Genomic DNA, 46,653 nt, shown 5'->3' with positions numbered 1-46,653 from the left:
GTCAGAGAAGACTGTGTTGACTGACACTCCGCCTTCGCGAGCAAGCTCGCTCCCACAGGGTTTATCAGTGGTGCCAGAAGTCAGTTCGCCGCCCAGAAGATGTAATCGGCCTGGTACTTCACCACTTCCTGCTTGCCCTTGTTCGCCGTTGTGCATTCGCTGCCCGGCGCCACGCCGCCCTTGAGCGCGACACGCTGGATGTAACTCACGCCGCTCATTGCGCCTTTACCCTCGGCGGGGTTGGCCTTGACCAGTTGATAGGGCAGGTTGCCCGGAGTCGACGGCGCCACGGCCAGTTGCGTGCCGGTGACTTTCGAACCGTCCTTGGCCTGCCAGGTCGCTGGTGGGCCGAAGTAGGTGCCGACCTGCTTGCCGCTGCGATCATTGAGCACCGCTTTCGGACCGACAAACGTCCACTCGGTCTGCCCGGCCGCGTTAGGCTTGTCGCGGCACTCGTAGGTGATCTCGCCGACGCCGGTGGTTTCCATCGCAATCTTGTGGCCGTCCGGCACTTTGATCGCGTCGGGGTAACTGCTTTGGGCGAAGGTCGTCGAGGACAGGGCGAGCAAACCGGTGAGGCCAATCAGTTGAGTGATGTTCATCAGTGTTATCTCCAAAAAAGGGTAGACCGCTGACAGCCGAAGAGGGCTGTTACAGGGACTACCCGTGACGGAGGCGTTTGGATGCAGTGCCTGAAAAATATTTTTCAAACCCCACCGATTTCCCCCTGTGGGAGCGAGCTTGCTCGCGAAGGCGGCCTTTCAGCTAATAGAGGTGGTGACTGACCCACCGCTTTCGCGAGCAAGCTCGCTCCCACAGGGTTTTGAGTCGGGCTTGAGGCCGGAGGCTTTCAGGAGTTCCTGGGTATAAGGGTGTTTGGGCGCGGCAAAAATCTCCCGCGACGAACCCTGCTCCACCACCTTGCCATCCTTGATCACCATCAAGTCATGCGCCAGCGCATGTACCACCGCCAGATCATGGCTGATGAACAAATAGGTCAGCCCATGCCTGATCTGCAATTGCCGCAACAACTCCACCACCTGTTTCTGCACCGTGCGATCCAGCGCCGACGTCGGCTCATCCAACAGAATCAGCGCCGGCTCCAGCACCAGTGCGCGGGCGATGGAAATGCGCTGGCGCTGGCCACCGGAAAACTCGTGGGGATAACGATGGCGGCTCTGCGGATCAAGGCCGACTTCCTCCAGCACCCGGATCACCGCCGCTTCCCGCTCAGCGTCAGTGCCGATACCGTGAGTCAGCAAGCCTTCGGCAATGATCTGCTGCACTGACATCCGTGGGCTGAGGCTGCCGAACGGATCTTGAAACACCACTTGAATCTGCCGCCGCAACGGCCGCATCAAACGTTGATTGAGCAAGCTCAGTTGCTTGTTACCAAAACGGATATTGCCCTCGGACTCGACCAACCGCAGTATCGCCTGACCCAGCGTCGATTTACCCGAACCCGACTCGCCGACAATCCCCAAAGTCTTGCCCCGTTGCAGGGTGAAGCTCACGCCGTCCACGGCTTTGATGTAATCCTGCTGGCGACTGAACAACGCCTTGGGCAATGGAAACCACACCTTCAAATCATCGACTTCGAGCAGGTTGTGGTCGTACTCACTGGGCACCGGCGCACCGCTCGGTTCGGCCTCGATCAGCAAGCGACTGTAAGGATGCTGCGGCGCGCGAAACAGCGTTTCGCAATCGGCCTGCTCAACGATCTCGCCTTTACGCATTACGCACACGCGCTGAGCGATACGCCGGACCAGATTGAGGTCATGGCTGATCAGCAACAGTGACATGCCCAACCGTTGCTGCAACTCGATCAGCAGTTCGAGAATCTTCTGCTGCACCGTGACATCCAGCGCCGTGGTCGGCTCATCGGCGATCAACAGTTCCGGCTCGTTGGCCAGCGCCATGGCGATCATCACCCGTTGCCGTTGTCCGCCGGAAAGCTGATGTGGATAGGCTTTCAAACGCTGCAACGGCTGGCGAATGCCGACCAGTTCCAGCAGCTCCAGAGTCCGTTCGCGGGCAGCGCGGCCCTTGAGGCCTTTGTGAATTTCCAGTACTTCGCTGACTTGCTTTTCCACGGTGTGCAGCGGATTCAGCGAGGTCATCGGCTCCTGAAAAATCATCGCAATGCGGTTGCCGCGCAGGCCGCGCATCTGCTGCTCGCTGGCGTGCAGCAAATCCACGCCGTTGTAGCGGATCGCGCCGCTGCTGCTGACGTTCTTGCCCGGCAACAGACGCAGAATCGAATGCGCCGTCACCGACTTGCCCGAGCCGGATTCACCGACCAGCGCCAGGCACTCGCCACGGCGAATATCCAGGTTCAAACCGTGCACCACTTCTTGCCCGGCGAAGGCCACGCGCAGATCGCGAATTTCAATCAGGTTGTCGTTCATCTCAGCTCCTTGGATCAAACGCATCACGGCAAGCCTCACCGATGAAAACCAACAAAGACAAAATCAGCGCCAAGGCGAAAAACGCCGTCAGCCCCAGCCACGGCGCTTGCAGATTGCGTTTGGCCTGACCGATCAACTCGCCCAGCGACGCAGTGCCGGCCGGCATACCGAAACCAAGAAAATCCAGCGCAGTCAGGGTGGCGATGGCGCCGGTGAGAATGAACGGCAGGTAGGTGAGGGTGGAGGTCATCGCGTTGGGCAGGATGTGCCGGCACATCAGTTCGTTGTCGGTCAGGCCCAGCGCTCGCGCGGCTTTGACGTACTCAAGACTGCGCCCCCGCAGAAACTCGGCGCGCACCACATCAACCAGCGCCAGCCAGGAAAACAGCGCCATGATCCCCAGCAACCACCAGAAACTCGGCGAGACGAAACCGGACAAAATGATCAGCAAATACAGCACCGGCAACCCCGACCAGATCTCCAGCAGCCGTTGTCCGAGCAAGTCGACCCAGCCACCGTAATAACCCTGCAACGCCCCGGCAACGATGCCGATCAACGCACTGATACCAGTGAGGATCAGCGCAAACAGAATCGAAATCCGCGTGCCGAAAATCACCCGCGCCAACACGTCGCGCGCCTGATCATCGGTGCCCAGCCAATTGCTCGATGACGGCGGACTCGGTGCCGGTTCGCTGAGGTCGTAATTGACCGTGTCGTAACTGAACGGGATCGGCGGAAACAGCATCCAGCCGCCCTGATCCTCAATCAGCTTGTGTACGTAACTGCTGGCGTAATCCGGTTGAAACGGCAGCTCGCCGCCGAAATCGGTTTCCAGGTAATCGCTGAGGATTGGGAAGTAGAAAGCGTCGTGATAACGGATCACCAGCGGCTTGTCGTTGGCGATCAACTCACCGCCCAGGCAAATCAGGCACAGACCGATAAACAGCCACAGCGACCAGCGTCCACGGCGGTTGGCTTTAAACTGCGCAACGCGGCGTTGGCCGAGAGGGGAAAGAGTGAACATCAGGCAGTCCTCGCCGAGAAGTCGATGCGCGGGTCGAGCAGGGTGTAGCAGAGGTCGCCGATCAGCTTGATCAACAAACCAAAGAGGGTGAACAGAAACAGCGCGCCGAACACCACCGGGTAATCCCGCGACACTGCTGCCTCGTAACTCATGCGCCCGAGGCCGTCGAGGTTGAAGATGGTTTCGATCAGCAAGGAACCGGCGAAAAACACCTCGATCAGCGCCGACGGCACACCGGCTACCACCAACAGCATCGCGTTGCGAAACACATGGCCGTAGAGCACGCGCCTCTCGGTCAAACCCTTGGCCCGCGCGGTGATCACGTACTGACGGCTGATCTCGTTGAGGAAGCTGTTTTTGGTGAGGATCGTCAACGTCGCAAAGCCGCCGATCACCAACGCCGTCACCGGCAACACCAGGTGCCAGAGGTAGTCGCCGACCTTGCCCAATGTGCTGAGGCTGTCGAAGTTGTCCGAGACCAGCCCTTGCACCGGAAACCAGTTCACGTAGCTGCCACCGGCAAACACCACGATCAACAGAATCGCGAAGAGGAGCGCCGGCATCGCATAGCCGATGATGATCGCCGTGCTGCTCCAGACATCAAACGCGCTGCCGTTCCTGATCGCTTTGCGAATGCCCAGCGGGATCGAAATCAGGTAGGTGATCAACGTCGCCCACAAGCCCAGCGACAGCGACACCGGCAGCTTCTGCACAATCAGATCGGTGACTTTGGCACCGCGAAAGAAGCTGCTGCCCAGATCCAGCTGCGCGTAGTTTTTCAGCATCAACCACAGGCGTTCGTGCATCGGTTTGTCGAAGCCGTAATGTTGTTTGATCTCCTCGATCAGCGCCGGATCGAGGCCTCGGCTGCTGCGCCCGGCGCCGCCAACCGCAGCGACCTCGCCACCACCGCCCATGCTGTGCCCGCCGAAGCCTTGCAAGCGTGCGATGGCTTGCTCCACCGGGCCACCCGGCGCGGCCTGCACGATGAGAAAATTGACCACCAGAATGCACAGCAGCGTCGGGATGATCAGCAGTAAACGTCGACTCAGATAACGCAACATGTCACTGGCCCCCCGCAAGCTGGCTGTGCATTTGTTGCGTGGTCAGCGCCTTGGCCGATACCTCCCACCAGGTGTTGAGGCCTTCGTCGTAGGCCGGTTGCACGGCCGGCATGCCGAAGCGGTTCTGATACACCGTCGGTGTGCCTTTGGAGTAGTAGTTGGGAATCATGTAGTAACCCCATTGCAGCACCCGGTCGAGGGCGCGGGCGTAATGCACCATGGCTTCGCGGGTGTTGGCCTGGACCAGCCCGTCGATCAGTTGATCGACCGCCGGATTGGCCAATACCATCGAGTTCGAGCTGCCGACTTGCGTGGCACTTTGCGAGGCGTACAGGCTGTACAACTCGCGGCCGGGCGAGACGATCGGATCGCCGCTGCGCGGGAAACTGGTGACGATCATGTCGTAGTCGCGGGCGTTGAGGCGGTTGACGTATTGCGCTGAATCGATGCGCCGCAAATTCAGGGTGATGCCGATCTGCGCGAGGGTGCGTTTGAACGGCAGCAACATGCGGTCGAAGCCGCCCTGACCGTCGAGAAAGGTGAACTCCAACGGCTCGCCAGCAGCGTTGACCAAGCGATTGTGTTGCGGCGTCCAGCCAGCCTCGGCGAGCAGCTTCAGTGCTTGCAGTTGTTTATCGCGGATGTAGCCGCTGCCATCGGTTTTCGGCGCCTGATAAACCTCGGTGAAGACCTCGTCGGGAATCTGCCCACGCAGCGGTTCGAGGATCTTCAATTCTTCGGCGTCGGGCAGGGCGGTGGCGGCCATTTCGCTCTTCGGCCAGAAGCTGTTCTGGCGCACGTAGAAGCCGCGCATCATCTGTTTGTTGGTCCACTCGAAATCCCACAGCAGGCTGATCGCCTGACGCACGCGGCGATCCTTGAAGAACGGGTTCTGCAGGTTGAACACGAAGCCCTGAGCGGCGGTGGGTTTGTCCGGGGCGAGGATCGACTGTTGCAAACGACCGTCGCGCAATGCCGGGCTGTCGTAGCCGACCACATAACCAGACGAGGAGAACTCGCGGTTGTAGTCGAACGCGCCGGCCTGCAGCAGTTGGCGGGCGACGTCGGTGTCGCCGTAGAAATTCACCGTGAGGGTGTCGAAGTTGTACATCCCGCGACTGACCGGCAGGTCTTTGCCCCACCAGTCCGGATCGCGCTCGAAACTGATGCTGCGCCCGGCGTCGACCTTGCTGACCCGGTACGGGCCGCTGCCCAGCGGTGGCTCGAAACCGCCGCCATTGGCGAAGTCGCGAGTTTTCCACCAGTGCTCGGGGACCACGCGCATCGTCGCCAGATCCAGCGCCAAGGTGCGGTTGAGGTTGTTCTTGAAGGTGAAGCGCACCTGCCGTGGGCCTTCGATCAGCACGTCCTGCACATCGGCGTATTGCTGGCGATAACTCAGGCTGCCTTTGGTCATCAACAGGTTGAAGGTGTAGCGCACGTCTTCGGCGGTGATCGGTGTACCGTCGGCGAAACGTGCTTTTGGATTGAGGGTGAAGCGCACCCAGAGTCCATCGGGATCGCGCTCGATCTGCTGCGCGACCAGTGCGTAAACGGTGTACGGCTCGTCGAGTGAACGGAACGCCAGCGGCGAATACACCCAGTCGTTGACCTGCACCACGGAAATGCCCTGATCGGCATACGGGCTGATGTAGTTGTACTGGCCGATCTCCATCGACGCGCGACTGAGCGAACCGCCCTTCGGCGCGTTGGGATCGACGAAATCAAAGTGCTGGAAGTTCGCCGGATACTTCGGCGCCTCGCCGTACACCGTCAGCGCATAGCTGCCAGCGGCCAGCGCCGAGGTGCCGTTGCACAGCAGCGCACTGCCCAAAAGCAGGCCCGCCATGTTGCGCAAAAAACTCATGCGATCACTCCTTAATTCCTGAATGCACACAGATCAAAACTGTAGGAGTGAGCCTGCTCGCGATGAGGCCAAGTCAGACCCTGCAAGGTTGACTGAAAAAACGCTATCGCGAGCAGGCTCACTCCTACAGGAGTTGCGGTGCTCTTGGTTAGAAGTGGTAAGTCATGCGCGCAAACAAAGTACGGCCCAGCGGGTCGGTGTAGCGCGGGTCATAGCCGCTCTGGAAGTTGTAGGCCTGGTTGGAGAACGGCGGGTTGCGGTCGAACACGTTCTTCATCCCGGCATCGACATCCAGCACCTTGTTGAAGGTGTAGCCGGCCGACAGGTCCCACACCGAATACGACGCCACGCGTGCGTGGGTGTCGCGGTCGTAGTCGTTGTAACCCGTGGTGAAGCGGTTGGTCAGTGCCGCCCGCGCCGCGCCGAAGGTCCAGCTGCCGGTGAGGTTGTGCTTCCAGCGCGCGATCACGCCGTCACCCTGGAAGTCGCCGACCTTGTCGGTGAACGGGCCTTTGATGGTGCTCTGGAAGTCGTATTCATCGACGTAGGTGCCTTGCAGGCCCAGACCGAACTGACCGTACGGCGTGTTCGGGAAGCGATAATCCAGCGACACATCGACACCGTTGGTTTCGACAATGCCGAGGTTGGCGTTGCCGGTGACGATGTAGTTGAGCGTGCCATCGGCGTTGCGCACGAAGCGATCCGGGTAAGAGCCGGCCTGATCAAACACGGTGGATTCCGGGAACGGCTGGATCTGGTTGGAGATGTGAATCCACCAGAAATCCAGACCCACCGAGAGGTTGTTGATCGGCTGATACACGAAGCCGAGGGTCACGTTACGGGCCTTTTCCGGGGCCAGATCTTCGTTGCCGCCGATCTGGTTGAGGAACTGCTGACCGCAATCACGGCCGCCGTTACCGCCCGGTTGCACCACGCCGCCAGTACACAGCACCGGGTCGTTGTAGTAACCCTGAGTGAAAGTGATGCTGCGCGGCGAATACAGCTCGTACAGCGACGGCGCACGGAAGCCTTCACTGTAGGCGCCACGCACCACCAGCTCTTTCAACGGCTGATAACGGAACGAGTATTTCGGGTTGGTGGTGCTACCGAAGTCGCTGTATTTGTCGTGACGCACGGCGGCGGACAGTTCGAGGCTGTCGAGCACCGGCACGTTGATTTCGGCGTAGGCGGCTTTGACGCTGCGGTCGCCCTCGACACTGCCGTTGGGGTCGATGCCGAGGCTCTGGATGTCGCCGGCGAACGACTCGAAGTCCTGATGGAATTTCTCTTTGCGGTACTCGCCACCCAAGGCCAGGCCGGACGGACCTGCGCCGAACCAGTCGCCGATTTCACGACTGATACGACCATCGAAACCGGCTACACGGCCCACAGCAGTGGAGTAGGCGCCGTGGTACGCCGCGTTGTCGATGTACTGCTGACCGGCGGCGGACTGCGGGCCGAACGGGTTGAGCAAACCACTGGCCAGACCATTGATCATCGCCTGGTCGCTGACAAAGCCATTGGTGACGCTGGAGACGATTTTGTTCTGGTTGTACGAGGCGCCGACGTTGTAATCCCAGCCGGCGACCAGACCATCGAAACTGAGCAGGAAGCGCTGGCTGGTGTTCTGGTCTTTCGATTCACGCGGGCCGGCCGCAGTTTCACGCCAGTTGACGTCGACCGGTTGGGTCGGGTCGAGGGCGAAATCGGTTGGCGCCGGGGTGATGCCGTTGCCGGGATAGTAGGGCGACGAAGAATCGAGGCTCAGACCGGTCAACGGCGCAGGGCCGATCGCCGTGGCGTTGTTGTTGCGCGACCAGAAGTACTCGAGATTGACGTTGTGATCGTCGCCGAGTTTGCCGGTGGTTTTGCCGAAGAACGAGGTCTTCTCGGTCTGTGGCACCAGGTCGATGTATTCACGGGTGCTGAAGCGGCACAAGCCGTCGCGAGCGATCAGGTTGGGGCCGTTGCAATTGCTGTTGGCCAGTGGGTTGGTGGCGTTGCCGTTCTGGCTGTAGTTGCCGGGAAACGCGGTGCCGGAGGTCTGATCGAGGCCGCGACCCGGGGCGTAGTCGGTGGCGAAGGAGCGGTCGTTGGCGTCGAGGTTCTGCTGCTTGTTGTAGTTGAACACGCCGAGGACGTTGAAGCGGTCTTCTTCCAGATCGCCGTAGCCCCAACTGGCGCTCATGTCTTTGGTTTGGCCGCCGCCGCTGTGGGTCGGGGTTTCGCCGCCGAGGGTCAGTTGGCCGTCGGTCAGGGATTTCTTGGTGATGAAGTTGATCACACCGCCGATGGCGTCGGTGCCGTACAGGGCCGAGGCACCGTCACGCAGGACTTCCACACGTTCGATGGCGGCAAACGGGATCATGTTCAGATCCACCGCGCCGCCGGCCGAGTTGGTCCCCGACAAGGCGTTGTTGGCCAGGCGTCGACCGTTGAGCAGCACCAGCGTCTTGTTTGCGCCGATGCCGCGCATGTCGGCGAATGAGGCGCCGCCAGTGGCTGCGCCCACGGAGCCTGCGCTGTTGTTGATCGACTGGCTGCCGGTGATGCGCTGCACCAGTTCGGCGGTGGTGGTCACGCCCTGTTTGCGCAGCTCATCGGCCTTGAGAATGGTGATCGGCACTGCCGTTTCCGCATCGACCCGGCGAATCGCCGAACCGGTCACTTCCACCCGTTGCAGTTGCGTGGTCGGCGCAACCACCGCCGCAGCCGCCGGGACGTTAGCGTTGTCGTCCTCGGCCGCCTGCACAGTCCCGGCGCCCATCCCCATGGCCACCAGATACAACGGAACAAAACGGTGACGAGAAATCGTTGCCACCAATGGTTTGAGCGTGAAGCGTGGAGTGTTCATCAGCATGGTTATTTCCGACTTTTTAGACGTTATCGAATTGGCCTTGTGAGCCCCTCATTGCTCCGCTATCGGTGATACCGCGTGCGGAAAACCACTTTCTTCAAGCAAGCCGATCCCATCCGAAGACGCGTGGCGTTTTTTCGGTCGGCTGGTTGCGACGGGAGTCAGCGAGCGGTGGCGGGCGTGTCTCTCAAGGCGCGCCCGCCACCGCACTCAATGGGTGGTCATCACCGATATTTTGGTGATGCCCGAGCGTTCGATCGACGCCATGGCTTTCGCCACCTGGCCGTAATTGACGGCGGAGTCGGCCTGCAACTGCACGCGCACTTCGCTGTCCTTGGCCTTGACCTCTTTGAGGCTGGCTTCCAGCGATTCCGGCGCCAGCTCGGTTTTCGCCAGATAGAACTTGCCGTCCTGATCGACGCTGACCACCACCGGATCCTTCTTCTCGGCGGGGGCGACGGCGTCGGTTTTCGGCAGGTTGACCTTGATCGCGTTGGTCATCAGCGGCGCGGTGACGATGAACACCACCAGCAGCACGAGCATCACGTCGACCAGTGGCGTGACGTTCATTTCGCTGAGCACTTCATCGCTGTCTTGAGTGGAAAAGGACATCAGCTGGCCTCCCGCACGGCGGCCGTGGTTTTGCTGGCGATGGCCTGACGGCTGATGGAAAACGCACTGCGCGAGGCGAGGGCGTCGAAGTCATGGGCGAAGTCATCCATGTCCGCCGAGGCCAGTTTCAAGCGGCGCAGGAAGAAGTTGTAAATCAGCACCGCCGGCACCGCGACAGCGATACCGACGCCGGTGGCGATCAACGCGTGACCGATGGGACCGGCGACCGCTTCAAGGCTGGCCGAACCGGTTTCGCCGATGCTTTTCAGCGCTTCCATGATTCCCCACACGGTGCCGAACAAACCAATGAACGGCGCGGTGCTGCCGATACTGGCGAGGATCGCCTGGCCGTTTTCCAGGGAGCGGCGTTCCTTCTGGATCTGCTGGCGCAGGTTGCGTTCCAGGCGATCAGAACGGTTGATGGTGTGCGCCAATTGCTGGGTGGTACGCGGCGAATCTTCCACCAGCAGCGCTTCGAAACCGCTGCTGGCGATACGCGCCAGCGAGCCCGGATACTGGCTGGCGTGTTCGGCGGCGGTGAGCAGATCCGGCGCGCCCCAGAAGGCTTTGCTGAATTGTTTGTTCTGCGCTTTCTGCCGCAGGTACTGCGCCGACTTGACCAGCAGGATCGCCCAGCTGACCACGGAAAACAGCACCAGACCCCAGAGCACGCCGGGGACAATCATCGAAGACAAATCGTTCATGGTGACACCTCGCTTGCGTTATTCGGTTGTGCGTTGATTGAGCGTTCGGTTATTGCGGCAATTTGAAATCGATGGTCTGGGTGGCGAAGCCGTCGATCGGCGTATCACCGCGTTTGGCCGGAATAAACTTCCAGTTCTTCACGGCGGCGACGGCGGCGTCATCCAGTTGCGGTTTGCCGCTGGATTTGGTCACCGTCACCGTGCCGGCGCGACCGTTGGCGAGTACCTGAATGCGTAGCACCACGCTGCCTTCCCAGTTGCGCCGCAGTGCCAGCGACGGGTATTCCGGCGGCGGATTGCCAAGGCTGGCGAGACCGGAAATCGCTGCCGACTCCTTGACCGGACCCGGCGCGGCGGCAGGGGCCGGTGGCGCGCTCGGGGTGGCCGGGGCAGCAGGAGCCGCCGGTTGTGCCGGCGCCGGTGGCGCTTTCGGTGGCTCGACCTTTTTCACCGGTTTCGGCTTCTCGACCGGTTTCGGTTTTTCGATAGGCTTGGGTTTCTCCACCGGTTTCGGTGGTGGCTTGACCGCGTCCTCGTCTTCCACCGGTTGTTCCGGTTCCGGCGGTGGTGGCGGAGGAGGCGGTGGTGGCGGTTCCGGTGTGGGCGGTGCCGGTGGCGTCGGGCTGGTCAGCTCAACGGTCATTTCCGGAATCTGCGGTGGCGTTGGCAATGGCTCGGTTCTGGATTGCTGGAGAAACCACCAGGCGCCGCCGTGTATCAGCGCCGACACAGCCACCAGCAACACCATCTGCTGTTTATTCAGACCGCCGGGTTGCGAAGTGTTGGCTTTAAACGCCGGCCTGCCCGGAGGCGGCGGAATTGGCGCTTCCCGCAACGACCCCGGCAGGGTTCTGTGCTTTACCGCATCGTTCATTAAAGCTCCCTCGGGTTGATGAAGGGCAATAAGGTGCCGTCCGAACATCCAGGAGATGTTCGAGTGGGTGGGTGCAACTTTCTTCAAGGTGAGCAGAAGCCGATAGTTGAACTATCCGGTTAACAAGGCTTGTGCAAACTTACTGGCTTGGCGTCATCGACTTTGAGTGTTCATTGGCCATTCCCTGGTTGTTCTTCTATTGCGTAAGACAACGGTCGGTGTCTCATGCTTGTTACACATAGCAACCGCTGTGCCAGATATTGCTGAAATGTAGAGTGCGTATTTCATGAGTGTTACCCATGTCGCATTTATATAAGTTTTAACCTTGTCGTGGTTTTTCCATGGCGCGCAGATTGCCGTTACTCCGGTCGAGGGAGCTTTTTCACAGGCGAGTCAGGCTGTGCGCCATATCACGCTGATCGGCGGGATAGAGCGGCGGCTTGGCTTGCGGCCAGGGCACTTGCTGGTGCGCGGCGGACCGAATTGGTGCGGGTCAATGTTTTAGCGGCTCACGGGGCATGTTCCTTGTTGTTGGTTAAATGAAATCACTGTTTGAAGTATTGAATAGTTCAAATCCGTGGAGCGGTTTTGGTGCACTTGAAGTGGCGCTGAAAGTTATTGTTCGACAATCCTGCTATCGTTCAATGCGCACTGCGTTTGCGTAGTAACTGTCCGAGTCTTATTTAAAAAATAAATAGCACGCTGCCGTCGGCCAATAACTCATTGGCGAACGCAGTGCGCTGTCGAGGTGTCAGGTAATAAAGTAAGTGTGAAGGCAGCCGGGACTGTTCGGATGAACTCGGCGGCGAACGGATAAATGCAAAGAGGCTGTGATGCGGCAGAGCGTTTGAAGATTCACGCGGTGAACTCCTTGTTGCCAGCTCGGATACGCGAACTTTTGGTTCGGTATCGCACCTTACAAGAACGCGGATAGCGTTCGATGAATGCTCTTGGTGCGGGATGGGCACCGCCAGCGCTGTTTTGCGAGGTTTGAATTCGCAAGTCGCGAGTGCATGGGAAAACCGTGCCAAAACCGATACACAGGCAGATTTTTTCTACACCCACGCTACAGCCATCTACCCTGTGGCAATGGTCTTTTCGGGGGGATTGGATATGTACCAGCTCTACGGGCACAGAAATTCAGGCGCAGCCGCCATCGAAGCGGCGCTGGAGCTGTGCCAGATCGCTTACCGTTTCATTGATATCGAAGCCAGCACCGAAGCTGCCGAGGCGTTGGCGCAGCTCAATCCACTCAAGCAGATACCGACCTTGCAACTGCCCGATGGCAGCGCCATCACCGAGAGCGCGGCGATCCTGATTCATCTGGGCCTGACATTTCCCAAGTCCGGCCTGCTGCCAACCAAGGCGAATGATCGCGACCAGGCCATTCGCGGCCTGGTCTATATCGTCAGCAATTGCTACGCAGCGATCGGCGTCATCGATTATCCGGAGCGCTGGCTGCTGATGCCCGACGAAGCCTCGCAGCAAAATCTGATCGCTGGTGCGCGTGCGCGTTTGCACTGGAGTTGGGAGGTGTTTGCCGACCAGTTTTCTGCAGAGTTGTATCTGGATGACGAAACGCCGGGAGCGCTGGATGTGCTCGCGGCAGTGGTGACACGCTGGGCGGGCAGTCGCGAGCATTTGCGCCAGACGCGACCGGGGTTTTATGCGTGGTTGCAGCGGATTGACCGGCATCCGGTGCTGGCGCCGGTCTTCGCCCGGCATTGGCCGTCCTGACCGACGATGATCGTTCCCACGCTCCGCGTGGTAATGCAGCCCGGGACGCTCTGCGTCCCAAAGCGTGACGCAGAGCGTCACGGGAGGTATTCCTTTGCTGCGCGTGGGAACGATCATGAGGAGGACGGGGATTATTCCCCGCGAATGTACTGCTCCAGTTGCTTGATCAGCTCTGCCTGTTCGGCAATCGCTTCCTTGACCAGGTCACCGATCGACAGCAAGCCGATCAACTTGCCGTTCTCCACCACTGGCAAGTGGCGCAGGCGTTTGTCCGACATGATGCCCAGGCAGGTGTCGACAGTTTGGTGGGTGTCGACGGTGATCACGTTCGCCACCATGATGTCGCGCACCGGCGTGCCCACGGATGAGCGGCCATGCAGCACCAGTTTGCGTGCGTAATCGCGTTCACTGATGATGCCGACCACCTTATCGTCTTCGACCACCAGCAAGGCGCCGACGTTTTTCTCGGCCATCTTCATCAGCGCTTCGAGCACCATGTGATCAGGCTTGATCTGGTGCACTTCCTGATTTTTCTGATCTTTGAGCTTGAGCAGTTGGGCGACGGTCTTCATGGCGGTTACTCAGGTGTTGTCGTTGTTCTCCAAGCATCGTAGACGCAAGCGCGTAGGGCAAGGTGGCAAAGCGGCAGATAACACGCAAAAAACGTCATTCGCCGGTTTTTTCCGTGGTTGACGCCGATTTATCGCCAGGGTCATCCCGTGCAATGCCGCGTAGAATGCCCCTCTGTTTCAATTTCTGAGGTTGCAGTGGTGGATTTACCGCAGGGCTTCGTCCTGACCCGGCATTGGCGCGATACCGCGGCCGGCACCGAAGTCGAGTTCTGGCTGGCGACTGACGCCGGGCCGCGCCGTGTGCGTTTGCCGCATCAGCCGTCGGTGGCGTTTATTCCCGCCGAGCAGCGCGCAGCGGCCGAACGTCTGCTGCATGACGAGAAGAATGTCGAACTGCGCCCGCTGGCCTTGCAGGATTTCGAACATCGCCCGGTGCTCGGTCTGTATTGCCAGCAACACGGCCAATTGATGCGCCTGGAAACCGCGCTCAACCGCAACGGGGTCGACGTTTTCGAAGCCGATGTGCGCCCGCCGGAGCGCTATCTGATGGAGCGCTTTATCACCGCACCGGTGCAGTTCAGCGGCACGCCCGATGCCGACGGCGTATTGCTCAACGCCCAGCTCAAACCTGACCCCGATTATCGACCGAAGCTGCGCCTGGTCTCGCTGGACATCGAGACTACCGAAACCGGCGAGCTGTACTCCATCGCGCTCGAAGGCTGTGGCGAGCGTCAGGTGTACATGCTTGGCGCGCCGAATGGCGATAACAGCATCGTCGATTTCGACCTCGAATACTGCGACTCGCGCACCATCATTCTGAAGAAGCTCAATGACTGGTTCGCGCGCCACGACCCCGACGCGATCATTGGCTGGAACGTCGTGCAGTTCGATCTACGCATCCTCCACGAACACGCGCGACGCCTCGGCGTGCCGCTGAAAATCGGCCGTGGCGGCGAAGAAATGCAATGGCGCGAACACGGCAGCCGCAATCACTACTTCGCCTCGGCGGCGGGGCGGCTGATCATCGACGGTATCGAGTCGCTGCGTTCAGCGACCTGGAGCTTTCCTTCCTTCAGCCTGGAAAACGTCGCCCAGACCCTGCTCGGCGAAGGCAAGTCCATCGACAACCCGTACCAGCGCATGGACGAAATCAACCGCATGTTCGCCGAGGACAAACCGGCGCTGGCCAAGTACAACCTCAAGGACTGTGAACTGGTCACGCGGATCTTCGCCAAGACTGAATTGCTGACCTTTTTGCTCGAACGCGCCAGCGTCACCGGATTGCCGGCGGACCGCAGTGGCGGCTCGGTGGCAGCATTCACGCATCTGTACATGCCGTTGATGCACCGCCAGGGTTTTGTTGCGCCGAACCTCGGCACCAATCCGCCGCAGGCCAGCCCCGGCGGGTTTGTCATGGACTCGCAACCGGGCTTGTACGAATCGGTGCTGGTGCTCGATTACAAGAGCCTGTATCCGTCGATCATCCGCACCTTTTTGATCGATCCGGTGGGCCTGATCGAAGGCCTGCAACACCCGGATGACGCCGACTCCGTGGCGGGTTTCCGTGGCGCAAGGTTCTCGCGTACTCGCCATTGCCTGCCGTCGATCGTCTCGCGGGTGGCCGAAGGTCGGGAGACCGCCAAGCGCGAGCACAACGCACCGCTGTCGCAAGCGCTGAAAATCATCATGAACGCCTTCTACGGCGTGCTCGGCTCCAGCGGTTGCCGCTTCTTCGATACGCGGCTGGCCTCATCGATCACCCTGCGCGGTCACGAGATCATGTTGCGCACGCGCAAGCTGATCGAAGAGCAGGGCCACGCGGTGATCTACGGCGACACCGACTCGACCTTCGTCTGGCTGCGTCGTCCGCACGGGCAGGAAGAAGCGGCCAGCATCGGTCATGCGCTGGTCAAGCACGTCAACGACTGGTGGCGCGCGCATGTGCGTGAAGAATATGGGCTAGAAAGCGCCCTCGAACTGCAATTCGAAATTCACTACAAACGTTTCCTGATGCCGACCATTCGCGGCGCGGAGGAGGGCAGCAAGAAACGTTATGCCGGTCTGGTCACCCGTGCCGACGGCAGCGATGAAATGGTCTACAAAGGTCTGGAAACCGTGCGCACCGATTGGTCGCTGCTGGCCCGGCAATTTCAGCAGGAACTCTACGAGCGGATTTTCCAGCGCAAGCCCTATCAGGATTACGTGCGCGACTACGTGCGCAAAACCCTTGCCGGCGAATTCGATGATCGGCTGGTGTACCGCAAACGCCTGCGCCGCACCCTCGACGATTACGAGCGCAACGTACCGCCGCATGTGCGTGCGGCGCGGCTGGCCGACGACTACAACGCGCAGCACGGGCGCCCACGGCAATACCAGAACGGCGGCTGGATCAGCTACGTCATCACCCTGGCCGGCCCGGAGCCTTTGGAAGTGCGCCGCGCCGCCATCGACTACGACCACTACATCACCCGGCAACTGCAACCGGTGGCGGATGCGATTCTGCCGTTTGTCGACGACGATTTCTCAACCCTGATCGGGGGGCAACTGGGCCTGTTTTGAGTCGAGCAATTGCAGCGTCCATTCATCGAGAATGCCGTGAAAATAGCGCTCCAGCGCTTGAGTGAACACGCTGTCTTCAGCGGCGAACTGAGCAAACAGGGTCATCGAGGAATGAAACTTCAGGTCATCGGGATGGCCGAAAATCTCCGCGATCGAGCGCTGTTTCACCTTCAGCACTAACTGCGTGCAGGTACGCAGGCGCGCGCCGAGCAGCTCGTGGGCCAGATAGGCCCGGGCTTCCTCGGCTGAACCGATGGCGAAGCGCCGGGACATTTCACTGCCGCCCAGGCCGGCGAACTGCGGAAAGACAAACCACATCCAGTGGCTGCGTTTGCGGCCCTCATCGAGTTCGCGTTGCACGCGCTCGAACACCGGGTCCTGGGCCTGGACAAAACGTTGCAGGTTGAACGGGTCGTACTGATCTGTGCTTCTCATCGCGAAGCCCTCGCCAGTCGGCGGCTCAGACCATGGCCAGCCGCTGCTTGCGTTGTGGCGCTTGAAACACCTGGTCCAGCGCCGCCAGATCCCCGGCCTCCAGTTGCAGTTGCGCGGCTTGTGCATTGAGTTGCACGTGTTCCGGTCGCACAGCCTTGGGAATCGCAATCACACCATCCTGACGCAGAATCCACGCCAGCGAAACCTGTGCGGGGGTTACGCCATGACGAGCGGCAATCTCATTCAGTACCGGTTCAGCCAGCATCGCGCCGCCCTGGCCGATTGGACAGTAGGCCATCAGCGGCATGCGCTGCTGTTGGCACCACGGCAGCAGATCGAATTCGATACCGCGCTCTTCGAGGTTGTACAGCACCTGATTGGTCGCGCAGGCGGAACTGGAGAGTTCTTCAAGATCATCGACATCGAAATTCGACACGCCCCAACGGCCGATCTTGCCGTCCTCGCGCAGGCGTTCGAAGGCCTCGACGGTTTCTTCCAGCGGATACTGGCCGCGCCAGTGCAACAGATAGAGGTCGATGTAATCGGTGTCGAGCCGCCGCAGACTACGCTCGCAAGCTTGCGGGATGCCCTTGCGGCTGGCGTTGTGCGGGTAGACCTTGCTCACCAGAAACACCTGATCGCGAATGCCGGCAATGGCTTCGCCAACGACTGATTCGGCGCCGCCCTCGGCGTACATTTCGGCGCTGTCGATCAGAGTCATGCCCAACTCGATACCCGTGCGCAGCGCGGCTACTTCACGCTTGTGCGCCGAGCGGTCTTCGCCCATGCGCCAGGTGCCTTGGCCAATGATCGGAACCTGGACGCCGGCCAGTTCGAGGGTACGCATGCAAACCTCCTTGCTGAATGTGTCGATACCTTTTAGTGGGCAGCAGGATAGACCAGATCGTTCCCACGCTCTGCGTGGGAATGCAGCCCGGGACGCTCCGCGTCCCTTCGCGAGCTGGAACGCGGAGCGTCCCTTGAGGCATTCCTTTGCTGCGCGTGGGAACGATCAGGTACGGCGGGGCGAGTTATTTTGCGGAGAACTTCAACACCACGCTGTGGCTGTAAGTCTGCCCCGGATCAAGCCGAGTACTCGGGAAGTCCGGCTGATTTGGCGAATCCGGATAATGCTGAGTCTCCAGGGTAAACGCGCCCCAGTGCGGATACACCTTGCCACCCTTGCCCTTGACCGTACCGTCGAGGAAGTTGCTGGTATAGAACTGCACACCCGGTTCCGTGGTGAACAACTGCAGCACGCGACCGGACTGCGGATCGCTGACCTCAGTCGCAACTTTGCCGATATCGCCCTTGGTATCCAGCGCCCAGTTGAAATCAAACCCACCCTGTTTCGGCTCAGCGAATTTCAGCTGCGGATGATCAGCCTTGATGTGCGTGCCGATCGCAGTGGGTTTGGTGAAGTCCATCGGTGTGCCGGCCACGGGCGCCAGTTCGCCGGTCGGGATCAGTTTGGCGGTGACCGGGGTGTAATGGCTGGCGTGCAGGGTGGCGACCTGTTTGAGGATGTCGCCATTGCCGGCGCCGGCGAGGTTGAAGTAGCTGTGGTTGGTCAGGTTGAGCACCGTCGGTTTGTCGGTGCTGGCCTTGTAGTCGATGCGCAGTTCGTTGTTATCGGTGAGGCGATAGGTCACCTCGGTGGTGAGGTTGCCGGGGAAACCCATTTCGCCGTCCGCCGACAGATAGGTCAGGGTCACGCCGACGGAATCCTTGTCCTCGGTTTCCTGGGCTTTCCAGACTTTCTTGTCGAAGCCCTGTGGGCCGCCGTGCAGCGCGTTGGTCTTGTCGTTCTGCGGCACTTGATAGCGCTTGCCGTCGAGTTCGAAGGCACCTTCGGCGAGGCGATTGCCGAAGCGGCCGATGGTTGCGCCGAAGTAGGCGGTGCCTTTCTGGTAACCCTGTACATCATCGAAGCCGAGCAAGACGTCGTCGAACTTGCCGTGCTTGTCGGCGACTTTCAGCGATTGCAGGGTCGCGCCGTAGGTGATGACGGTGGCCTGCATGCCGTGGCTGTTGCGCAGGATGTATTGCTCGACGGGCGTGCCGTCATTGGTTTTGCCGAAGGCTTTGTGTTCGGCGCTGAGGCCGGCCGCGTTGGCGGAGAGGGTGGCGATCATCAGGGACAGTCCGAGGCCGGAGAGCAGGTGACGGGATTGAAGCATGGTTGACCTTCCTTTTTGTTGTTGTTTTTGAAAGCGGCGTTCTATCGGTATGTTGATCACCGAAAAAACAAAGTAGTCATACTAAATACTCATCAGGTGAAAATTTATAGCTGATTAATCGTTTATTTCAACAATAAAGACAGACTAAATTGCAGGTCGTGGCAGGTGGAAGGACGACCGGGCATTCGGTGCACTGCACTTTTTCGCAATCGGCGGCTCTATCCATGGCCAGGATGCGGTGACTCCCGCCGCACAGGAATGTGCCTGTTCGAGATTTCATGCCGAGAGCTTTTGCCCTGATCGCTGCTTTTTTCCGCCGCCCGTGCCTGTTGCTGGCCTGTTTGTCGTCGCTGCTGTTCAGCGGTTGCAGTCACCAGGACGGCAACGGCTTCTTCAATCAGATGCGTGAAGGGCAGCCGCAGGAGTTCCTGCAGACCAGCGTCGACCGCATGGCCACGTTGGCGATGCGCGACAACCTCAGCAGCCTCTATCGCTTGCAAGCCAAGCTGTACCTGCGCAACCCGGACGAGCTGCGCAAGTCAGGGTTCCTCAACATCCATGCCGCTGTGAAGCAGGTGCGGATGGCCGTGGAGCAGCAACAGCCGTTGCCGGTGCTTGGCGGTCGAAAAGATCTGGCGGCGCTCAGCTATGCGATGAGTCCAGAGTTTCTCGGCGACCGTGTCGGCGCGTTCATCTATGCCATCGGCAGCATGCTGGTCACCGCCCATGGCAATCGCACTGAGTTCTATATGACCGATGCGATCAACCCGACGTTCGTTCACAACGCTGCACGCAATATCGAAAAAGCCACGTGGATTTTGTCCCAGCGGCAGAACAAGGAAGGGCAGCCGCTGCTGTTTTCAAATGAGATCTCGGAGGAGGGCAGCAACCTGAGCTTCGCCACCGAGTTCGGCAAAATCGTCGCGCGCCTGGACCTGATCACGCAGATGCTTGATGAGCGTTATCGGCGGATCGGCCTCAATTACGCGCAAAGTCTGCTCTTCCTGAACTTCCTGCCCGTGCAGTGAGTTCCACGAAAACCTGGGGAGTGCAGAGATCAAATGTGGGAGCGAGCCTGCTCGCGAAAGCGGTAGATCAGTCAACACTTCAGTGCCTGAAAGAGCGCACTCGCGAGCAGGCTCGCTCCCACATTGATCGAATAGTGAAGGTGGTTTTTGTATACAATCCGTCACCGCTATTGATCAAAATGGAGCCGCCCCCGTCATGACCGACCCCGCCAGCGCCGATTTCAGCCGCGTCGACCGCACCGCCCGTGCGGACAAACTGCCCTATGCCGCGTTGCTGGCGTTCGCCATGACCGGCTTCATCGCCATTCTCACCGAGACCCTGCCTGCCGGACTGCTGCCGCAAATCGGTGCCGGGCTCAACGTCAGCGAAGTGTTCGCCGGGCAACTGGTGACGCTGTATGCACTGGGTTCGATTGTCGCGGCGATTCCGCTGACCGTCGCCACACGCGGCTGGCCTCGGCGCCGGGTTTTATTGATGACGGTCGGCGGGTTTCTGTTGTTCAACACCGTCACCACGTTCTCCAGCCATTACGGTTTGACCCTCGCCTCGCGCTTTCTCGCCGGGATGGCGGCGGGGCTGTCGTGGGGGATCATGGCCGGGTATGCGCGCGGCATTGTGCCGGTGCATCAACAGGGTCGAGCACTGGCGATTGCCATGCTTGGCACCCCGGTGGCGCTGTCACTGGGCACGCCGGCGGGGACGTGGCTGGGCAATCTGATCGGCTGGCGTGCGTCGTTCGGGATCATGTCGGCGCTGGCTCTGGTGCTGGCCGCGTGGATCGTGATCGCGGTGCCGGATCGTCCGGGGCAGGCCAGTGACGAGCGTCTGCCGCTGCTCGAATCGATGCGCCTGCCGGGTGTGCGACCGGTGTTGTTCGTGGTGCTGACGTGGATGCTCGGACACAACATTCTCTACACCTACATCGCGCCGTTTCTGATGCAGGCCGGACTGGCTGACCGGGTTGATCTGGTGCTGTTGGTGTTTGGCCTGTGTTCGCTGGGCGGGATCTGGATCATTGGTCTGCTGGTGGATCGCTGGTTGCGCTGGCTGACGTTGATCAGCCTCGCGGTGTTTGCGTTGACCGCGCTGGTGTTGGCAGTGGCAGCGCCGTCACCGCTGATCATTTATGCCTGCATGGCAGTGTGGGGCCTGTCGTTTGGTGGCTCGGCCACGTTGCTGCTGACCTCGGCGGCGGACTCGGCCGGTGATCACGTCGACGTGGTGCAGGCGATGCTCACCACGTCCTGGAACGTAGCGATTGCCGGCGGCGGCTTGTTTGGCGGGTTGTTGCTGGATCGGGCCGGGGCGATGTCGTTTCCGTGGGCGTTGCTGATTTTGTCGCTGATCGCGCTGACCACGGTGTGGGTCAACAAACACCACAGCTTCAAACCGGGTCGAAGGGTGCATTAACTCTGGAAACCACCGCTCCCACAGGGATAATTGTGGTGAGGTCGATATGGCATAACGATAGACCGCATCGATATATGTGGTTATAAGAAAAATCGCTATGCTGCGGGCTAGATTTTCCTGTCGTTTTTCTGGACGGTTTAATGGAATTGGCAAATTTCGGCCTGGTGATTGCCGGGCTGGTGGTGGGGTTTATTGTCGGCATGACCGGTGTCGGCGGTGGTTCGTTGATGACGCCGATCCTGCTGTGGTTCGGCATCAACCCGGCAACGGCGGTGGGCACTGACCTGCTGTACGCCGCCATTACCAAATCCAGTGGCGTCCTCGTTCACCGCAAAAACAAGAACATCGACTGGGCCATCACCGGTTGGCTGACCCTCGGCAGCGTGCCGGCGGTGGCGATGACCTTGTGGTTCCTCAGCACTCTGCACACCGCGCCGGACGCGATGAATGCCATCATCAAGCAAGCGCTGGGCTTCGTCCTGTTCGCCACGGCGCTGGCGATCTTCTTCAAGAAGCGCTTGCTCGACTTCGCCCACAAACGCGCCGGCGGCAACTACAACCCGAGCGGTTCGCGCCTGAACGTGATGACTGTGATCACCGGTCTGATCCTCGGCACCATGGTCGCCCTGACCTCGATCGGCGCGGGCGCCCTGGGCACCGTTGCGCTGTTCATCCTCTATCCGCTGCTGCCGACCCGCCGTCTGGTCGGCACCGAAATCGCCCACGCCGTGCCGTTGACCCTGGTTGCAGGCCTCGGCCACGCGAGCATGGGCAATATGGATTGGGGGGTGCTGGGCTTCTTGTTGGTCGGCTCGTTGCCGGGCATCTGGCTCGGCAGCCATCTGACCGGACGCATCTCCGATGAAGTGCTGCGCCCGTGCCTGGCGACGATGCTGGTGCTGATCGGCTACAAACTGGCGTTCTGATCCGGCCCCGCCAAATACGGTCTCATGTAGGAGTTGCCGCAGGCTGCGATCTCTTGATGTTGTTTTTAAAGATCAAAAGATCGCAGCCTGCGGCAGCTCCTACGGGGTGTCTTACCGGCGGATGGCGTACTTCATCACCGTCACCGGCAAATCGTCGTAGACCAGCTCTTCAACCACTTCCCAACCCAGCCGCGCATATAGCGACTGCGACGTGTCGGTGTAAAGATACAACTCAGGCACACCCAGCGCCGCCGCTTCTGCAACCACTCGATTGACCAGTTGCGAAGCAATCCCGCGACCGCGTTCCTCAGCCTTCACATAAACGCCTGCCAGCCACGGCGTCAGATTCGGGCGCAGCTTCAGATCGCTTTCGATCAGCAGCGCGCCGCCCAGCAAACGTGAACCCTCAAGCGCTACCACCACGCTGGGCACTGCGCCTTTGCCGCAGGATTCGCGCATGTGTTCGATACGGTCCTCGACGGTTTGCCCGGGGCGAAACTCGCCCCACTCCTTGAAGTTGAGCGTGGCCAGTTCTTCGATCAATTCGGGGTGATCGCACAGGTAATCGATGTGCATGCGGCTGAACTCCATTCCATTGGCAGAACCACCACCCTAATGCGGTCATAAAAGGTAATCAAATCCGCGTTGCGATCACCTCGGATATGTTGCGCAATGTCGCGCCTGTCCTAAGCTTCTGACTAGGCGGAAGATATTTGCCGGGTTGTCCCGGAACAATCGCCACGATGCGCAATCATTAGAGCGTGGATATCAAAAGGAGATGCGCATGCTCATCAGGTCATTGACCCTGACACTCTTGCTGGCGATTGCCGGCCCCTTGTTCGCCGCTGACAACGATTCGCCCATCGCCGGGGACATGGGCCGCGCCCGACCGCTGATCGTGATCGCACAAAGCACGGTCGACCCCGTGTGGATAGGCCTTAAAAAGTCGCTGGAAGACCCCGCGAACAAAAAAGGCGTAGCCGACCGCAACATCAAGGTCTACACCATCCTCAACATGTCCGGCCAACTCGACGGCAAGGACATGGGCCAGCAAGACACCATGGCGCTGATCCGCGCATTGAAACTTGGCGCCGGCGCGTTACCCAAAGTGATTTTGGTGGGCAAGGATGGCGAGAAGAAACTGGAAAGCTCCGGGGACGAATCGAAGTCGGTGGATTTGAAGAAGATCTTTGACACCATCGATGCCATGCCGATGGCTGAGAAGGAAGCGGCCGCTGCGGCTCAGGCGCCAGTTGCTGCTACGCCGGAACCTGCCAAAGGCGCGAAGAACGCGAAGCCGACCAAGCCTGCGAAACCGAGCAAGCCGCCGGAAATGCCGGATGATTGATCGCGCTGTCACTGAATAAAACGCGTCCCCTGTAGGAGTGAGCCTGCTCGCGATAGCGGTGTATCAGTCACCATCAGCGTTGACTGATACACCGCTATCGCAAGCAGGCTCACTCCTACATATTTGCGGACACCGAAGCCCTCACTGCAACCTGTCTACCCACGGCTATCGCCCTCATCAAGCAGGTAAACCAGCACACCTTTGGTATCACCTACGACCAATGGAGAATGCGTGGTCAGCACGAACTGGCAATTGGGAAAGGTCGTGCTTAATTGCGCTATCAGACCGAGCTGCCATTGCGGATCCATGCGCAATTCCACATCGTCGATCAGAACAATGCCATCGCCGTGCAGCGGGTTGTCCATCGATGGATTCATCATCGCCAGACGCCTGGCCATGTCACCCACCAACGCAATCATCGACTTTTCGCCAAGGGAGAGCTGAGTGACATTGAATGTCGCGCCATGCTTGTCGATAGCCATATGCAAGTGCGGTTTGCGTTGCACGCGCAGGTTAGTGAAGTCCGGCATGAATGCAGTCAGGGCCGAACGAACGGCAGTCAATTGGCGATCGCGAGTGGAGGCTTTCACATTGGCCAGCGTTTTCCAGGCGTCGCTGTCCGTACCGAATTTTTCCGCGATTTCGGCCAGTGCGGTATCGGAAATCCCGTCTTCGTTTTCGCTGTCTTCGCGTTCGCGGAACCATTCGAAAAAACTGCCAAAATCGGCACCCCCGTGAAAACTGGTGTCGTAGCCGTCGAGTTGATCGAAGGCTTGTTTGCCGCTGATTTTCAGCGGGACTTCTAAAACGCAACGTTCGGCCGGGTAATAAGCGATCAGCGGGAGTGAGGCACTATCGTCGGCGGTGAGTTGAGTGCGGTAGTGGTCTGCAAGCAGTCTGACTTCGTTTAAATATCCACGGCCCGAAACAGCACCTTCTTGGCGACTTCGGGCAGCGCCCCATACGAACAATTCGTTTTCGGAACCCGCACCACTCTCAGCTGCGCGCGGATGTGAAACGTCGGTGATGCCAATCGAGAGGACGGCTCCTGAGGCGCCGTTGCGAATATCTTCATCGACAAGGTATTTGCCATTGCCTTTATTGGAGCGAATTTTTGCGATCAGCCAGCTCAGACAAATATTCAGGGATTTGAGAATGGTGGTTTTTCCGCTGCCGTTGTTTCCCACCAGCACCGTGATGTTCGAACGATGTGTCGGGGTAGGGGCAAACTGAATATCCATGTCGCCAAAGTGTCCGACATCCGCAAGCTTCAAACTTTTGATTTCCATCATTGCGCCCTTCGAATGGCTGTTTTTTGCCCGACGCCATCCTCGTCCAAAGATTGACTCGATGCAGTGTAGATACAACAAATTCATTCGCTAATCCAAAGTCGTTGCAACATGTGCCGGCGGAAATGTCTGACACAAACCCCCTTCAAGTCCCGTGGATTTTTCCTGCAAGTCGCGGCGGCGGTGATGAACTGGTGGGGTTGGGGGAGGAGGGATAGTCTTCTTGGGCCGCTGCAAAACACAGTGGTCGGGTGTGGAAGTCCGGTGATTCCCGAGAGCGCATTGCGCCTGTAAACACATGTTGGTGGTTTTTATGCCAACATTGTTTGCTTATGGCAGCGATGCGCAGGAGCACTCTCGAGTGCACCGGGTTCCTCGGGTTTCCCCGGACTTCCACACCTGCGCAAAGCTGCCACCCTCTCGTGGAAGTGAGTTCGGCAGTTTTTTCTCTAAATGTCCCGAGGATTTACTAATGAAAAAACACACTCCAAGTCCCCCCGAATCCCCCATGGATTCTGGGTCCTTCGACGCCAACAACCCTCGCTTACGCAACCCCCATCACCCCGATCCCATCAGCCACCTCTTCACCATCCTCCCCGATATCGATACGCCCACGCTGCTCTGCCACGCTTGTGAAACTCTCGCTTCACTCAATGTCCTGACCACCGACCTGGCCGCTGAACTGCAAGGTTCAGCGCGCAGTCTCGCCCTGTCGATTCAGCAGTTGGCGGTGCTCGGCGAGTTGCTGGTCAACCGTGCGCTGGACAATCTCGATCCACCGGCGGCGACGCAACATTGAACAGGGAGGTTCAAACATGACGCGATACATTCCGCTGACCGGGATCGACTGCAAGATTCCCGCTCTGCTGATCGACAGCGAAGCACCGGTGGATGTGCTGCACGGCACAGCGGCTTACCGTTTGCGTTGTGTCACGCAACTTATGGAGACACTGGCGCTGGGGGATGGCAAGGGCCAAGACGCTTTGCTGCTGCAGGATTTCGCCAGGGTGATGGCGATTCCGTTGCGTGACAGTTGCGACTTGATGGATGTCATCGGCTGGAAGTTGCAGGCACAGCTTTAACGGATGAAACGAAAAGATCGCAGCCTGCGGCAGCTCCTACATCGACCGAGTGAAAACCCGATCTTGTAGGAGCTGCCGCAGGCTGCGATCTTTTGATTTTCAGTCAGCGACAGCGCTGAGGATTTTGTGGGCGATCTTCACCCGCTCAGGAATCGGGAAGTTCTTGTTGGCCATGATTACGATGCCCACGTCCTCGCTCGGCACAAACGCCACGTAAGTCCCGAAACCACCGGTAGAGCCAGTCTTGTTGATCAGCACGTCATGCGGCTGCGGTTGCGGCGGGTTCAGCCACTGCACCTTGTGCGGCTGCATGGCCATTTCCGTCGAGTTGCCCGCCAGCAAGCGATCAAGGCTGATCGGGTAGCGGTACATTTCCCAACCCAAACCCTGAGTCATATCGCCGACCGTGTAGTAACCGGTGTGGGTGTTGGCAATGGTTTTTTGCAGTACCGCTTCCAGCGTTTCAGGTTTCAGGTTGGCCTGCACGTAACGCAGCATGTCCACTGCGCTGGTTTTCACCCCGTAGGCCTGCGAATCCAGCGCACCGGGCGTGACGCGCACCGGTTTGCCGTTTTTGTCATAGCCCTGGGCATACAGGTCCATTTGCGCGGCAGGCACGCTGAGGTAGGTGTGCTGCAAACCGAGTTTCGGCAGCAGGGTTTGCGTCATTGCTTGGTCAAACGGCTGGCCGAGGCTTTTCGCGGCCAGATAACCGAACAACCCAAGGCTTGGATTTGAATACTGGCGATGGCTGCCGGCGGGATATACCGGTTTCCACTGTTGGAAATAGCCGAGCATCTTGTCAGGCGAATCCGCGTTGTCCGGAAATTGCAGTGGCAAGCCGCCGGCGCTGTAGGTGCCCAGTTGCAGCACGCTGATGTTGTCGAAGGTGCTGCCTTTCAGATCAGGCCAGAGCTGGCTGGCCTTGGTCGACAGGTCGAGTTTACCGGTCGCCAGGGCGTAACCGGCGAGGGTGGCGGTGAAGGTTTTGCTCACCGAGCCGATTTCGAACAAGGTGTTTTCGCTGACTTTTTGCCCGGTGTCTTTACTGGCGACGCCGTAGTTAAAGTAATGCGCCTTGCCGTTGATGGTCAGTGCTACGGTCAGGCCGGGAACGTTCTGTTGCTGCATCACCGGCGTCACCGCTGCGTTGACCAGCGCTGACAGTTGCGCATCGTCGGGTACTGCGGCGAAGCAGGCACTAGCGCCGAAGAGCAGTCCGTAAGCGGCGCAGGAAATGACTTTGCTCGATTGAATGGATGACATGAATGAACCACTCTCCATGAGTGTTGATGACGGTATCCCGCTACACTGCGGGCGATTTCTGTGTTTGGCGACTGATCAGCGCCGCCAATTTAGTCAGCGCGGCGCCAATCGACAAACGACGAAAACTCGCACGAGCCATTAGAAAAACTTGGGACTGGGTATGATTCGACCGCAATTGCCGCTCAACGCGCTGCGTGCCTTTGAAGCGTCCGCGCGTCATTTGAGTTTCACTCGCGCCGCCGTGGAACTGTGCGTCACGCAAGCGGCGGTCAGCCATCAGGTGAAAAGCCTCGAGGCGCAACTCAACGTCACCCTGTTCAAACGCCTGCCCCGTGGGCTGATGCTGACCAGTGAGGGTGAAACCTTGCTGCCGGTGCTGAGCACCTCCTTCGATCACATCGCGCAGATTCTGGAACGCCTCGCTGGCGGACAGTACCGCGAAATGTTGACCGTTGGCGCGGTGGGTACGTTCGCCGTGGGTTGGCTGTTGCCGAGGCTGGCGGACTTCCGGATGAAACATCCGCTCATAGATTTGCGGCTGTCGACCAACAACAATCGCGTGGATGTCGCCGCTGAGGGTTTGGATTACGCCATTCGCTTCGGTGCCGGGGCGTGGCATGGCATTGAGGCGACACGTTTGCTCGATGCGCCGCTGTCGGTGTTGTGCGTGCCGGAGATCGCTCGGCAATTGCAATCGCCGGGGGATTTGCTGCAACAAACGCTGCTGCGTTCCTATCGCACCGATGAATGGCCGGAGTGGTTTCAGGCGGCCGGGTTGGCGACCCAGGCTGCGCCACCGCAAAGCATTGTGTTCGACTCGTCGCTGGCGATGATGGAGGCTGCGTTGCAGGGCAGTGGTGTGGCGTTGGCGCCACCAATGATGTTCGCCCGGCAACTGGCGGCGGAGGCGATTTGTCAGCCGTTTGCGATTGAGATTACGACGGGGAGTTACTGGTTGACGCGGTTGCAGTCGCGTCCCGAAACGGCGGCGATGATGGCGTTCAAAACCTGGCTGCTGCAACTCTCTGGTTAACGCAAAACCCTTGTAGGAGTGAGCCTGCTCGCGATAGCGGTGTGTCAGTCAAAATTGGTATCAACTGACACACCGCTATCGCGAGCAGGCTCACTCCTACAGGGACCGTGGTGGATTGGAGATCAGCGCACCAGACACGGCCGCTTGTTATCGAACTTCCAGCCCGGAATCAAAAACTGCATCGCCACGCTGTCATCCCGCGCGCCGAGGCCCATGCCTTTATATAGCTCATGAGCCTTGGCCACCTGGTCCATGTCCAGCTCGACACCCAGCCCCGGTTTTTTCGGCACCTGCACCAGACCATCGACGATTTGCAGCGGCGCCTTGGTCAACCGCTGGCCGTCCTGCCAGATCCAGTGGGTGTCGATCGCGGTGATCTCGCCCGGTGCGGCGGCAGCGACATGGGTGAACATCGCCAGCGAGATATCGAAGTGGTTGTTGGAATGCGAACCCCAGGTCAGACCCCACTCATGGCACATTTGCGCCACACGCACCGATCCCTGCATGGTCCAGAAATGCGGGTCGGCCAGCGGGATGTCCACTGATTGCAACTGGATCGCATGACCCATTTCACGCCAGTCAGTGGCGATCATATTGGTGGCGGTTTTCAACCCCGTGGCACGACGGAACTCAGCCATCACTTCACGACCGGAATAACCGTTTTCCGCGCCGCACGGGTCTTCGGCGTAGGCGAGCACCTGATGCTGGTCGCGGCACAAACGAATGGCCTCTTTCAGTGACCACGCGCCGTTCGGATCGAGAGTAATCCGCGCATCAGGAAAACGTTCGGCCAGCGCCGTCACCGCTTCGATTTCGGCATCGCCACTGAGCACGCCGCCCTTGAGTTTGAAGTCCTTGAAACCGTATTTCGCGTGGGCCGCTTCGGCGAGGCGCACCACGGCTTCGGCAGTCATGGCCTTCTCGTGACGCACGCGGAACCAGTCGTTGTCGGCGTCCGGTTCGCTGCGGTAGGCGAGGTCGGTTTCGCGCTGATCACCGACGTAAAACAGATAACCGAGCATCTTCACTTCATCGCGTTGCTGACCTTCGCCGAGCAGCGCCGCCACCGGTACATCGAGATGCTGACCGAGCAGATCGAGCAGTGCGGCTTCAAGACCTGTGACCGCGTGAATGGTGATGCGCAGATCGAATGTCTGCAGGCCACGGCCACCGGCATCGCGGTCGGCAAAAGTCTGGCGCACTTGATTGAGGATCTTCTGATACGTGCCAATCGGGCTGCCGACCACCAGGCTGCGCGCGTCTTCCAGGGTCTGGCGAATACGCTCGCCACCGGGTACTTCACCGACGCCGGTGTGGCCGGCGTTGTCCTTGAGGATGACGATATTGCGGGTGAAAAACGGCCCGTGGGCGCCGCTCAGATTGAGCAGCATGCCGTCGTGACCGGCCACTGGGATGACTTGCATGTCGGTGATGATCGGAGCTTTGGCGGTGTCGTGTGCGGTCATGTTCTTATCCTTTTAATACGCAATCTTTAACAATGGACGTCAGGCGTGTTTCGGCGCGGTCTCGACCACGGCGATGTCGGCAGCAGGTTTCGGTGTGGTGCGCGCGAAGAAGACGATGATCGCGGCGATGATCGAGGTCGCGGCCAGCCCATAGAGGCCGCCCTGAATCGAGCCGGTGTGTTCTTCGAGCAGGCCGAACGTAGTTGGCGCGACGAAGCCGCCAAGGTTGCCCACCGAGTTGATCAGCGCGATCACCGCCGCAGCGATGCGCGCATCCAGATACGCCTGCGGAATCGGCCAGAACAGCGATGAGGCGGATTTGAACCCCAGCGCAGCAAAGCAGATCGCAACGAAAGCAAAGATCGGCCCGCCGGTGGTCGACATGAACATCCCCGCAGCGGCGATCAACAGGGCGGTGGCGACCCACGCCTGTTGGTGTTTCCACTTGGCCGAGAACGAGGCGAAGGCGTACATGCCGATGATCGACAGCAACCATGGAATCGAGTTGAACAGACCGACCTGGAAGTCGCTCATCTCGCCCATTTTCTTGATGATGCTCGGCAGCCAGAAGGTTGCCGCGTAGATGGTCAACTGAATGAAGAAGTAGATCAGGCAGAACAGGATGATCTGGCGGTCCTTGAGCAGTTTGCTCATCGATGGCCGGATCGGCGTCGCGGCTTCGCGGGCCTTCTGTTCAGCATCGATGGCGTTGACCAATGCATCCTGTTCGGCGCGGGTCAGCCATTTCGCGTCGTGGGGTTTGGCGTCGAGCCAGAACCAGACGAACACGCACAGGCACACGGAAAACATCCCTTCAATGAAGTACATCCATTGCCAGCCGTGCATGCCCAACCCGTTGATTTGCAGGAGCAGACCGGACAACGGGCCGGAGATCAACGAGGCCACGGCGGAGCCGCTGAGGAAGATCGCAATCGCCTTGCCGCGTTCGGCGCCGGGTAACCAGCGGGTGAAGTAGTAGATCACCCCGGGAAAGAACCCGGCCTCGGCCACGCCGAGCAAAAAGCGCAACACGTAGAAGTGGGTTTCGTTCTGGATGAAGGCCATGCCGGCGGCGACCAGGCCCCAGGTGAACATGATGCGGGTCAGCCAGATGCGTGCACCGACTTTCTGCAGCAGCATGTTGGAGGGGACTTCGAACAGCGCGTAACCGATGAAGAACAGGCCGGCGCCGAAGCCATAAGCGGCGGCACCAATACCGAGGTCATGTTCCATGTGAGTGCGGACGAAACCGATGTTCACTCGGTCAATGTAATTGACGATGAACATGATCACGAAAAGCGGCAGGACGTGGCGTTTCACTTTCGAGATGGCGGACGCGAGTGTCGAATCGACGCCCTCGTTCATCCCGGAGACGGAGGTTTTCACTTGGTTTTCTCCCACTGATTATTTTTATGCGGGGTAGGGCAGGTGCTGCGTTGTTGCTAGACATCATACAACTGAGAAATTTTGTCCTACAAGTAGGGTTGGCCGATTATTTTTCTCTGGGATGCCGGTTTTTTATGCTTTTTTGCGTTAATGACCAATGTTTGCTGGGTTTTTTAAGGCGTAGAACATCGCGTCACCCCCAGGGAGACACGGTTCTGTTTGTCAGGAGTGTTTGAAGGTATTTCCGTTTATTTGAGTGTTGTCATACAAGTTGAGCCGCTAGACTCAATTTCGTCATCCCCGCAGGATGCTACGATCCACAAGCCCCGATCACCGGAACCGATCATGCAAGAAGACCTCGACGCTCCCGCCCGTAAACGTGCGCACAACCTCGCCCATGACCTGGTGGAGAAGCTCACGCAAAGCATCCTGCTCGGCCAACTGTCGCCCGGCGACAAGCTGCCGTCAGAGAATTCCATCGTTCAGGAACACGGTGTCAGCCGCACGGTGGTGCGCGAGGCGATTTCCAAGTTGCAGGCCTCCGGGCTGGTGGAGACGCGCCACGGCATCGGCACCTTTGTCATCGAGCGTGTTGCGGAGCAGGGCTTACGCCTGAATGTCGACACGGCGCTCGGTGTGCGCAGCATTCTCGAACTGCGTCTGGGCCTGGAAACCCAAGCGGCGGCGCTGGCGGCGCAGCGGCGCACGGAGGCGCAAGTGCTGCAGATGCGCCAGGCGCTGGATGACTATCAGCGTCTGCTGGACAACAACGACAGTTGCGTCGAAGCGGATCGGCGCTTTCATCTGCTGATTGCCGAGGCCACCGGCAATGTTTGCTTCAGCGAGATCATGCAGCACCTGGGCAGCGCGATGATTCCGCGTCACCGGCTCAACGCCGCCGAGCGCGGTGCAGCGGATCTGAGCAAACTTGGGCAACTGGCTCATCTGGAGCACGAGGCGATTCTGAATGCGATCAAGCGTCAGGATGCGGACGCCGCGCGCGCGGCCATGTGGCTGCATCTGACCAACAGCCGCGACCGGTTTTCCGCGCGGGGTTGATGGCCGTTGGTCTGTTCGATAGCACGCCGTGCAAAGGGCTGATTCCAAGTTGAACGGCCCGGATATTCCGGACCTCCTGAGTGAGGTGCGTCATGGCTAACGATTTGCTGTTTCAGGGTGGCGTGCTGCCCACCGATTCGACCCGGCCGCTGCCCGGTACCGATGAACCGACACTGGCTGATCACGACTCACCGATGGGAATGCCCCCGGGGCGCGATCCGTTGAGTGACGCCGACCGGCCGGATAATTGGAAAGATCCGGGGGCGGACGATGAGGGTGTGCCGCCGGCGGATGAGCCGACGCCGTTGTCGGATGATCGGCGCTGAGACTTGGTTTTTATGTTGAGTTTGCTGGCCTCATCGCGAGCGATTATGGATTCAGCCAAGCTGAACGATCGAGGCGATGATGGATTCAGCCAAGTCCAATGTTCTTGATGAAGTGTCGGTGATGGATTCACCGACGTAATTTCAGGTCGGTGAACTTCTCCAATATCCCCCAATCGGTCCCCTCTCCCTCTGGGAGAGGGCTAGGGTGAGGGCCTTCTCAGGCATCACGCAGATCCCGCATCAACAACCCAAACCGCAAATCCACCGCATCCGGAATCGGCAGATACACCGTGTGCCCATCCCCCGGTGCCACCTCGATCGCCTCTTCTTTAGCGTTCTGCAACTCATGCAGATCAAAATGGAAATTGCCCTTCGGCGTCATCAACTCCAGATGATCACCCAAGGCAAAGCGGTTCTTCACCTTGACCTCTGCCAACCGCCCACGCCGCTCGCCGGTCAACTCGCCAACGAACTGCTGACGCTCCGACACCGAACTGCCGTGCTGATAATTCTGGTACTCGTCATGCACATGCCGACGCAGAAATCCTTCGGTGTAGCCACGCTGTGCGAGTGATTCCAGATCCGTCATCAGGCTGCGATCAAATTCACGCCCGGCCACCGCATCATCAATCGCGCGGCGATACACCTGGGTGGTGCGCGCGCAATAGAAGTGCGATTTGGTCCGGCCTTCGATTTTCAGGGAATGCACGCCCATGCGCGTCAAGCGTTCGACGTGCTGCACCGCGCGCAGGTCCTTGGCGTTCATGATGTAAGTGCCGTGTTCGTCCTCGAATGCTGGCATCAATTCATCGGGGCGATTGGCTTCCTGCAGCAGGAGCACCTGATCGGTGGGCGTGCCCAGCCCCAGCGTTGGCTCTGGCTGGAAGGTCTGGACGATCTCGCCGAGCTGGTTTTCGGTGGCCTCTTGCGCTGAGTATTTCCAGCGACAAGCATTGGTGCAGGTGCCCTGATTGGCATCGCGCTTATTCATGTAACCCGACAACAGACAGCGCCCGGAATAGGCCATGCACAGCGCGCCGTGGACGAACACTTCCAGTTCCATGCCCGGCACCTGCTCACGGATTTCGCCGATTTCCTCCAGCGACAATTCTCGCGACAGGATGATCCGGCTCAAACCCATCTGCTGCCAGAACTCGACGCTCGCCCAGTTCACCGTATTGGCCTGCACCGACAGGTGAATCGGCATCTGCGGGAAGTGTCGTCGCACGAGCATGATCAGTCCCGGGTCGGACATGATCAGAGCGTCGGGGGCCATGTCGATGACCGGTGTCAGATCCTTGAGGAAGGTCTTCAACTTGGCGTTGTGCGGCGCGATGTTGACCACCACGTAAAAGCGTTTGCCTTGCGCCTGCGCTTCACGAATCCCCAGCGCCAGATTGGCGTGATCGAACTCGTTGTTGCGCACCCGCAGACTGTAACGCGGCTGGCCGGCGTAGACCGCATCGGCGCCGTAAGCGAAGGCGTAACGCATGTTTTTCAGGGTGCCAGCGGGGGCGAGCAGTTCGGGGGCGGCGAGGGTAGGGATCATGGCGGTGTCGGTCGCAAAAGCGCGGCAGGGTAAGGCGGATTCGGGCGCGGCTTATTGATCTGGATCTACGCTTTGCACTGAGCGCGTTTTGTTGTGGGTGAACGAGCTCGATAAGCGGCTAACGCTGATCCGCAACTATGCTCCATGAATAAAGATGGCACTCGTGCAGGCCGCGGTTGACTAAGCATCGGGGCGTGCATGACGCCTGACTGACATGGATCGGACATGAACGAAAAAAGCCTTCAATTCAAATCCCTCACCGTGCTGCTGTTGCTGGTCACGGTGGCGTTTATCTGGATCCTCTTGCCGTTCTACGGCGCGGTGTTCTGGGCGGTGATTCTCGGCATTGTGTTTGCGCCGATGCAACGCCGGCTGCAGGCGAAATTCGGCTGGCAGCGCAACCTGACGTCCCTGTGTACCTTGTCGGTCTGCCTGGTGATCGCGATTCTGCCGGTGATCATCCTCAGTGTGCTGCTGGTGCAGGAAGGCGCGGCGGTCTACAAGAACATCGAAAGCGGCGAACTGGACATCGCTGCGTATCTGGCGCAATTCAAGCACAGCCTGCCGCCATACTTTCAGCATTTGCTCGACCGTTTCGGCATGGGCGAGCTCAATGGCCTGCGCGAGAAAATCGTCAAATCGGCGATGCAGGGTAGCCAGGTGCTGGCCAGTCAGGCGTTCAGTTTTGGCCAGGGCACATTCGAATTCGTGGTGAGTTTTTTCATCATGCTGTATCTGCTGTTTTTCTTTCTGCGTGACGGCGCCGAACTGGCGCGCAAGGTGCGCACCGCCGTGCCACTGGAGGAAGGCCACAAGCGGCGCTTGCAGTTGAAATTCAACCGCGTGGTACGCGCGACGGTGAAGGGCAATCTGGTGGTCGCGGTGACGCAGGGCGCATTGGGCGGGGCGATTTTCTGGTTTCTCGACATCCCCAGCGCGCTGCTGTGGGCAGTGTTAATGGGGTTTTTGTCGTTGCTGCCAGCGGTCGGCGCGGGGATTGTCTGGGCGCCGGTGGCGGTGTATTTCCTGCTCAGCGGGATGATCTGGCAGGGCGTGGTGTTGGGCTTGTTCGGGGTCTTCGTGATCGGTTTGGTGGACAACGTGCTGCGGCCGATTCTGGTGGGCAAGGACACCAAAATGCCCGACTACATGATTCTGATCTCGACCCTTGGCGGCCTGGCAGTCTTCGGTCTCAACGGCTTTGTGATCGGGCCGCTGATCGCGGCATTGTTCATGTCGAGCTGGGCGCTGTTCGCCGAGACCAAGCCCAAAGTGCAACTGCCTTAAGCGTGAAACGGCGCGCTGACAAGCTTCTGCGACAGTGCCTGCGCAGCGGGCAAGGAAGTCAGCGGGCCGCTGATCGCTTCGCCGTCACGCATCAGATACCAGCAGGCGAGCAGGCCCGTGGCCCTGAGCGAAGCGGGGACGGCGCTGCCGATAACGGACATGATTTGAACCTGAGCCATGACGAGTACCTCCATCTATCAATGGAGCTACCTTAAAGATTCGCCGGTTCTACGGACAATCAACGCTTTCGATAGTGGTCATTGACGCCGTTGAGGCTTCAGTCGACCACTTGATCAAGCATGTGCATGACTTCACGCTCGTTGAGCAAACCTTTGTGCACGAGGTTTTCCGCCAGCAGCGAAAGGAACTTGGCGCAACGATGGCCTTCCAGGTGCTTGAGCTCGGTCAGCGCGCTGTACACCTTGCTGGAGGTGCACAGGCCGACGATGCGGTGCGGGTTTTGTGTTGGCATACAGTCGTCCTTGTTGTTATCAACCTGTTGTTTACGGACGGATTCAGATTGCGGCTCCGTCATGACAAATAAGTGACCGTTTTATGGAAAAGTACACAACGGTCAAACAATCATGCCGACTTTAGCCGGTGAAACTGTCCTCACAGCGACCTTGGCGAGATTTTTTCAGACGCTGGCCGACCAACGGTCATAAAAAAGCCCCGCTGTAAAAGCAGGGCTTTGTTTTTTGGTTACCAGCGTGGACCGCCATAGTAGCCATGTGGCCGACCGTAATAACCGCGAGGCGGGCCGTAATAGACGGGGGCCTGTTGAATGTACACCGGCTGCTGCACATACACCGGTGCTGGCTGGTAGTAGACCGGTGGTGGCGGCTGCTGCACGTAGACCGGTTGCGGCTGCACATAAACTGGCTGTTGCTGCACATATACCGGCCGATCCTGGTTGATCAGCGCCGAGCCGATGATGGCCGAGCCGACGATCGCGCCAAACACCGCAGGGCCTTGCCAGCCGTGGCCACCACCGGCTTCTGCCTGACCTGTGACAGCAAGTGCGCCAATCAACAAGGCCAGAATGGGGAGTTTACGAATCATGATAAATCCTCGGTTCTTCGACCCGGCGGCAGGGCCTGCACCAGGCCCACAGTTGTCGCGGGGATACTTCTAAGACAGCGAAATTCTTAAAATCAGCACAGCCGCTGGGTAAATTTTGTGTAAGGTCTGTACCGGCTTCTTTACCGTGACGCTTGATGGTCCCGGAACACGTTTAATACAGGCCTCTATGATCATTCAGAAGCCGATGGGCTGGCTAATCCCGTTTATCCGAAAGTGCGTTTGAAGGAGAAGTTTCATGCAGATGAACCCGAACAAAGACACCCAACTGTGCATGTCCCTGTCCGGGCGCCCGGGGAACTTCGGTCTGCGTTTTCATAACCATTTGTATGAGCAGTTGGGCCTGAACTTCTACTACAAGGCGTTCAGCAGCCAGGACCTGACCGGCGCAGTCGGCGGCATTCGCGCCTTGGGTATCCGTGGTTGCGGCGTGTCGATGCCGTTCAAGGAAGCGTGCATTGCGCTGGTCGATGAACTGGATGCATCGGCAGCGGCGATCCAATCGATCAATACCATTGTCAACACCCACGGCCATCTCAAGGCTTTCAACACTGATTACATCGCTGTGGCGCAGTTACTGGAAACCCACGCGGTGCCCAAGGCATCGACCTTCGCCCTGCGCGGCAGCGGCGGCATGGCCAAAGCGGTGGCCAGTGCCCTGCGTGACGGTGGTTACAAAAACGGCTTGATCGTCGCCCGCAACGAACGTGCCGGGCGTGCGCTGGCGGATTCGCTGGGTTATCGCTGGCAGGCTGAACTGGGCGATGAACGCCCGCAGATGCTGATCAATGTGACGCCAGTGGGCATGGACGGCGGGCCGGAAGCGGGGCAGTTGGCGTTTGAACCGGAGGCGATCAAGGCTGCAGATACGGTGTTTGATGTGGTCGCGATCCCGTCGGAGACGCCGTTGATTGTGCGCGGTCGAGCAGAGGGCAAGCGGGTGATCACCGGACTTGAGGTGATTGCGATTCAGGCGCTGGAGCAGTTTGTGCTGTACACCGGCGTGCGGCCGACTGAAGAGCAGTTTGCGGCGGCGGTGGCGTTCGCCCGGAGCTGATTGAGTATTGTGGTGGCTGGGCGGGCCTCTTCGCGAGCAGGCTCGCTTCCACAGTTGAGTTTTTGTCATACACAAGTTGTGTGTTCGCTGTAGATCCCCTGTGGGAGCGAGCCTGCTCGCGAAGGAGGCGACGCGGTTTCACGCCGGCCATCAATGCCTATACTGCCTCCTCAGCAAGCCCAGACTTGCCCACCACAAAAACCGTGACCGAGGCTCCCATGCATCCGCCCATCCTCAACCTGAATCAGGTCGAACTCGAACCCCTGCCCGAAGCCCTGGCCCCGGAAGGCGAAACCGCCGGGCGCTATCAACAGCGTATGGCGCGGATTGGCCAGCAATTGGGGTCGCAAAAACTCGGTTATCGCCTGTATGCCTTGCCACCGGGCATGCGTGGCAGCCCGTTTCACAGCCATCGGGTCAACGAAGAGATGTTTTACGTGGTGGCCGGGGAGGGCGAGGTGCGTCTGGGCGCCGAGCGTTTCCCGATCCGCGAAGGTGATGTGATTGCCTGCCCGCCGGGTGGGCCGGAGAAGGCGCATCAGATCATCAATACCAGCTCGGGCGAATTGCGCTATCTGGCGGTGAGCACCCAGCAGCAGCCCGATATTTGCGAATACCCGGATTCGAACAAGTACGTGGTGATGGATAACTTCAAGGTCGATGCTGAGGGCAATGCCTCAGGTTTTGTCGCAGTGGCACGGCAGGCGGATGGCGTGGATTACTGGGATGGTGAATAACACGCAGATCCCTTGTAGGAGTGAGCCTGCTCGCGATAGCGGTGTGTCATCCAAAAATGATGTGACTGACACACCGCTATCGCGAGCAGGCTCACTCCTACATTGGTTTTGTGTGGTTATTCGAGGCGGGCCAGGCGTTCTTCCAGCGCGGCGATTCGCGCTTCTAGCTCTTCGATACGCTCAACCGAAACGCCACTGCTTGCACCGCGATCCTGCGGACTCTGCCGCGCTGCCATAATTGCCTCGCTATCCGCCGGATCACCCAGCGCATGGGTATAACGATCTTCGCGCTGCCCGGCCTGACGCGGAATCAACACGGCCAAACCCCGCGCAATCAAACGTTCGAGCTGATGCACCACCTGTTCGGCGTCTTCGAAATCATGCATGCGCCCGCTGCGGGTCAGCAGCTCATTGACGGTTTGCGGGCCGCGCAGAAACATCAGTCCGCTAAGAATCACCTGCGCTGGCACCAGTTCCAGCGCCTTGTCGACTTTGTGTTCCCAGCGGTCGGCGCGGCTGCCCATCACCAGTTTGGCGAAACCGCGACCTTCCAGCGCCCGCAAACTCTGGCCGACCTGACCCTGAGTCAGGTTCATCACCGGTTCGCGGCTGGTTTTCTGATTACACGCCGTGACCAGCGCATTAAGGGTCAGCGGGTAGGTTTCCGGGCTGGTCGCCTGTTTCTCGATCAGCGAGCCGAGAATACGGATTTCCGTTGCGTTGAGCCGTGGTTCGTCGAAGCTGGATTCTGTCTCTGTGGTCATCGCGCGTTCCCTCTGCAGTCGAAGGCGCCTAGCCTAATCCTTGCCAAACAAAAGGCAAGCCGTGTGGTCATCAAGCATGGCTATAATCGCCTCCTTGTTCCACCCAGCCACCACACGAGACTGCCATGACCATTTCCCTGTACGCCGCATCCGTCCCGGTTTTTCAACAAATGCTCAACGCCCTGAGCGATGTCCTGAAAAAGGCTGAAGCCCACGCCACCGAGAAAAACATCGATCCGAACGCTTTCCTGCAGGCCCGTCTGTACCCGGACATGTTCCCGCTGACCCGCCAGGTGCAGATCGCCGTGGACTTCGCTAAAGGCGTTTCCTCGCGTCTGGCTGAAGTCGAAGTGCCTAAGTACGACGATACCGAAACCACCTTCGCCGAGCTGCAAGCCCTGATCGCCAAGGTTCTGGCCTACATCGGCGAGATCAAGCCGGAGCAGATCGATGGCAAGGAAGGCATCGAAATCGTTACTCGTCCGGGTACGCCGAAAGAGAAGCGCTTCAGTGGTCAGGCTTACCTGCTGACTTATGGTCTGCCGCAGTTCTTCTTCCACGTCACTACCACTTATGCGCTGCTGCGTCATAACGGTGTGGAAGTGGGTAAACGCGATTACATGGGCGCGTTCTGAGTTTTTAAGAGCCCCTCATCGGAACGCCGCCCGCCTAGCCCTCTCCCGGAGGGAGACGGGACTGACCGAGTTGTTTGTTCGAGATACGCCGACCTGATCTATCGAGTCGAACTCAGGTTTGAACACCACTCGGTCTGCCCCCTTTCCCCCTCGCCCCCTTGGGGGAGAGGGCTGGGGTGAGGGGGAAAAGATCTCAGCCACAAAAAAGCCCGCCAAGGTTCACACCGTGGCGGGCTTTTCATTACAGCGTCTGTTACGCCGTACGTTGGGCTTTTGCTTCCTCACCCAGGCACGCCGCAGCGGTAAACAATACGTCAGTCGACGAGTTCAGCGCGGTCTCTGCCGAATCCTGCAACACGCCAATAATGAAACCGACCGCCACCACCTGCATGGCAATCTCGCTCGGAATCCCGAACAGGCTGCACGCCAACGGAATCAACAGCAACGAACCACCCGCCACGCCCGAAGCGCCACAGGCGCAAATGGCGGCGACAACGCTGAGCAGAATCGCCGTTGGAATATCCACGGCAATACCCAATGTGTGCACGGCCGCCAGGCTCAGCACCGTAATGGTGATCGCTGCACCGGCCATGTTGATGGTCGCGCCCAACGGAATCGACACTGAGTAAGTGTCTTCATGCAGACCCAGACGCTTGCTCAATTCCAGATTGACCGGAATGTTTGCCGCCGAGCTGCGGGTGAAGAATGCGGTGATGCCACTTTCACGCAGGCATTTGAGAGTCAGCGGATACGGGTTGCGACGCAGTTTCCAGAACACGATCAGCGGGTTCATCACCAGTGCCACGAACAGCATGCAGCCGAGCAGTACGGCCAGCAGGTGCGCGTAACCGATCAGCGCGCCGAAACCGGAGGTGGCCAGTGTCGATGCCACCAGACCGAAAATGCCCAGCGGGGCGAAGCGAATCACCACGCGCACGATCACCGTCACGCCATTGGACAGATCACCCAGCACTTCACGGGTGGTGTCGCCGGCATGGCGAATCGCGATGCCCATGCCGATCGCCCACGCCAGGATACCAATGAAGTTGGCGTTCATCAGTGCGCTGACCGGGTTGTCGACCACGCTCAACAGCAGGCTTTGCAGCACTTCGCCGATACCGCCCGGCGCCGTCACCGAAACGTTGTCGGTCGACAGCACAAGGTGCGACGGGAACGCCATGCTCGCAACCACGGCCACGACCGCCGCCGCAAAAGTGCCCAGCAGATAGAGGAACAGGATCGGGCGGATATGGGTTTCCTGGCCGTGCTTGTGGTTGGCAATCGAGGCCATCACCAGCACGAACACCAGAATCGGTGCGACGGCTTTCAACGCTGAAACAAACACTTTGCCGATGAACGCCGTGCCTTTCGCCGCTTCCGGGGCAAACAGCGCCAGGGCAATACCGGCGATCAGGCCGATGACGATCTGCGTGACCAGGCTGAGGTTCTTGAGGCGTTGCAGTAGAGAAGGGGATGAAGCGGTCATAGCGGCATCTCTGATTTTTTATAGGGTGCAAGGTTGCGTAAAGCGATGGCAAAACAGGGGCAGACCACCGCCACGAACCGAAAGTGTTGACGCGACATCAACGCCAATAAACCGGTCGTTGAGCAGGTTGTACGTTTTTCAGGGCGCGGACTTTATCACAGCGTAGGCCTTATCCTTCAGGCATGTGACGATCTGCCACCGGATCAGGCAACAAAGTCGGCAGGTTTGTGCAAGTCAGCCCGGACACACTCTGTTAAGATTGCGCATCCTTATTTTCAAATTTCGCCAGCGGGCCTTCGGGTCAACGCTGGTGTCGTCGTTTTGCTGGAGTTGCGCATGCTGTTGCCCATTCTTCTGTTGTCCGCCGCCGGGTTCACGGTGCTGACCACGGAATTCGTCATCGTCGGCCTGTTGCCGGCGATTGCCCGAGACCTCGAAGTCACCATCCCGCAGGCCGGGTTGCTGGTGACTTTATTCGCTTTTACCGTGGCGATGTTCGGGCCTTTCCTGACCGCGTATTTCGCCCGCTTTGAGCGGCGCAAGCTATTTATCAGCATCCTGATCATGTTTGGTCTGGCCAATACCGTGGCGGCGCTGGCGCCGAACATCTGGGTGATGGCGATTGCCCGGTTGATCCCGGCGCTCGGGCTGCCGGTGTTCTGGGCGTTGGCCAGTGAGACCGCAGTGGACATCGTCGGCCCGGATTTCGCCGGTCGCGCGATCGCCAAGATCGGTTTCGGCATTGTCTGCGCCACGGTGTTCGGCATCCCGGTTGGCACGCTGATTTCCGATGCGTTCGGCTGGCGCAGCGCCTTTGGCATTCTGGCGGTGATCGCTTTTGCCAAAGCCTTGTTGCTGTTTGTTTATCTGCCGAAAACCAGCCTGCACCAACATCAGGTCAGCTTCCGCTCGCAGTTCAAGATTCTGCGCAGCCCGTTGATGATCGGCCACATCTTCCTGTCGATCCTGGTGTTCAGCGGCATGTTTACCGCTTACACGTATCTGGCCGACATTCTTGAGCGCCTCGCCGGGTTCAACGGCACCGTGGTCGGTTGGTGCCTGATGGCTTTCGGTGCGGTCGGGCTGATCGGCAACTCCCTGGGCGGTCGTGCGGTGGATCGCCATCCGCTGGGCGCGTCGGTGTTGTTCTGTGCGTTCATGATTGCCGGCATGGTCTCGCTGGTACCGAACATTCATTCGCCGCTGGGGCTGGCGGTGGCGATGGGGATCTGGGGCGTGACTCAGGCTGCGTTGTTCCTGGTCAGCCATGTGCGCCTGATGAAAGCCGCGCCGGAAGCGCCAGCGTTTGCTGCTTCGTTGAATATCGCCGGGGCCAATCTGGGGATCGGCCTGGGTGCCATCGTCGGTGGCCGGGTGATCGACAGCGCGGGTCTGGGCTTCCTCGGGTTTGCCGCCGCCGGGTTCATTTTGCTGTCGGTGTTCCTCGCCATGGTGCTGATGACGCTCAAGCCGCGCGAAATGTGCGCCGAGGCCTCATAACGCGGTAAACAGCTCGCGTCGGGCACCTTCGGTAATCGCAACGATGCCGGGGTGCTTGACCTTGCGCTCTACCGAAATGGCATAGAACGACTCGGTCACTGCGTCGGTTTGGCCAATCAGCTCGACGCCGTACTGGCGCTTCACTTCATCGGCAATCACGCTCGGACCGATAAAAATCCCGCTGCCGGATTGGCCGAAAGCCTGCATCAACGCACTGTCATCAAACTCGCCGACGATTTGCGGCTGGATCTGCTGCTCGGCAAACCAGCGCTGCAAGCGGCTGCGCACCACGGTTTCCGGTCCGGGAATCAACAGTGGCGCACCGTGCAGGCTACGCGGGAAATCCTGACCGTATCTGGCTGCCAGTTCCGGGGTGGCGAAGAAACTGATTCCGCACTCACCGAGCTTCTGGCTGTAGCCCTTGATGTCGAGGTGCGAGGGCATCGGGCTGTCGGAGATCACCAGATCCAGGCGCTGGATCGCCAGATCGGCGAGCAAACGTTCGAGTTTGTCTTCGCGGCAGGTAATGCGCAGAGGCTCGTTCAGCTCCATGGTTGGCGCGATCAGGCGATAGACAATGGATTTAGGCACCACGTCAGCCACGCCGACGCGGAACAGGATCTGTTGCTCGTTGGGTTGCGCGCGCAGCATCAGTTCCAGTTCGCCGCCGAGCTGGAACATCTGCTCGGCGTAGGGCAGGGCTTGTCGCCCGGCTTCGGTCAATTCGAGTTGCCGGCCGACGCGTCTGAATAACTCGATGCCATACGTCTGTTCGAGCAGTGATATCTGCCCGCTGATGGTCTGTGGCGTGAGGTTCAGTTGCTCGCAGGCGCGCACGATGCTGCCGGTCTTGGCCACAACCCAGAAGTAATGCAGTTGGCGGTAGTTGAGCATGAGTGTCATCACTTCGTGAAAACCGAAGTATAGCCGCTAAAAAAACGAATTTTCCTGAAGTGTTTGTCTCCCTAGAATGCCCAGCCATCGACGGCCGGTCTGTGAGCCTGTCTGTTCATTCGAAGGAAACCTTATGAAATACACAATCCCGGCATTGATGTTTACGTCTTTACTGCTTATGGCCGGTTGCGATCAGGCCGAGAAAAGCGCCCAGCAACTGATGGGCAAAGCGGCCGAAAGCGCCAAGCAAGCGATTGACGACACCCATAAAGCCGCTGAGCAGGCACTCAGTGATGCCACCGGCGGGTTGATCGAGAAAAAAGAAACACCGGAAAAAGACGCGGAAAACTCCGAATCTTCCTCCAAGACCATCTAATTCGTCTTACACAGAGTCAGGACTGACCCATGGAATATCTGTTACAGCTCGCCGCCAGCCCCACCGCTTGGGTTGCTTTGGCCACATTGGTGGTGATGGAAATCGTGCTCGGCATCGATAACCTGATCTTTATCTCGATCCTGACCAACAAATTGCCCAAGCAGTACCAGCAGAAAGCACGCCGTATCGGTATCGGCATGGCGTTGATCCTGCGTCTGGCACTGTTGAGCACCATCGCCTTCATCGTGCAGTTGACCGCACCTGTGATCGAGATCCTGGGCCAGGCCTTCTCCTGGAAGGACATGATCCTGATTGCCGGTGGTCTGTTCCTGGTCTGGAAGGCTACGACCGAGATCCATCACAGCATGGACCCGGCGCCGGAAGATCCGAAGTCGGCGACCTCGACAGTCACTTTGGGTTTTGCCGCGGCTATCGGCCAGATCCTGATGCTCGACATGGTGTTCTCGATCGACAGCATCATTACTGCGGTCGGCATGACCGAACACTTGCCGATCATGATCATCGCGGTGGTGGTGTCGGTGCTGGTGATGCTGTTTGCTGCTGAACCGCTGGCCAAGTTCATCAACGACAACCCGACGGTGGTGATGCTGGCTCTGGGCTTCCTGATCATGATCGGTATGACCTTGATCGCCGAAGGCTTCGGCGCCCACGTACCGAAAGGTTACGTGTATGCAGCGATGGCGTTCTCGGCAGCGATTGAAGTTCTGAACATGATGTCGCGCAGGGCTAGGCAGAAGAAGCTGGCTGAGCAGGCGTAACCGCTGAAAGTGAAAAGCCGCCTGAACTCTTTGAGGTCAGGCGGCTTTTTTTCGATTCGAGATTTTCAGTGTGGAATAGAGCCAGCCCCTCACCCCAGCCCTCTCCCGAGGGAGAGGGAGCCGATTTGTGGAGTGTTTTAGTCTTTAGTTCGGCTCGATATTTCAGGTCGGTGTAACTCGAGAAAACAACTCGATCAGTCCCCTCTCCCTCGGGGAGAGGGCTAGGCGGGCGGCGTTCCGATGAGGGCCTTTTGCCTTTGCTGTTCAATTTCAATGTGCGGCCGCGTGACGCACTCGGTGCTTCTCGGCTTTCTCAACCGCAGCAGGCTGAACCGGATGGTGATGATGGCGCCGCGAAACCCGCAGCACCCCCCACAACATGGCAGCGGCCACGGCCAGCCAGCCGGCAATCAACATCACAATGGTCATGGTCAGGCTCATCAGTGCCTCCTCTTCGCCCTGCATCGGGCCCACACTTTTTCAATTCGCTCTGTTTCAGTGACAGTCTAGACAATGGGGTGTTTCAGACTATTGACCAAAGGTCGATTGCGACCAATCACTTTGCTCTATGCAATCGATGGGTCTGCCGCTTAAGGCTATACCGCAGCCGGGCGCGGCCCTATGATCGCAGGCGTTGCCGGAACACGATGACCGGCGTCTGAACAGAGAGTGATGATGGTGCAGGTATTTTCTCGAATTCGTGCGGCGCTACTGGTGGCAGGTTGTGCGGCCGTGTTGGCCGGATGTGCAGGTACTGTGGCGCCTGAGGTCAAGCGTCTGCCGGAGCGGGTCGAACTCAGTGGCACGTTCTATCGCGGCGAAGCCAATCAGAGTGGGCCGCAAGTGTTGGCCAGCCTGTTGTCGCAGCAGGGCATCGTGATCACTCCGGGGTTGCTCGAGAAACCTCTGCACTTGCCGGGTGCCGAAGACAAATTGCAGCAGAACCTGCAAAACCTCGCCCGCGAGTACGGCATGGTGGTTTACCCGCTGGACAGCAACCTGCCCGCACTGTTGACCCAAGTGGCGGCAGGCTATCCGGTGATGGTGCGCTTCAGCGAGGGGGCGGCATTCTGGGCCGAGCCGCGTTACGCAATCCTGTCCGGTTACGACCGCAACAAACAGAAGGTCTTGCTGCGTGCCGGCATGAACCGTCGCGAACTGATGAGTTTCAGCTCCTTTGAGTCGGCACTGGAAAAATCCGGTGGCTGGGCCGTGCTGATCCAGAAACCGTCGCAGATCCCGGCAGCCGTTGACCGTCAGCGCTGGCTCAAAGCAGCCGATGAACTGGCCCAGGCCGGTCAGGAAAACGAAGCGGCGCAGGCGCGCAAGGCGCTGGCAGCCCACTGAGTTCCCGTTCGTCATTTGCCGGGCACGACTGCGCCCGGCAAGCCTCCTACGAATAGAACCCGTTTTCTGCGGGTGAATCAGGAGGCGAACATGGCAGATTCCCCATCCCCGAAAGGGCCGCATTCGACCGAGCACTCGTCGGGTCATGATCTGGGTTTCGACCCGGACTCGCCGGACGTCGACGATCCGCAAGTCGATCCGGTTGGCCCGGCCAAGGCGCCGAAAGACGTGAAACCCGGTGAAGACCACAAGACACCGGCCAAACCTTATGACCCGTTAGCCAATCTGAAACCTTGATGCGAGGTGCGTATGAGTACTGACTCAAGCTTCGATGACCAAAAACCGGACAGCGTGCCCACGACGCCGGAGCCGGAGATTGATCCGGTGCTGGATCCGGACAGCCCGCTGCGCGATCCGATGGCCCGACCTAATGTCATGACGCCGGAACCTTCGCGGGATCCAAGTGCAGGCGATGGCATTCCTGATGACGACAAGATGCCGCTGCCCAATGACTGAAATGCAGTGTCTAGTCCTGAAATAGGTTTACACCTATTCACCCCAACGCCCGATGCACCGCATCGGGCGTTTTGTATTTTAAGGAAAGGTGCGGCCGCTCTTGGTTGTAGATCGTAATAGCCTCCCGCACCAT

The 46,653-nt window shown here is 59.2% G+C and carries 48 protein-coding genes; 21 read left to right on the top strand and 27 right to left on the bottom strand.

Annotated features, from left to right (window positions below):
• Positions 1-80: 80 nt before the first annotated feature.
• The 9 genes from AC0ZWN_RS26405 to AC0ZWN_RS26365 all read right to left on the bottom strand — a co-directional run bounded on the left by AC0ZWN_RS26405 (position 81) and on the right by AC0ZWN_RS26365 (position 11,410).
• Entirely contained in the window at positions 81-602 is a 522-nt protein-coding gene (locus AC0ZWN_RS26405; RefSeq protein WP_093433916.1) for a DUF3455 domain-containing protein, read from the bottom strand.
• Between the two features lie 159 nt (positions 603-761).
• The gene (locus AC0ZWN_RS26400; RefSeq protein WP_476337277.1) at positions 762-2,408 is read right to left on the bottom strand and encodes an ABC transporter ATP-binding protein; all 1,647 of its coding nucleotides are present in this window, start codon (positions 2,406-2,408) and stop codon (positions 762-764) included.
• A 1-nt stretch (position 2,409) separates the two neighbouring features.
• Positions 2,410-3,432: an ABC transporter permease gene (locus tag AC0ZWN_RS26395; RefSeq protein WP_476337275.1), complete on the bottom strand. Its 1,023-nt coding sequence runs from the start codon at positions 3,430-3,432 to the stop codon at positions 2,410-2,412.
• Positions 3,432-4,496, bottom strand: a complete 1,065-nt coding sequence (locus tag AC0ZWN_RS26390; protein ID WP_476337273.1) for a microcin C ABC transporter permease YejB — start codon at positions 4,494-4,496, stop codon at positions 3,432-3,434. The genes AC0ZWN_RS26395 and AC0ZWN_RS26390 overlap by 1 nt, the downstream gene beginning before the upstream one ends.
• Before the next feature lies 1 nt (position 4,497).
• Complete coding sequence (locus tag AC0ZWN_RS26385; protein ID WP_476337271.1) at positions 4,498-6,363, bottom strand: extracellular solute-binding protein; 1,866 nt, start codon at positions 6,361-6,363, stop codon at positions 4,498-4,500.
• A gap of 148 nt (positions 6,364-6,511) precedes the next feature.
• On the bottom strand, positions 6,512-9,223 hold the full coding sequence (locus AC0ZWN_RS26380) for a TonB-dependent receptor (protein WP_476337269.1): 2,712 nt from the start codon (positions 9,221-9,223) through the stop codon (positions 6,512-6,514).
• Between the two features lie 207 nt (positions 9,224-9,430).
• A complete protein-coding gene (locus tag AC0ZWN_RS26375; protein WP_093433931.1) occupies positions 9,431-9,832 on the bottom strand; it encodes an ExbD/TolR family protein in 402 nt (133 codons plus the stop codon).
• Positions 9,832-10,518, bottom strand: a complete 687-nt coding sequence (locus AC0ZWN_RS26370; protein ID WP_371748312.1) for a MotA/TolQ/ExbB proton channel family protein — start codon at positions 10,516-10,518, stop codon at positions 9,832-9,834. The genes AC0ZWN_RS26375 and AC0ZWN_RS26370 overlap by 1 nt, the downstream gene beginning before the upstream one ends.
• Positions 10,519-10,585: 67 nt before the next feature.
• Positions 10,586-11,410, bottom strand: a complete 825-nt coding sequence (locus AC0ZWN_RS26365) for an energy transducer TonB (RefSeq protein WP_476337267.1) — start codon at positions 11,408-11,410, stop codon at positions 10,586-10,588.
• Positions 11,411-12,523: 1,113 nt separating this feature from the next.
• On the opposite strand from AC0ZWN_RS26365, the gene AC0ZWN_RS26360 reads away from it, so the two are divergent.
• Positions 12,524-13,147, top strand: a complete 624-nt coding sequence (locus AC0ZWN_RS26360) for a glutathione S-transferase (RefSeq protein ID WP_476337265.1) — start codon at positions 12,524-12,526, stop codon at positions 13,145-13,147.
• Positions 13,148-13,278: 131 nt separating this feature from the next.
• Here AC0ZWN_RS26360 and AC0ZWN_RS26355 read toward each other — a convergent pair whose 3' ends face one another.
• A complete protein-coding gene (locus tag AC0ZWN_RS26355) occupies positions 13,279-13,719 on the bottom strand; it encodes a CBS domain-containing protein (protein WP_008084932.1) in 441 nt (146 codons plus the stop codon).
• Positions 13,720-13,917: 198 nt separating this feature from the next.
• Here AC0ZWN_RS26355 and AC0ZWN_RS26350 point away from each other — a divergent pair, with 198 nt between their 5' ends.
• A complete protein-coding gene (locus AC0ZWN_RS26350) occupies positions 13,918-16,278 on the top strand; it encodes a DNA polymerase II (RefSeq protein WP_177413121.1) in 2,361 nt (786 codons plus the stop codon).
• Here the strand turns inward: AC0ZWN_RS26350 and AC0ZWN_RS26345 are convergent.
• The 3 genes from AC0ZWN_RS26345 to AC0ZWN_RS26335 all read right to left on the bottom strand — a co-directional run bounded on the left by AC0ZWN_RS26345 (position 16,243) and on the right by AC0ZWN_RS26335 (position 18,893).
• A complete protein-coding gene (locus tag AC0ZWN_RS26345) occupies positions 16,243-16,713 on the bottom strand; it encodes a DUF1810 domain-containing protein (protein ID WP_095051020.1) in 471 nt (156 codons plus the stop codon). The genes AC0ZWN_RS26350 and AC0ZWN_RS26345 overlap by 36 nt on opposite strands.
• Positions 16,714-16,738: 25 nt before the next feature.
• Positions 16,739-17,560, bottom strand: a complete 822-nt coding sequence (locus AC0ZWN_RS26340; RefSeq protein WP_476337263.1) for an aldo/keto reductase — start codon at positions 17,558-17,560, stop codon at positions 16,739-16,741.
• A gap of 184 nt (positions 17,561-17,744) precedes the next feature.
• A complete protein-coding gene (locus AC0ZWN_RS26335; RefSeq protein ID WP_476337261.1) occupies positions 17,745-18,893 on the bottom strand; it encodes an aldose epimerase family protein in 1,149 nt (382 codons plus the stop codon).
• A gap of 278 nt (positions 18,894-19,171) precedes the next feature.
• On the opposite strand from AC0ZWN_RS26335, the gene AC0ZWN_RS26330 reads away from it, so the two are divergent.
• The 3 genes from AC0ZWN_RS26330 (at position 19,172) to AC0ZWN_RS26320 (ending at position 22,258) form a co-directional block, all read left to right on the top strand.
• Entirely contained in the window at positions 19,172-19,921 is a 750-nt protein-coding gene (locus AC0ZWN_RS26330) for a hypothetical protein (RefSeq protein WP_099756712.1), read from the top strand.
• Between the two features lie 196 nt (positions 19,922-20,117).
• Positions 20,118-21,332, top strand: a complete 1,215-nt coding sequence (locus AC0ZWN_RS26325; RefSeq protein ID WP_476337258.1) for an MFS transporter — start codon at positions 20,118-20,120, stop codon at positions 21,330-21,332.
• 140 nt (positions 21,333-21,472) lie between these two features.
• The gene (locus AC0ZWN_RS26320; RefSeq protein ID WP_034154648.1) at positions 21,473-22,258 is read left to right on the top strand and encodes a sulfite exporter TauE/SafE family protein; all 786 of its coding nucleotides are present in this window, start codon (positions 21,473-21,475) and stop codon (positions 22,256-22,258) included.
• Positions 22,259-22,369: 111 nt separating this feature from the next.
• Here the strand turns inward: AC0ZWN_RS26320 and AC0ZWN_RS26315 are convergent, their stop codons facing one another.
• Positions 22,370-22,834: a GNAT family N-acetyltransferase gene (locus AC0ZWN_RS26315; protein WP_116256021.1), complete on the bottom strand. Its 465-nt coding sequence runs from the start codon at positions 22,832-22,834 to the stop codon at positions 22,370-22,372.
• Positions 22,835-23,042: 208 nt separating this feature from the next.
• On the opposite strand from AC0ZWN_RS26315, the gene AC0ZWN_RS26310 reads away from it, so the two are divergent.
• Positions 23,043-23,606 carry a DUF4174 domain-containing protein gene (locus tag AC0ZWN_RS26310; protein WP_476337255.1) on the top strand — a complete coding sequence of 188 codons (564 nt, stop codon included), beginning with the start codon at positions 23,043-23,045 and terminating at the stop codon, positions 23,604-23,606.
• A gap of 155 nt (positions 23,607-23,761) precedes the next feature.
• Here the strand turns inward: AC0ZWN_RS26310 and AC0ZWN_RS26305 are convergent, their stop codons facing one another.
• A complete protein-coding gene (locus AC0ZWN_RS26305) occupies positions 23,762-24,982 on the bottom strand; it encodes an AAA family ATPase (protein ID WP_476337253.1) in 1,221 nt (406 codons plus the stop codon).
• A gap of 421 nt (positions 24,983-25,403) precedes the next feature.
• Here AC0ZWN_RS26305 and AC0ZWN_RS26300 point away from each other — a divergent pair, with 421 nt between their 5' ends.
• Positions 25,404-25,694 carry a DUF6124 family protein gene (locus AC0ZWN_RS26300; protein WP_408980808.1) on the top strand — a complete coding sequence of 97 codons (291 nt, stop codon included), beginning with the start codon at positions 25,404-25,406 and terminating at the stop codon, positions 25,692-25,694.
• 16 nt (positions 25,695-25,710) lie between these two features.
• Positions 25,711-25,977: a hypothetical protein gene (locus AC0ZWN_RS26295; RefSeq protein ID WP_476337252.1), complete on the top strand. Its 267-nt coding sequence runs from the start codon at positions 25,711-25,713 to the stop codon at positions 25,975-25,977.
• A gap of 99 nt (positions 25,978-26,076) precedes the next feature.
• Here AC0ZWN_RS26295 and ampC read toward each other — a convergent pair whose 3' ends face one another.
• Positions 26,077-27,243, bottom strand: coding sequence for a class C beta-lactamase (gene ampC, locus AC0ZWN_RS26290; RefSeq protein WP_476337251.1), 1,167 nt, complete (start codon positions 27,241-27,243; stop codon positions 26,077-26,079).
• 160 nt (positions 27,244-27,403) lie between these two features.
• On the opposite strand from ampC, the gene AC0ZWN_RS26285 reads away from it, so the two are divergent.
• Positions 27,404-28,276 carry a LysR family transcriptional regulator gene (locus AC0ZWN_RS26285; protein WP_476337250.1) on the top strand — a complete coding sequence of 291 codons (873 nt, stop codon included), beginning with the start codon at positions 27,404-27,406 and terminating at the stop codon, positions 28,274-28,276.
• Positions 28,277-28,398: 122 nt separating this feature from the next.
• On the opposite strand, the gene gudD is transcribed toward AC0ZWN_RS26285, so the two are convergent.
• Together gudD and AC0ZWN_RS26275 are read right to left on the bottom strand one after the other, a co-directional pair.
• Positions 28,399-29,742, bottom strand: coding sequence for a glucarate dehydratase (gudD, locus tag AC0ZWN_RS26280; RefSeq protein WP_122597342.1), 1,344 nt, complete (start codon positions 29,740-29,742; stop codon positions 28,399-28,401).
• 39 nt (positions 29,743-29,781) lie between these two features.
• Positions 29,782-31,128: an MFS transporter gene (locus AC0ZWN_RS26275; protein ID WP_476337248.1), complete on the bottom strand. Its 1,347-nt coding sequence runs from the start codon at positions 31,126-31,128 to the stop codon at positions 29,782-29,784.
• Between the two features lie 345 nt (positions 31,129-31,473).
• On the opposite strand from AC0ZWN_RS26275, the gene AC0ZWN_RS26270 reads away from it, so the two are divergent.
• Both AC0ZWN_RS26270 and AC0ZWN_RS26265 read left to right on the top strand, forming a co-directional pair.
• On the top strand, positions 31,474-32,187 hold the full coding sequence (locus AC0ZWN_RS26270) for a FadR/GntR family transcriptional regulator (RefSeq protein WP_093433993.1): 714 nt from the start codon (positions 31,474-31,476) through the stop codon (positions 32,185-32,187).
• A gap of 92 nt (positions 32,188-32,279) precedes the next feature.
• On the top strand, positions 32,280-32,513 hold the full coding sequence (locus AC0ZWN_RS26265) for a hypothetical protein (RefSeq protein ID WP_476337247.1): 234 nt from the start codon (positions 32,280-32,282) through the stop codon (positions 32,511-32,513).
• A gap of 217 nt (positions 32,514-32,730) precedes the next feature.
• Here the strand turns inward: AC0ZWN_RS26265 and trhP are convergent, their stop codons facing one another.
• The gene (gene trhP / locus AC0ZWN_RS26260; RefSeq protein WP_476337245.1) at positions 32,731-34,062 is read right to left on the bottom strand and encodes a prephenate-dependent tRNA uridine(34) hydroxylase TrhP; all 1,332 of its coding nucleotides are present in this window, start codon (positions 34,060-34,062) and stop codon (positions 32,731-32,733) included.
• A gap of 225 nt (positions 34,063-34,287) precedes the next feature.
• Here trhP and AC0ZWN_RS26255 point away from each other — a divergent pair, with 225 nt between their 5' ends.
• On the top strand, positions 34,288-35,349 hold the full coding sequence (locus tag AC0ZWN_RS26255; protein WP_093434002.1) for an AI-2E family transporter: 1,062 nt from the start codon (positions 34,288-34,290) through the stop codon (positions 35,347-35,349).
• Here the strand turns inward: AC0ZWN_RS26255 and AC0ZWN_RS26250 are convergent.
• The 3 genes from AC0ZWN_RS26250 to AC0ZWN_RS26240 all read right to left on the bottom strand — a co-directional run bounded on the left by AC0ZWN_RS26250 (position 35,346) and on the right by AC0ZWN_RS26240 (position 36,411).
• Positions 35,346-35,528 (bottom strand): hypothetical protein, encoded by a 183-nt coding sequence (locus AC0ZWN_RS26250; RefSeq protein WP_476337243.1) that lies wholly within the window; start codon positions 35,526-35,528, stop codon positions 35,346-35,348. The genes AC0ZWN_RS26255 and AC0ZWN_RS26250 overlap by 4 nt on opposite strands.
• A 98-nt stretch (positions 35,529-35,626) precedes the next feature.
• The gene (locus AC0ZWN_RS26245; RefSeq protein WP_016984641.1) at positions 35,627-35,821 is read right to left on the bottom strand and encodes a hypothetical protein; all 195 of its coding nucleotides are present in this window, start codon (positions 35,819-35,821) and stop codon (positions 35,627-35,629) included.
• A 230-nt stretch (positions 35,822-36,051) separates the two neighbouring features.
• Positions 36,052-36,411, bottom strand: coding sequence for a hypothetical protein (locus AC0ZWN_RS26240; protein WP_007917357.1), 360 nt, complete (start codon positions 36,409-36,411; stop codon positions 36,052-36,054).
• Positions 36,412-36,667: 256 nt separating this feature from the next.
• Between AC0ZWN_RS26240 and AC0ZWN_RS26235 the strand changes: the two genes are divergently transcribed.
• Together AC0ZWN_RS26235 and AC0ZWN_RS26230 are read left to right on the top strand one after the other, a co-directional pair.
• Positions 36,668-37,486 carry a shikimate 5-dehydrogenase gene (locus AC0ZWN_RS26235; protein WP_476337240.1) on the top strand — a complete coding sequence of 273 codons (819 nt, stop codon included), beginning with the start codon at positions 36,668-36,670 and terminating at the stop codon, positions 37,484-37,486.
• A gap of 218 nt (positions 37,487-37,704) precedes the next feature.
• Positions 37,705-38,223: a cupin domain-containing protein gene (locus AC0ZWN_RS26230; RefSeq protein WP_476337238.1), complete on the top strand. Its 519-nt coding sequence runs from the start codon at positions 37,705-37,707 to the stop codon at positions 38,221-38,223.
• A gap of 116 nt (positions 38,224-38,339) precedes the next feature.
• Here AC0ZWN_RS26230 and AC0ZWN_RS26225 read toward each other — a convergent pair whose 3' ends face one another.
• Positions 38,340-38,987, bottom strand: a complete 648-nt coding sequence (locus tag AC0ZWN_RS26225) for a YceH family protein (RefSeq protein ID WP_093434017.1) — start codon at positions 38,985-38,987, stop codon at positions 38,340-38,342.
• Positions 38,988-39,112: 125 nt separating this feature from the next.
• On the opposite strand from AC0ZWN_RS26225, the gene AC0ZWN_RS26220 reads away from it, so the two are divergent.
• A complete protein-coding gene (locus AC0ZWN_RS26220; RefSeq protein WP_034154670.1) occupies positions 39,113-39,622 on the top strand; it encodes a DUF1993 domain-containing protein in 510 nt (169 codons plus the stop codon).
• Positions 39,623-39,875: 253 nt separating this feature from the next.
• On the opposite strand, the gene sstT is transcribed toward AC0ZWN_RS26220, so the two are convergent.
• The gene (gene sstT, locus AC0ZWN_RS26215; protein ID WP_476337236.1) at positions 39,876-41,108 is read right to left on the bottom strand and encodes a serine/threonine transporter SstT; all 1,233 of its coding nucleotides are present in this window, start codon (positions 41,106-41,108) and stop codon (positions 39,876-39,878) included.
• Positions 41,109-41,444: 336 nt separating this feature from the next.
• On the opposite strand from sstT, the gene AC0ZWN_RS26210 reads away from it, so the two are divergent.
• Positions 41,445-42,608: an MFS transporter gene (locus AC0ZWN_RS26210; protein WP_460091498.1), complete on the top strand. Its 1,164-nt coding sequence runs from the start codon at positions 41,445-41,447 to the stop codon at positions 42,606-42,608.
• Here AC0ZWN_RS26210 and nhaR read toward each other — a convergent pair.
• Entirely contained in the window at positions 42,603-43,502 is a 900-nt protein-coding gene (gene nhaR / locus AC0ZWN_RS26205; protein WP_127929019.1) for a transcriptional activator NhaR, read from the bottom strand. The two genes, AC0ZWN_RS26210 and nhaR, sit on opposite strands and share 6 nt — an antisense overlap.
• Positions 43,503-43,635: 133 nt before the next feature.
• Here nhaR and AC0ZWN_RS26200 point away from each other — a divergent pair, with 133 nt between their 5' ends.
• Both AC0ZWN_RS26200 and AC0ZWN_RS26195 read left to right on the top strand, forming a co-directional pair.
• Entirely contained in the window at positions 43,636-43,878 is a 243-nt protein-coding gene (locus tag AC0ZWN_RS26200) for a hypothetical protein (protein WP_095050825.1), read from the top strand.
• A 29-nt stretch (positions 43,879-43,907) separates the two neighbouring features.
• A complete protein-coding gene (locus AC0ZWN_RS26195; RefSeq protein ID WP_007917342.1) occupies positions 43,908-44,657 on the top strand; it encodes a TerC family protein in 750 nt (249 codons plus the stop codon).
• Positions 44,658-44,927: 270 nt separating this feature from the next.
• On the opposite strand, the gene AC0ZWN_RS26190 is transcribed toward AC0ZWN_RS26195, so the two are convergent.
• Positions 44,928-45,098, bottom strand: coding sequence for a hypothetical protein (locus AC0ZWN_RS26190; RefSeq protein ID WP_176471236.1), 171 nt, complete (start codon positions 45,096-45,098; stop codon positions 44,928-44,930).
• Positions 45,099-45,332: 234 nt separating this feature from the next.
• Here AC0ZWN_RS26190 and AC0ZWN_RS26185 point away from each other — a divergent pair, with 234 nt between their 5' ends.
• The 3 genes from AC0ZWN_RS26185 (at position 45,333) to AC0ZWN_RS26175 (ending at position 46,520) form a co-directional block, all read left to right on the top strand.
• Positions 45,333-46,004, top strand: coding sequence for a peptidase C39 family protein (locus AC0ZWN_RS26185; RefSeq protein WP_093434034.1), 672 nt, complete (start codon positions 45,333-45,335; stop codon positions 46,002-46,004).
• Positions 46,005-46,094: 90 nt separating this feature from the next.
• Positions 46,095-46,301 carry a DUF6021 family protein gene (locus tag AC0ZWN_RS26180; RefSeq protein ID WP_095050822.1) on the top strand — a complete coding sequence of 69 codons (207 nt, stop codon included), beginning with the start codon at positions 46,095-46,097 and terminating at the stop codon, positions 46,299-46,301.
• A gap of 12 nt (positions 46,302-46,313) precedes the next feature.
• Positions 46,314-46,520, top strand: coding sequence for a hypothetical protein (locus AC0ZWN_RS26175; protein ID WP_194935593.1), 207 nt, complete (start codon positions 46,314-46,316; stop codon positions 46,518-46,520).
• Positions 46,521-46,557: 37 nt separating this feature from the next.
• On the opposite strand, the gene AC0ZWN_RS26170 is transcribed toward AC0ZWN_RS26175, so the two are convergent.
• Positions 46,558-46,653 (bottom strand): integrase core domain-containing protein (locus AC0ZWN_RS26170; RefSeq protein ID WP_476336960.1); only part of this gene is annotated, 96 nt, incomplete at its 5' end.

This window comes from Pseudomonas sp. 3B-A001-10F, from assembly GCF_056313565.1.
Note: the sequence above shows the minus strand (reverse complement) of the source record. Positions and strands in the feature narration are given on the sequence as shown.

What these genes read in the sequence shown, in the direction of transcription:
- nhaR (WP_127929019.1), bottom strand. Translation starts at nt 43,502, where the DNA reads ATGCTCAACTACCGCCAACTGCATTACTTCTGGGTTGTGGCCAAGACC.
- AC0ZWN_RS26190 (WP_176471236.1), bottom strand. Translation starts at nt 45,098, where the DNA reads ATGAGCCTGACCATGACCATTGTGATGTTGATTGCCGGCTGGCTGGCC.
- AC0ZWN_RS26360 (WP_476337265.1), top strand. Translation starts at nt 12,524, where the DNA reads ATGTACCAGCTCTACGGGCACAGAAATTCAGGCGCAGCCGCCATCGAA.
- AC0ZWN_RS26325 (WP_476337258.1), top strand. Translation starts at nt 20,118, where the DNA reads ATGACCGACCCCGCCAGCGCCGATTTCAGCCGCGTCGACCGCACCGCC.
- AC0ZWN_RS26265 (WP_476337247.1), top strand. Translation starts at nt 32,280, where the DNA reads ATGGCTAACGATTTGCTGTTTCAGGGTGGCGTGCTGCCCACCGATTCG.
- AC0ZWN_RS26195 (WP_007917342.1), top strand. Translation starts at nt 43,908, where the DNA reads ATGGAATATCTGTTACAGCTCGCCGCCAGCCCCACCGCTTGGGTTGCT.
- AC0ZWN_RS26285 (WP_476337250.1), top strand. Translation starts at nt 27,404, where the DNA reads ATGATTCGACCGCAATTGCCGCTCAACGCGCTGCGTGCCTTTGAAGCG.
- trhP (WP_476337245.1), bottom strand. Translation starts at nt 34,062, where the DNA reads ATGATCCCTACCCTCGCCGCCCCCGAACTGCTCGCCCCCGCTGGCACC.
- AC0ZWN_RS26220 (WP_034154670.1), top strand. Translation starts at nt 39,113, where the DNA reads ATGACCATTTCCCTGTACGCCGCATCCGTCCCGGTTTTTCAACAAATG.
- AC0ZWN_RS26245 (WP_016984641.1), bottom strand. Translation starts at nt 35,821, where the DNA reads ATGCCAACACAAAACCCGCACCGCATCGTCGGCCTGTGCACCTCCAGC.
- AC0ZWN_RS26175 (WP_194935593.1), top strand. Translation starts at nt 46,314, where the DNA reads ATGAGTACTGACTCAAGCTTCGATGACCAAAAACCGGACAGCGTGCCC.
- AC0ZWN_RS26330 (WP_099756712.1), top strand. Translation starts at nt 19,172, where the DNA reads ATGCCGAGAGCTTTTGCCCTGATCGCTGCTTTTTTCCGCCGCCCGTGC.
- AC0ZWN_RS26225 (WP_093434017.1), bottom strand. Translation starts at nt 38,987, where the DNA reads ATGACCACAGAGACAGAATCCAGCTTCGACGAACCACGGCTCAACGCA.
- sstT (WP_476337236.1), bottom strand. Translation starts at nt 41,108, where the DNA reads ATGACCGCTTCATCCCCTTCTCTACTGCAACGCCTCAAGAACCTCAGC.
- AC0ZWN_RS26315 (WP_116256021.1), bottom strand. Translation starts at nt 22,834, where the DNA reads ATGCACATCGATTACCTGTGCGATCACCCCGAATTGATCGAAGAACTG.
- AC0ZWN_RS26305 (WP_476337253.1), bottom strand. Translation starts at nt 24,982, where the DNA reads ATGAATTTGTTGTATCTACACTGCATCGAGTCAATCTTTGGACGAGGA.
- AC0ZWN_RS26405 (WP_093433916.1), bottom strand. Translation starts at nt 602, where the DNA reads ATGAACATCACTCAACTGATTGGCCTCACCGGTTTGCTCGCCCTGTCC.
- AC0ZWN_RS26385 (WP_476337271.1), bottom strand. Translation starts at nt 6,363, where the DNA reads ATGAGTTTTTTGCGCAACATGGCGGGCCTGCTTTTGGGCAGTGCGCTG.
- AC0ZWN_RS26400 (WP_476337277.1), bottom strand. Translation starts at nt 2,408, where the DNA reads ATGAACGACAACCTGATTGAAATTCGCGATCTGCGCGTGGCCTTCGCC.
- gudD (WP_122597342.1), bottom strand. Translation starts at nt 29,742, where the DNA reads ATGACCGCACACGACACCGCCAAAGCTCCGATCATCACCGACATGCAA.
- AC0ZWN_RS26185 (WP_093434034.1), top strand. Translation starts at nt 45,333, where the DNA reads ATGGTGCAGGTATTTTCTCGAATTCGTGCGGCGCTACTGGTGGCAGGT.
- AC0ZWN_RS26380 (WP_476337269.1), bottom strand. Translation starts at nt 9,223, where the DNA reads ATGCTGATGAACACTCCACGCTTCACGCTCAAACCATTGGTGGCAACG.
- AC0ZWN_RS26240 (WP_007917357.1), bottom strand. Translation starts at nt 36,411, where the DNA reads ATGATTCGTAAACTCCCCATTCTGGCCTTGTTGATTGGCGCACTTGCT.
- AC0ZWN_RS26340 (WP_476337263.1), bottom strand. Translation starts at nt 17,560, where the DNA reads ATGCGTACCCTCGAACTGGCCGGCGTCCAGGTTCCGATCATTGGCCAA.
- AC0ZWN_RS26395 (WP_476337275.1), bottom strand. Translation starts at nt 3,432, where the DNA reads ATGTTCACTCTTTCCCCTCTCGGCCAACGCCGCGTTGCGCAGTTTAAA.
- AC0ZWN_RS26335 (WP_476337261.1), bottom strand. Translation starts at nt 18,893, where the DNA reads ATGCTTCAATCCCGTCACCTGCTCTCCGGCCTCGGACTGTCCCTGATG.
- AC0ZWN_RS26250 (WP_476337243.1), bottom strand. Translation starts at nt 35,528, where the DNA reads ATGGCTCAGGTTCAAATCATGTCCGTTATCGGCAGCGCCGTCCCCGCT.
- AC0ZWN_RS26345 (WP_095051020.1), bottom strand. Translation starts at nt 16,713, where the DNA reads ATGAGAAGCACAGATCAGTACGACCCGTTCAACCTGCAACGTTTTGTC.
- AC0ZWN_RS26365 (WP_476337267.1), bottom strand. Translation starts at nt 11,410, where the DNA reads ATGAACGATGCGGTAAAGCACAGAACCCTGCCGGGGTCGTTGCGGGAA.
- AC0ZWN_RS26255 (WP_093434002.1), top strand. Translation starts at nt 34,288, where the DNA reads ATGAACGAAAAAAGCCTTCAATTCAAATCCCTCACCGTGCTGCTGTTG.
- AC0ZWN_RS26390 (WP_476337273.1), bottom strand. Translation starts at nt 4,496, where the DNA reads ATGTTGCGTTATCTGAGTCGACGTTTACTGCTGATCATCCCGACGCTG.
- AC0ZWN_RS26230 (WP_476337238.1), top strand. Translation starts at nt 37,705, where the DNA reads ATGCATCCGCCCATCCTCAACCTGAATCAGGTCGAACTCGAACCCCTG.
- AC0ZWN_RS26300 (WP_408980808.1), top strand. Translation starts at nt 25,404, where the DNA reads ATGGATTCTGGGTCCTTCGACGCCAACAACCCTCGCTTACGCAACCCC.
- AC0ZWN_RS26180 (WP_095050822.1), top strand. Translation starts at nt 46,095, where the DNA reads ATGGCAGATTCCCCATCCCCGAAAGGGCCGCATTCGACCGAGCACTCG.
- AC0ZWN_RS26355 (WP_008084932.1), bottom strand. Translation starts at nt 13,719, where the DNA reads ATGAAGACCGTCGCCCAACTGCTCAAGCTCAAAGATCAGAAAAATCAG.
- ampC (WP_476337251.1), bottom strand. Translation starts at nt 27,243, where the DNA reads ATGTCATCCATTCAATCGAGCAAAGTCATTTCCTGCGCCGCTTACGGA.
- AC0ZWN_RS26310 (WP_476337255.1), top strand. Translation starts at nt 23,043, where the DNA reads ATGCTCATCAGGTCATTGACCCTGACACTCTTGCTGGCGATTGCCGGC.
- AC0ZWN_RS26200 (WP_095050825.1), top strand. Translation starts at nt 43,636, where the DNA reads ATGAAATACACAATCCCGGCATTGATGTTTACGTCTTTACTGCTTATG.
- AC0ZWN_RS26270 (WP_093433993.1), top strand. Translation starts at nt 31,474, where the DNA reads ATGCAAGAAGACCTCGACGCTCCCGCCCGTAAACGTGCGCACAACCTC.
- AC0ZWN_RS26210 (WP_460091498.1), top strand. Translation starts at nt 41,445, where the DNA reads ATGCTGTTGCCCATTCTTCTGTTGTCCGCCGCCGGGTTCACGGTGCTG.
- AC0ZWN_RS26320 (WP_034154648.1), top strand. Translation starts at nt 21,473, where the DNA reads ATGGAATTGGCAAATTTCGGCCTGGTGATTGCCGGGCTGGTGGTGGGG.
- AC0ZWN_RS26295 (WP_476337252.1), top strand. Translation starts at nt 25,711, where the DNA reads ATGACGCGATACATTCCGCTGACCGGGATCGACTGCAAGATTCCCGCT.
- AC0ZWN_RS26375 (WP_093433931.1), bottom strand. Translation starts at nt 9,832, where the DNA reads ATGTCCTTTTCCACTCAAGACAGCGATGAAGTGCTCAGCGAAATGAAC.
- AC0ZWN_RS26370 (WP_371748312.1), bottom strand. Translation starts at nt 10,518, where the DNA reads ATGATTGTCCCCGGCGTGCTCTGGGGTCTGGTGCTGTTTTCCGTGGTC.
- AC0ZWN_RS26235 (WP_476337240.1), top strand. Translation starts at nt 36,668, where the DNA reads ATGCAGATGAACCCGAACAAAGACACCCAACTGTGCATGTCCCTGTCC.